57 protein-coding genes and 2 pseudogenes (1 of these 59 running past the window's edge) are annotated in these 57,671 nt (G+C 55.4%); 10 read left to right on the top strand and 49 right to left on the bottom strand.

Annotation, left to right across the window (positions count from 1 at the left end; all coding sequences use genetic code 11):
• From VJ369_RS16375 to VJ369_RS16430, 12 genes and pseudogenes are all read right to left on the bottom strand, one after another.
• Positions 1-1,870, bottom strand: a 1,870-nt coding sequence (locus tag VJ369_RS16375; protein ID WP_324093102.1) for a site-specific DNA-methyltransferase, incomplete at its 3' end; no start/stop codon positions are given.
• Between the two features lie 18 nt (positions 1,871-1,888).
• Positions 1,889-2,566, bottom strand: coding sequence for a DUF4391 domain-containing protein (locus VJ369_RS16380; RefSeq protein ID WP_324093103.1), 678 nt, complete (start codon positions 2,564-2,566; stop codon positions 1,889-1,891).
• Positions 2,559-5,879 (bottom strand): helicase-related protein, encoded by a 3,321-nt coding sequence (locus tag VJ369_RS16385; protein WP_324093104.1) that lies wholly within the window; start codon positions 5,877-5,879, stop codon positions 2,559-2,561. The genes VJ369_RS16380 and VJ369_RS16385 overlap by 8 nt, the downstream gene beginning before the upstream one ends.
• A gap of 195 nt (positions 5,880-6,074) precedes the next feature.
• Positions 6,075-6,838 (bottom strand): annotated as a pseudogene (locus VJ369_RS16390) (tRNA (adenosine(37)-N6)-threonylcarbamoyltransferase complex transferase subunit TsaD); the annotation flags it as partial.
• Positions 6,839-7,419: 581 nt separating this feature from the next.
• The gene (locus VJ369_RS16395; protein WP_324093105.1) at positions 7,420-9,012 is read right to left on the bottom strand and encodes a glycoside hydrolase family 32 protein; all 1,593 of its coding nucleotides are present in this window, start codon (positions 9,010-9,012) and stop codon (positions 7,420-7,422) included.
• Positions 9,009-9,956: an ABC transporter ATP-binding protein gene (locus VJ369_RS16400; RefSeq protein ID WP_324093106.1), complete on the bottom strand. Its 948-nt coding sequence runs from the start codon at positions 9,954-9,956 to the stop codon at positions 9,009-9,011. The genes VJ369_RS16395 and VJ369_RS16400 overlap by 4 nt, the downstream gene beginning before the upstream one ends.
• On the bottom strand, positions 9,953-10,870 hold the full coding sequence (locus VJ369_RS16405) for an ABC transporter ATP-binding protein (RefSeq protein ID WP_324093107.1): 918 nt from the start codon (positions 10,868-10,870) through the stop codon (positions 9,953-9,955). Before VJ369_RS16405 ends, VJ369_RS16400 begins: the two co-directional genes overlap by 4 nt.
• Positions 10,867-11,841, bottom strand: a complete 975-nt coding sequence (locus VJ369_RS16410) for an ABC transporter permease (RefSeq protein ID WP_324093108.1) — start codon at positions 11,839-11,841, stop codon at positions 10,867-10,869. The genes VJ369_RS16405 and VJ369_RS16410 overlap by 4 nt, the downstream gene beginning before the upstream one ends.
• Positions 11,842-11,846: 5 nt before the next feature.
• The gene (locus VJ369_RS16415; protein WP_096256852.1) at positions 11,847-12,824 is read right to left on the bottom strand and encodes an ABC transporter permease; all 978 of its coding nucleotides are present in this window, start codon (positions 12,822-12,824) and stop codon (positions 11,847-11,849) included.
• Positions 12,825-12,896: 72 nt separating this feature from the next.
• On the bottom strand, positions 12,897-14,573 hold the full coding sequence (locus VJ369_RS16420) for an ABC transporter substrate-binding protein (protein ID WP_324093111.1): 1,677 nt from the start codon (positions 14,571-14,573) through the stop codon (positions 12,897-12,899).
• Positions 14,574-14,617: 44 nt separating this feature from the next.
• Complete coding sequence (locus VJ369_RS16425; RefSeq protein ID WP_324093112.1) at positions 14,618-15,643, bottom strand: LacI family DNA-binding transcriptional regulator; 1,026 nt, start codon at positions 15,641-15,643, stop codon at positions 14,618-14,620.
• Positions 15,644-16,040: 397 nt separating this feature from the next.
• Positions 16,041-17,069 (bottom strand): LacI family DNA-binding transcriptional regulator, encoded by a 1,029-nt coding sequence (locus tag VJ369_RS16430; protein ID WP_324093113.1) that lies wholly within the window; start codon positions 17,067-17,069, stop codon positions 16,041-16,043.
• Between the two features lie 120 nt (positions 17,070-17,189).
• Between VJ369_RS16430 and VJ369_RS16435 the strand changes: the two genes are divergently transcribed.
• Genes VJ369_RS16435 through VJ369_RS16445 form a run of 3 tightly spaced genes read left to right on the top strand, consistent with a single transcriptional unit; the run spans position 17,190 to position 20,896 of the window.
• Positions 17,190-18,662, top strand: coding sequence for a glycoside hydrolase family 32 protein (locus tag VJ369_RS16435; protein ID WP_324093114.1), 1,473 nt, complete (start codon positions 17,190-17,192; stop codon positions 18,660-18,662).
• Entirely contained in the window at positions 18,659-19,564 is a 906-nt protein-coding gene (locus tag VJ369_RS16440; protein ID WP_324093115.1) for a carbohydrate kinase, read from the top strand. The genes VJ369_RS16435 and VJ369_RS16440 overlap by 4 nt, the downstream gene beginning before the upstream one ends.
• A 36-nt stretch (positions 19,565-19,600) precedes the next feature.
• Positions 19,601-20,896: an MFS transporter gene (locus tag VJ369_RS16445; protein ID WP_324093116.1), complete on the top strand. Its 1,296-nt coding sequence runs from the start codon at positions 19,601-19,603 to the stop codon at positions 20,894-20,896.
• A gap of 337 nt (positions 20,897-21,233) precedes the next feature.
• Here VJ369_RS16445 and tsaD read toward each other — a convergent pair whose 3' ends face one another.
• The 7 genes from tsaD to coaA all read right to left on the bottom strand — a co-directional run bounded on the left by tsaD (position 21,234) and on the right by coaA (position 26,814).
• On the bottom strand, positions 21,234-22,316 hold the full coding sequence (gene tsaD, locus VJ369_RS16450) for a tRNA (adenosine(37)-N6)-threonylcarbamoyltransferase complex transferase subunit TsaD (RefSeq protein WP_324093117.1): 1,083 nt from the start codon (positions 22,314-22,316) through the stop codon (positions 21,234-21,236).
• Positions 22,313-22,786, bottom strand: coding sequence for a ribosomal protein S18-alanine N-acetyltransferase (rimI, locus tag VJ369_RS16455; RefSeq protein WP_096256860.1), 474 nt, complete (start codon positions 22,784-22,786; stop codon positions 22,313-22,315). Before rimI ends, tsaD begins: the two co-directional genes overlap by 4 nt.
• Positions 22,783-23,460: a tRNA (adenosine(37)-N6)-threonylcarbamoyltransferase complex dimerization subunit type 1 TsaB gene (tsaB, locus tag VJ369_RS16460; RefSeq protein WP_096256861.1), complete on the bottom strand. Its 678-nt coding sequence runs from the start codon at positions 23,458-23,460 to the stop codon at positions 22,783-22,785. Before tsaB ends, rimI begins: the two co-directional genes overlap by 4 nt.
• Entirely contained in the window at positions 23,453-24,031 is a 579-nt protein-coding gene (gene tsaE / locus VJ369_RS16465) for a tRNA (adenosine(37)-N6)-threonylcarbamoyltransferase complex ATPase subunit type 1 TsaE (RefSeq protein ID WP_229677064.1), read from the bottom strand. Before tsaE ends, tsaB begins: the two co-directional genes overlap by 8 nt.
• The gene (gene alr / locus VJ369_RS16470; RefSeq protein WP_096256863.1) at positions 24,024-25,223 is read right to left on the bottom strand and encodes an alanine racemase; all 1,200 of its coding nucleotides are present in this window, start codon (positions 25,221-25,223) and stop codon (positions 24,024-24,026) included. The genes tsaE and alr overlap by 8 nt, the downstream gene beginning before the upstream one ends.
• Positions 25,224-25,366: 143 nt before the next feature.
• Positions 25,367-25,759, bottom strand: a complete 393-nt coding sequence (mscL, locus tag VJ369_RS16475; protein WP_188684920.1) for a large conductance mechanosensitive channel protein MscL — start codon at positions 25,757-25,759, stop codon at positions 25,367-25,369.
• A gap of 95 nt (positions 25,760-25,854) precedes the next feature.
• On the bottom strand, positions 25,855-26,814 hold the full coding sequence (gene coaA, locus VJ369_RS16480) for a type I pantothenate kinase (protein ID WP_105676130.1): 960 nt from the start codon (positions 26,812-26,814) through the stop codon (positions 25,855-25,857).
• 167 nt (positions 26,815-26,981) lie between these two features.
• Here coaA and glmS point away from each other — a divergent pair, with 167 nt between their 5' ends.
• On the top strand, positions 26,982-28,850 hold the full coding sequence (gene glmS, locus VJ369_RS16485) for a glutamine--fructose-6-phosphate transaminase (isomerizing) (protein ID WP_105675480.1): 1,869 nt from the start codon (positions 26,982-26,984) through the stop codon (positions 28,848-28,850).
• 78 nt (positions 28,851-28,928) lie between these two features.
• On the opposite strand, the gene VJ369_RS16490 is transcribed toward glmS, so the two are convergent.
• Positions 28,929-30,662, bottom strand: coding sequence for a DUF2326 domain-containing protein (locus VJ369_RS16490; protein ID WP_324093118.1), 1,734 nt, complete (start codon positions 30,660-30,662; stop codon positions 28,929-28,931).
• A 215-nt stretch (positions 30,663-30,877) separates the two neighbouring features.
• Positions 30,878-31,588: an ABC-three component system protein gene (locus tag VJ369_RS16495; protein ID WP_324093119.1), complete on the bottom strand. Its 711-nt coding sequence runs from the start codon at positions 31,586-31,588 to the stop codon at positions 30,878-30,880.
• A gap of 487 nt (positions 31,589-32,075) precedes the next feature.
• On the opposite strand from VJ369_RS16495, the gene VJ369_RS19215 reads away from it, so the two are divergent.
• From VJ369_RS19215 to VJ369_RS16510, 4 genes are all read left to right on the top strand, one after another.
• Positions 32,076-32,567, top strand: coding sequence for a recombinase family protein (locus VJ369_RS19215; protein ID WP_414652673.1), 492 nt, complete (start codon positions 32,076-32,078; stop codon positions 32,565-32,567).
• A gap of 86 nt (positions 32,568-32,653) precedes the next feature.
• Entirely contained in the window at positions 32,654-33,112 is a 459-nt protein-coding gene (locus tag VJ369_RS16500) for a GatB/YqeY domain-containing protein (RefSeq protein ID WP_324093120.1), read from the top strand.
• Between the two features lie 1,438 nt (positions 33,113-34,550).
• Complete coding sequence (locus VJ369_RS16505; protein WP_096256865.1) at positions 34,551-34,901, top strand: holo-ACP synthase; 351 nt, start codon at positions 34,551-34,553, stop codon at positions 34,899-34,901.
• A 58-nt stretch (positions 34,902-34,959) separates the two neighbouring features.
• Positions 34,960-36,486, top strand: a complete 1,527-nt coding sequence (locus VJ369_RS16510; RefSeq protein WP_324093121.1) for an NAD(P)H-hydrate dehydratase — start codon at positions 34,960-34,962, stop codon at positions 36,484-36,486.
• A gap of 75 nt (positions 36,487-36,561) precedes the next feature.
• Here VJ369_RS16510 and VJ369_RS16515 read toward each other — a convergent pair whose 3' ends face one another.
• The 6 genes from VJ369_RS16515 to VJ369_RS16540 form a co-directional block, all read right to left on the bottom strand.
• Positions 36,562-37,899, bottom strand: a complete 1,338-nt coding sequence (locus VJ369_RS16515; RefSeq protein WP_324093122.1) for a UDP-glucose/GDP-mannose dehydrogenase family protein — start codon at positions 37,897-37,899, stop codon at positions 36,562-36,564.
• A 126-nt stretch (positions 37,900-38,025) separates the two neighbouring features.
• Positions 38,026-39,372, bottom strand: coding sequence for a phosphoglucosamine mutase (gene glmM, locus VJ369_RS16520; RefSeq protein WP_324093123.1), 1,347 nt, complete (start codon positions 39,370-39,372; stop codon positions 38,026-38,028).
• Between the two features lie 164 nt (positions 39,373-39,536).
• Complete coding sequence (gene rpsI / locus VJ369_RS16525) at positions 39,537-40,037, bottom strand: 30S ribosomal protein S9 (RefSeq protein WP_096256868.1); 501 nt, start codon at positions 40,035-40,037, stop codon at positions 39,537-39,539.
• Between the two features lie 38 nt (positions 40,038-40,075).
• Positions 40,076-40,519, bottom strand: coding sequence for a 50S ribosomal protein L13 (gene rplM, locus VJ369_RS16530; protein WP_096256869.1), 444 nt, complete (start codon positions 40,517-40,519; stop codon positions 40,076-40,078).
• 308 nt (positions 40,520-40,827) lie between these two features.
• Positions 40,828-41,763: a tRNA pseudouridine(38-40) synthase TruA gene (truA, locus tag VJ369_RS16535; RefSeq protein WP_324093124.1), complete on the bottom strand. Its 936-nt coding sequence runs from the start codon at positions 41,761-41,763 to the stop codon at positions 40,828-40,830.
• Between the two features lie 69 nt (positions 41,764-41,832).
• A complete protein-coding gene (locus VJ369_RS16540) occupies positions 41,833-42,243 on the bottom strand; it encodes a hypothetical protein (RefSeq protein WP_324093125.1) in 411 nt (136 codons plus the stop codon).
• 215 nt (positions 42,244-42,458) lie between these two features.
• Between VJ369_RS16540 and VJ369_RS16545 the strand changes: the two genes are divergently transcribed.
• Positions 42,459-42,869 carry a hypothetical protein gene (locus tag VJ369_RS16545; protein ID WP_324093126.1) on the top strand — a complete coding sequence of 137 codons (411 nt, stop codon included), beginning with the start codon at positions 42,459-42,461 and terminating at the stop codon, positions 42,867-42,869.
• A 94-nt stretch (positions 42,870-42,963) separates the two neighbouring features.
• Here the strand turns inward: VJ369_RS16545 and rplQ are convergent.
• From rplQ to VJ369_RS16655, 22 genes and pseudogenes are all read right to left on the bottom strand, one after another.
• Positions 42,964-43,413: pseudogene (gene rplQ, locus VJ369_RS16550) on the bottom strand (50S ribosomal protein L17); the annotation flags it as partial.
• 83 nt (positions 43,414-43,496) lie between these two features.
• Positions 43,497-44,501: a DNA-directed RNA polymerase subunit alpha gene (locus tag VJ369_RS16555; protein ID WP_096256874.1), complete on the bottom strand. Its 1,005-nt coding sequence runs from the start codon at positions 44,499-44,501 to the stop codon at positions 43,497-43,499.
• Between the two features lie 166 nt (positions 44,502-44,667).
• Positions 44,668-45,069 carry a 30S ribosomal protein S11 gene (rpsK, locus tag VJ369_RS16560; RefSeq protein ID WP_096256875.1) on the bottom strand — a complete coding sequence of 134 codons (402 nt, stop codon included), beginning with the start codon at positions 45,067-45,069 and terminating at the stop codon, positions 44,668-44,670.
• 43 nt (positions 45,070-45,112) lie between these two features.
• The gene (gene rpsM, locus VJ369_RS16565; protein ID WP_324093127.1) at positions 45,113-45,487 is read right to left on the bottom strand and encodes a 30S ribosomal protein S13; all 375 of its coding nucleotides are present in this window, start codon (positions 45,485-45,487) and stop codon (positions 45,113-45,115) included.
• A 145-nt stretch (positions 45,488-45,632) separates the two neighbouring features.
• Positions 45,633-45,746: a 50S ribosomal protein L36 gene (gene rpmJ / locus VJ369_RS16570; RefSeq protein ID WP_013349661.1), complete on the bottom strand. Its 114-nt coding sequence runs from the start codon at positions 45,744-45,746 to the stop codon at positions 45,633-45,635.
• Between the two features lie 133 nt (positions 45,747-45,879).
• Positions 45,880-46,101: a translation initiation factor IF-1 gene (gene infA, locus VJ369_RS16575; RefSeq protein ID WP_096256877.1), complete on the bottom strand. Its 222-nt coding sequence runs from the start codon at positions 46,099-46,101 to the stop codon at positions 45,880-45,882.
• A 207-nt stretch (positions 46,102-46,308) separates the two neighbouring features.
• Positions 46,309-47,139 carry a type I methionyl aminopeptidase gene (gene map / locus VJ369_RS16580; RefSeq protein ID WP_324093128.1) on the bottom strand — a complete coding sequence of 277 codons (831 nt, stop codon included), beginning with the start codon at positions 47,137-47,139 and terminating at the stop codon, positions 46,309-46,311.
• A gap of 132 nt (positions 47,140-47,271) precedes the next feature.
• On the bottom strand, positions 47,272-47,844 hold the full coding sequence (locus tag VJ369_RS16585; RefSeq protein ID WP_324093129.1) for an adenylate kinase: 573 nt from the start codon (positions 47,842-47,844) through the stop codon (positions 47,272-47,274).
• Positions 47,841-49,145, bottom strand: a complete 1,305-nt coding sequence (secY, locus tag VJ369_RS16590; protein WP_324093130.1) for a preprotein translocase subunit SecY — start codon at positions 49,143-49,145, stop codon at positions 47,841-47,843. Before secY ends, VJ369_RS16585 begins: the two co-directional genes overlap by 4 nt.
• A 254-nt stretch (positions 49,146-49,399) precedes the next feature.
• Positions 49,400-49,855, bottom strand: coding sequence for a 50S ribosomal protein L15 (gene rplO / locus VJ369_RS16595; RefSeq protein WP_096256881.1), 456 nt, complete (start codon positions 49,853-49,855; stop codon positions 49,400-49,402).
• 2 nt (positions 49,856-49,857) lie between these two features.
• Positions 49,858-50,064 carry a 50S ribosomal protein L30 gene (gene rpmD, locus VJ369_RS16600; RefSeq protein ID WP_096256882.1) on the bottom strand — a complete coding sequence of 69 codons (207 nt, stop codon included), beginning with the start codon at positions 50,062-50,064 and terminating at the stop codon, positions 49,858-49,860.
• Positions 50,065-50,067: 3 nt separating this feature from the next.
• A complete protein-coding gene (gene rpsE, locus VJ369_RS16605; protein WP_324093189.1) occupies positions 50,068-50,748 on the bottom strand; it encodes a 30S ribosomal protein S5 in 681 nt (226 codons plus the stop codon).
• Between the two features lie 29 nt (positions 50,749-50,777).
• Positions 50,778-51,149 carry a 50S ribosomal protein L18 gene (gene rplR, locus VJ369_RS16610; protein WP_096256884.1) on the bottom strand — a complete coding sequence of 124 codons (372 nt, stop codon included), beginning with the start codon at positions 51,147-51,149 and terminating at the stop codon, positions 50,778-50,780.
• A gap of 2 nt (positions 51,150-51,151) precedes the next feature.
• A complete protein-coding gene (gene rplF / locus VJ369_RS16615; RefSeq protein WP_324093131.1) occupies positions 51,152-51,688 on the bottom strand; it encodes a 50S ribosomal protein L6 in 537 nt (178 codons plus the stop codon).
• A 20-nt stretch (positions 51,689-51,708) separates the two neighbouring features.
• A complete protein-coding gene (gene rpsH / locus VJ369_RS16620; RefSeq protein ID WP_096256886.1) occupies positions 51,709-52,107 on the bottom strand; it encodes a 30S ribosomal protein S8 in 399 nt (132 codons plus the stop codon).
• 57 nt (positions 52,108-52,164) lie between these two features.
• Complete coding sequence (gene rplE, locus VJ369_RS16625; RefSeq protein ID WP_096256887.1) at positions 52,165-52,734, bottom strand: 50S ribosomal protein L5; 570 nt, start codon at positions 52,732-52,734, stop codon at positions 52,165-52,167.
• The gene (gene rplX / locus VJ369_RS16630) at positions 52,734-53,078 is read right to left on the bottom strand and encodes a 50S ribosomal protein L24 (protein ID WP_096256888.1); all 345 of its coding nucleotides are present in this window, start codon (positions 53,076-53,078) and stop codon (positions 52,734-52,736) included. Before rplX ends, rplE begins: the two co-directional genes overlap by 1 nt.
• Positions 53,079-53,080: 2 nt before the next feature.
• Complete coding sequence (gene rplN, locus VJ369_RS16635) at positions 53,081-53,452, bottom strand: 50S ribosomal protein L14 (protein ID WP_096256889.1); 372 nt, start codon at positions 53,450-53,452, stop codon at positions 53,081-53,083.
• A 500-nt stretch (positions 53,453-53,952) separates the two neighbouring features.
• A complete protein-coding gene (locus tag VJ369_RS16640) occupies positions 53,953-54,840 on the bottom strand; it encodes a zeta toxin protein (protein ID WP_324093132.1) in 888 nt (295 codons plus the stop codon).
• On the bottom strand, positions 54,840-55,271 hold the full coding sequence (locus tag VJ369_RS16645; protein WP_324093133.1) for a hypothetical protein: 432 nt from the start codon (positions 55,269-55,271) through the stop codon (positions 54,840-54,842). The genes VJ369_RS16640 and VJ369_RS16645 overlap by 1 nt, the downstream gene beginning before the upstream one ends.
• A 164-nt stretch (positions 55,272-55,435) precedes the next feature.
• A complete protein-coding gene (locus VJ369_RS16650; RefSeq protein WP_324093134.1) occupies positions 55,436-56,380 on the bottom strand; it encodes an endonuclease/exonuclease/phosphatase family protein in 945 nt (314 codons plus the stop codon).
• A gap of 27 nt (positions 56,381-56,407) precedes the next feature.
• Positions 56,408-56,917 carry a VOC family protein gene (locus VJ369_RS16655; RefSeq protein WP_324093135.1) on the bottom strand — a complete coding sequence of 170 codons (510 nt, stop codon included), beginning with the start codon at positions 56,915-56,917 and terminating at the stop codon, positions 56,408-56,410.
• Positions 56,918-56,987: 70 nt separating this feature from the next.
• On the opposite strand from VJ369_RS16655, the gene VJ369_RS16660 reads away from it, so the two are divergent.
• Positions 56,988-57,671: the 5' portion of a helix-turn-helix domain-containing protein gene (locus tag VJ369_RS16660; protein ID WP_324093136.1), read on the top strand. 108 nt of this gene lie beyond the right edge of the window; the window shows 684 of its 792 coding nt (coding positions 1-684); it begins with the start codon at positions 56,988-56,990; its stop codon lies beyond the right edge, outside the window.

A 57,671-nucleotide genomic window follows, 5' to 3' on the forward strand; every position in this document is an offset into this window, starting at 1 on the left:
GAGAGAGAGAGAGAGAGAGAGAGAGAGAGAGAGAGAGAGAGAGAGAGAGAGAGAGTTTCTTCCCTCGTGAGCGGCAACACATTATGAGTGCTCCTTCTTCAACGTCGTAGATTTCGAAGCCATCACGTTCTTCGCGAGTGATCGGCAGTGATAGTTCCAGACCGGCATCGAGCATGGACTGGAAGAGGAGATCTTCGCCCGTTCGATCAGGTTTAATGCTAGATTCCAAAAGTTCGATGTCCAGTTGCTGAAGCACACCTGCCGAGCGCAGGGTGTCAGTTTTGGACGTGGTGTCGATACTGAGTGAACGGAAACCGGGATCCTGAAGGCCGGAGCTCTTGCCCGCAGCTGGCCTGCTCAGTTGTGTAGCGACACGGCGAAGACGTTCTCGCGCGACATCAGCGATCGTCGAGTACCCCTCCTGCTGAGCTGCGGCGTCAAGTTCTTCCGGCAGCTGGACAAGGATGAACCGTCGTGTGCCACCATCATCCGCGTTAAGATTCATGACTGCATGAGCGGTCGAACCTGAGCCACCGAAGAAGTCCATTACGAGTGCATCATTACTGTCCTGCGTGACCGCACGAATCCAAGTCGCAAGAACATCAACATCTTTCGGATAGTCGAAAAACTTACCGTCCAGCAGTCGGTTCAGTGCTTCACTTGCAGGAGCCCTCTCCTTGACAATAAGGGAACGAATCGCCTGGTCATCCTGCTCATCGAGATACATCTTGCGACGAGGCGACGTCATTTCATCCTTACCGAAGACAATCCGACCATCCGCCAGCAAATGATCCATGGTTTCGCGCGAATAGCGCCAGCCGTTTGGATGCATCGGAACTGGCTTGAATGATTCTGGATGCAGAATTTCATATTTCAGATTCTCGCGAGGATTTGGACTGGCGAGAGGCCCCCGCAAGTAGGCGCGACCGTTCGAATCAATCTCAGAATATGACTGAAGACCTTTCTCTGTGTCTGGAGATGTCTTCCACCACTCCCGCAGAAGTCTGGTCGCCAGCTCAGCGTCACCTTTAGCTCGTTCCCAACACTCTCGAACGGCTGAAACAACCAAAGAATAGCCCTTCTTTGGTTCTTTCCAGCGAGCATCTTTTCCAACCAGCGCTCCGCGATTACGGCCGAAAATCAACATGTAATCGATGCCTCCGGCAGAGAAGCGCGCATCATTTTTTGCACGCCCCTGCCACACGACGTTCGAGAGGAAGTTCTCTCCGCCGAACACCATGTCCATCAGGTTGCGGAGGTTGGCGAGTTCCTGGTCGCCGATCGCCACAATGATGACGCCGTCATCGGTCAGCAGGTTACGAGCAAGCTTGAGGCGCGAGTACATCATGCTCAGCCAGTCCGAATGGAACCGGCCGTTCGACTCCGAGTTCGACACTAGACGTTCTCCGGCCTCGGAGACCTGCTCGGACTTGGCGAGGTACTCAGCCGTGGACTCTGCGAAGTCATCCGCATACACGAAATCATTGCCTGTGTTATACGGCGGGTCTATGTAGATCAGCTTGACCTTGCCCAAGTACGACTCCTGTAACAGCTTTAAAGCGTCAAGATTGTCGCCCTCGATAAATAAGTTCTTCGTCGTTTCAAAGTTAACCGATTCCTCGCGCATAGGCCGCAACGTCTTGGCGATCGGAGCGTTTGCGGCGAAAGCTGCCGCACGTTTTCCCGGCCAATCTAACTGGTACCGTTCTTGCGGCCCCTCCACAATGTGATCGGAGACCTCCTGCCGCAGCAGGTCGAAGTCGACCGACGACTTGAGATTTCCTTCAATGTCTATATTTTCGGTGACAACATTCGGAAATAGCGCGGCGAGTGCCTCGATGTTGGCCGCGGTCATGTCACGCGATGTCATGCGGATCTTCTCCACCAGTTACCTCTGCTGTTCTCGAAGTGCTTGTTTAGTCTTGAGCAATCTGCGAATCTCAACCTTGCGGTTGAGCTGTTTCTCGGTGCGGAGTTTCCGCTCCAGCGCGCTGATCTCTCGGTCCAACTTTCGGACTGCTTCGAGTCGCTCAGCAACTTCCGACATTGTTTCCCTCGTCCGGATTTCCACCGGAGTGAGGGGTTCCAGCAAGGCCGTGTAGAGGACCTGTAAATTGATCGCATTTGGGAACGTAACTCGCTCTTGCTCCGTTGACAACCATCCTGTTGAATAATATCCGCTCAACTTGGTAGCTCCACCGTCAAGTAACTTATGAGCTGCAACCATACGAACAACCCCGTTACCACTGCCCACTTCTGCGGTGGGTCTAGTGACTTCAAAAATCAGCGGGCGCGGGATGGCGTTATCGATGGCGGTCAGAACGCTGTCGGAAAGTTCGCCATCCTTCGTGTCTATCCTGAAGACGTCTATCTCTGAGATACCGTCCATCGCCGGAATGTTAACGGTATCAACTGCAAGTTTGTGGCTCCAAACGACCCGTGAAACTTCAGAAACGAATTTTTCCTTTGTTCCTGCAGCTACAGTGCCCTGCGCGTAGAAGCGTTCTTTTGGAATGCGTGTGCCAACAGCCGCTGTCTCCGGCCAAGAGAAAAGTACATCAGCCATGTTTCTCTTCCTGATTGGGATCAACGACTGCGATGAAGGCAATCAGTTCGAAATCGTCTAGGCCAGCAATGGTGTTCTTGAGCGCTGTCGTCACGCCGGATGTGAAGAGGCTATCGATATCGTGTTCGTCATTGAGTTCGATCATGGAGCTGATCGCATCGGTGAGAAGCTGCGAATAGGCTCCCATGTCCATTCCTTCACCGGTAGCCGCATTAAACACGGCGACCGCGTCCGAAACTGGTGTGTTGAACGGACGGCAGCCGGCGCGCAACAGGTCGAGAAGGTGCTTTGCCTCCGTATGGTCGGAGATAACTTCACCCTGCTGATCGACATAAATCAAGTAGTAGGGGTGCAAGCGGTTACCGCGAGCGCCATCCTTGCCGCCAAGTTGTTCGGCATCGGTTTGGATGTTTCTCAATGCAAAGATGGCGCCTGGTTCCAAGCCTAATTCTGAGTTCGCAGGGATAACGGCATGTAGGCCCTTAGGCGTCCCGGCGAGGTTCCCGACCTGGCGGATGTACCCGAGCAGATCCATTCGAAAATCGTTGAGGCCCAAGTCAGTGATAGAGACTCCGGAACGTACATCTTCGAGTTCGATGACATCGTCTTGGAGCTTGCGTAGCTGTTCGCGCCGGTAGGACGCTTCAGCACTATTCGGTTCTAGGACGTTGTCGTCGCCGGTTCCGGCAAGGTTGGCAATCCTCATGCGGTTTTCGACGCGATCCTTAAGATTGATGTACTCGTCCAGACTGATATCCGGCCAGAAGTTGATGAGCTGGATGACATCATTTTTTGACCCAATTCGATCTACGCGTCCGAAGCGCTGAATGATACGTACCGGGTTCCAATGGATATCGTAGTTGATGACAGAGTCGCAGTCTTGGAGGTTTTGTCCTTCCGAGATAACGTCAGTGCCGATGAGAACGTCGATGTCTCCGGGCTGTCCACTCATGATCTGGTCGCGGTGTTTAGAGACAGGAGAGAACATTGCCATAATCTGGCCGAAGTCATATCCCGAGCCCAGAGTCGTCTTCGCACCGCTTTGTCCACCGGTGATCAGTCCCGTGTGCAGACCAGCGGCAGCCAATGCGGGTCCAAGCTGTCGATAGAGATAGCCGGCGGTGTCTGCGAAAGCCGAGAAAATCAGGATCTTCTTATTGCTTGGATTGATTGGATACATGGCCTTGTTGGCAATGATCTGCTTGAGCTTGATCAGTTTCAGGTCATGCTCGGGAGTGATAGCAGCCATGGCATTGATGAGTTCACGGAGTGTCTCTCGATCGTGCCATAGGTCGACTTTGTACCGTTCAATGTCGAGATCCGCTGAGTCGATCGGAAGGTCACCGATCATGAGCGCTTCAAGCCCTGAATTTTCGGAATCGTCAATGTCTAAATCGATCTCAGAATCAACGGCGTCACGATCATCGATTGGCATAGAGGTTGCAAGCTGCTGTAACCGATTAGCGACAGTTCCCTCAACTTTGGCCAGAGTAATACGAAACGCATCGACGCTGGATTCTAAGCGTTTCAGCAAGTTCACAGTCATCAGCTGCTTGATTCCCTGCTCGCGCCCGGCTTGGCCGGCACCTGCCTGGAAATTCTCCGTGTTCTTCGACGGATTCCCAATGTCCTCATACTTGGATCGGCGCGAGGGGAATACATAGCTCATGGGTGCGTAGACCCCGAGATTTAAGGTTTGAATCTGCTCGAAAATTTCGTTGAAACTTGGCGCAGTAGACAAATTCGTTAGCGGCTCACGAATAGCCTGCGGTGCGAGTCGCTTAGGAAAGGCCCCGATGGCGGTCATGTCATAGAAAGCCTCGATGTGCTTGCGTGAGCGCGCAATCGTCACGGCATCGAGAAGTTCAAAGAAATCGAAGTCAAGCATCGTCAGGATACGCTCCGTGGTGCGTTCTTCGGTTTCAAGCTTGGACCACGTATTAAAGACAGTCTGCGCGTCCTTGAATACTTTCTCCACGTTGGAAGAGAGATTCAAGCGAGTGCTGAGCTGTTCAGAGTCGCCCTCATAGGCCAGCTGGAGCTGGTTCTTTAGGTCATTGAAGCGATTGTTTACCGGGGTCGCCGAGAGCATGAGAACTTTAGTCTTCACGCCTTCTTGAATTACCTGACGCATGAGTCGCTGGTAGCGCGACTCTTTTTCTTCAGAGTAGTCCGCGTTGCGGAAGTTATGGGACTCGTCGATAATAACGAGATCGTAATTACCCCAGTTGATTCGGTCGAGTTGCAGGCCACCGATTGACTGTCCCCTGACCCGTGAAAGATCAGTATGTGCGAGTACGTCGTAATTGAACCGATCTTCATGGAAGAGGTTTGTCGTGTAGTTCGAGTTGTACGTTGTCCAGTTCTCAGCAAGCTTCTTCGGGCAAAGTACTAGTACCTTCTTGTTGCGTAGCTCGTAATATTTGATCACTGCGAGTGCGGTAAAGGTCTTTCCAAGGCCGACGCTGTCGGCGAGTATGCAACCGTTGTAGGTTTCGAGCTTGTTGATAATGCCGGTTGCTGCGTCTCGCTGAAAGTTGTAGAGACTCTGCCACACCTTGGTGTCCTCGTACCCAGTTCGATCGTTGGGCATCGTGTCCTCAGAGATGTCGTCCAAAAACTCGGCGAAGAGGTTATAGAGGATTAGGAAATAGATCCGGGCTGGCGAGTTCTCCGCGTATACAGCTGCGATATGATCATGCACCGCTTGAGTGACGTCGGTGAGATGATCAGGAGTGTTCCAGATCTGGTCAAAGGTGTCGAGGAACTGCTTAGTCTCGATTATTCCTTCGGTTTTCGTGACCATGCTCGTCATGGCGTTGCCTTGCTCGTAGCCGAGGTCGGCAGTGGTGAAACCCTGTGGCGCAAAGTAGGCTGCCTGTTCGCCAGCGATCACCATTGACTGCATCAGTCGATCGGTGGAGTTGGAACGGAAAGTGACCTTGTGGCGGACCCAGTCTGCGCATTCCTTGGCGATGGCACGCTGTGTGAGTTTATTGCGGAGTCGGATCTCGAAATCGGTGCCATAGAGGCTGGATTCTGCGTGCCCTACGGGAATGAAGAACTCTCGACGTTCCTTCCGAATCTTGTCACCGGTTTCGGCCGGCGTGAAGGAAGGAGAAGTAAAGATAAACTCCAGTTCCTCGACGTGTTCAAGTTCCTCCCGAAGCGCTTCGAACGCGAAAATTGAGAACGTCGAGGCTGCGATACGAACCTTCGATCCTTTTCGGAGTTCAGTTTTGAGGTCATCGCCGAGACGCTCGGTTGTATTACTGATTACGCGCACTTCCACCCCTAAGATAAGGCTTGCCATCTACGATCTGCTTGCCGTTTCGATTCTATCTAGCCAGCAAGAAATAGAGGCATCCTCGTAATCGACGAGATGCGAACGTGTCCCAATGTGATCAAGCAGTATTTGTTGCGGCGCTCTGATTATTCATTCCTTGTCATGTAGCCGGCGGCCACAAGATATCTAGCTTTGATCAGAAATTATGAGTTTTGAGCATTCTTAGCTCGTCAACACAATATTAGTCACCGGCTGAGAGGAGTCAGTGGCAAAATCCAGACCCGACTGTGCAATACCAGCAGCTACCAGCTGAGCGCCCAGCGCCGCGACCATTCCCCCGTTGTCCGTGCGCAGCGATAACGGCGGAACCACTAACGTGATGCCAGCCGAAGCACAGCGCGCGGCCAGCAGCGCGCGCAGACGCGTATTCGCCGCAATTCCCCACCCAACAGCAAAGTCTTTAGCCCATTCTCCTGCATAGCGCGCACCGCCTTGGACGTAATCACATCCACCACCGCTTCCTGGAAAGATGCGGAAATATCCGCCACCGCGATCGGCTCGGCCGCCGCTTCAAAATGCTCCACACAGCGAGCCACGGCGGTCTTCAAACCGGAGAACAAGAAGTTGTTCCTGTGCTTGCCCGGTTCTTCGGCGGAGCCCACAAACTTCGGCAACGACAGGCCTCGCGGGAAACGGAACGCCTTTTTGTCTCCGTCCTTGGCGATCTTGTCAATGGCCGGTACACCCGGATAGCCCAGACCCAGCAGGCGCGCGGTCTTGTCATAGGCTTCGCCAGCCGCGTCAGCGATGGTCGCACCGAGCAGCTGCACATCGTTAGTCAACGGCGTAACTTTGAGAATCTCGGTATGGCCACCGGAAACCAGCAGTGCGCCGAGGGTCGGTGGAAGGACGGTGCCTTCCAGTACTCCGACAGTCACCTGAGCTACCAAATGGTTGATGCCGTACCGCGGTTTGCCGGTAGTCAACTCTGGACTATTTTCGATTCCCCGTTCTCCACACCAGCTACTATCAAAATCGATGCTGCGCTTGCCGGCTGGGAAATCAGCGTTGTCCATAACGGAGAACCACTAGTTTCTGCAACAACCAAGGATTGAGGCTGGAGTGTGTAAGCGATCTTGGTGTATCTCAGGGGTTTATGACCCTGCAACCCGCTAATGTAATTCTGACTGGCTTCCCCGCGAAAGGCCGTCGACTCACCCATGGTGACGAATTCAGTTGCCGACTGCGGGGTAATGGTGAACTGTAAAATCCGGTAGTCACAGCGAAAAACTTGCCTCGATAATGATCAACTGGCCAAACAATGGCTGCTTCCTCTCGAACTATCCTGTTCAGAACTTCACCGGACTTAGTGGGACTTTGTTGAACCGCGACCTGATGCCAGCACTCATCATGGCTTACAAATTCCTCAGCGAAATCCTCAATTCCCCATCGCAAGTGATCGCAGGATCGGTCGGATTCTCCTCTTTGCACCTGAAAAAGTAGGGTTGGCCCGGGGAAGCAAGTTTCCCCGGGCCGCACTAGTCTCGACCGAGCCTGCGACTAGCTTCTATGCGAATGCCAGCTTGCGCACGGTGAGGTTCTTGTACGTTGCCGTCCCGCCCGAGACGAACAATTTGATCCCGGAATCCGAAGCCAGTGGGAATACCCGGTGCGAGTGGACGATCCTGCCATCCCCGTAGAACACCTCGACGCTGGAGCGGTCCACCAGGATGCGTACCTTGAGTCTTCCGCTTGGTACCTCTAATGGGCTCTTGGTTTCGCTCTTATCCCCGGGGTGGAAGCTTGGCTTGCGGTTCACGTAGGCGAACCCTCCAGCCAGATAGATTCCGGTAGCCACATGACGCGTGCCGGTTCTTGCCCGGCACAGCTCAAATCCCACGTTCTCCGGCGGGTTGGTCGGATCCCAGCTCAATTCGCATTCCAGCTCATAGGCGCTGCTTGAGAAATCCAAGACCCGCTCCCCGGATAACGCCGGGCTGCCTAAGCTTTTCGCCGGACCGGCCAGCTTGTCCAACTGCTTTACCGGCACCGAGGCGAGGTAGTAGCTTTCAGCACCGGCGATCATCCGCACCTCTCGCACAATCATGTCATCACCGTTGTAGCCATCTGTGGCCATGCTTGGGGCATTGTGTGGGTAATCCCAGAAGTTGTTCCACCCAATGACACGGCGCAGTTTGGGATTTTCACTCCCGTCGGCACGATGGTCCTGATAGGTCACCGCACCATAAAAGTCAAAGCCCCAGTCAAGCCATTGCGGATCATCTTCCTTGGTGGTGAAAGCCTTTCCATCAAAGTCGCCCACCCAGTATGCGTAGGTGGCAGGCAGATCATGTGGCTTGCCATTGGCGCTGGTGCCAAGCACCCATTGTTTGGTTCCGTCAGAAGCCTGGATCTGAAACAGGTCCGGGCATTCGAGGGTGCCCAAGGTGGTGCGCACAAATTCGCTAGTTCTTTTCCACTGCTTCAGATTCACCGAGGTATACAACCCGATGCGGTCCCCCTCAGCATTAAGCATGACCCATTTTGAACTTTGCTCATGCCAGATGATCTTCGGGTCTCGGAAGGCTTCCACGCCTGGGTTAGCCAGCACCGGCTTGGTTCCACCAGGTTTGAAGCTGCGTCCCTTATCGGTGGAGTACCAGAGGTACTGGGCTTGCACCCCGCCCGGTGCTTGGGTGACCAGAGCAATCAACGCGCCTTTTCCGTAGCCCGCGGTGTTCTTTTCGTCGATGACAATCGAGCCGGACCAGCAATCCCCGTTAGGGCTTTCATGCTTGCTGATGGCTACGCCGTGGTCGGTGAAGTTCACGTGGTCCGTGGTGGTCGCCAAACGCCAGCTTGTACCGCTACCACCGAGGATGTAGTCCTCGTTGTATAGGTAGTAGTACAGGTATTCACCGTCCAGATACACCGGACGCTGCGGGTCATTTTTCCAATTATCCGGAACGCTGAAGTGATAACTGGGACGGTAGCTCATCGCAGCAGAAGCCTTCTTCTCATTTTTTCCCCGTTTTGATGGGGTCGCAACGGCCGCCCCAGCGCCTAGCCCGGTCAGGGTCAAGGCAGTAGCCGAGGTCAGAGTGGCAACGACGCTTCGTCTGGACGGCCCGCCATGGGTCATGTCTTTATTTGCGCTCATGTCATTTCGCTTTCGTCCGCCAACACCCAGTGCTGGCTTGATTCATCGATAATGTGCTTTTGCAGGTTGGCGCTGGTGGACCAGCGCTGGATTTGTTCGCGTAGGGCCGCACGCTTTGGTGCGTCGAGGCTACTGTCTCGGTCAGGGTCTGGCACCGCACCCACGAGCAGCTGCGTATATGGATGGCTCGGGTTATCCAGCAGGTGCACGGATTCTCCTGATTCCACGATTCGCCCCTCGTTGAGCACAGCAATGCGGTCCGAGAGGTAACGGGCTGAAGCCAGATCGTGGGTGACGTACAAGATGGTGATCCCGTGCTCGTCACGCAGCTTGTGCAGCAGGTTCAACACACCAATGCGCACCGAGACGTCTAGCATTGAGGTCGGTTCGTCGGCCAGAATGATGCTCGGCTTGGCCGCCAGCACTCGGGCAATCGCGATACGTTGACGCTGTCCACCAGAGAGCTCATGCGGGAAGGAGGAGAGCACATCCGGGCTAAGACCCACGGTACTCACCAACTTTGCCATTTCACTGCGCTTTGACTTAATCTCTGGCTGGTGCAGAGCCAATGCGCGTTCTAAGATATGCTCCACCCGGAAGGTAGGGTTCAGCGAACCGAAGGGGTCTTGGAAGACCATCTGCACTTCGCTGCGGTACTTGCGCACCGCTGCCCCCTTCAGCCCCGCAATATCTTTTCCATTAACTAGAACCTCACCGGAATCCGGAGTTTCAAGCAGAGCAAGACAACGGGCCAGCGTTGACTTGCCGGATCCCGACTCCCCCACCAGAGCCACGATTTCCCCGCGTTGCATCTCCAAATCAATATCCCGCAAGGCAGGAATTTTCTTACGACTAAATAGCGCGGAGCTGGTAAACGATTTGCTCAGCGAACGGATTCGCACGGCCGGACCCACTGCGGTCCGCCGGGTAGCAGTTGAAGTCATAGCAGTTCTCCTTGCGACAGCACAGGCTGATCCGAGGGAGCCACCCAATGGCCCTCACCGGTGTCTTCCAGATCCTGGATGTTGATGAATTTGGTACCTTCGGCGAGCCCGGTGAGCTTAACCCGCGGGCCATGCAGAGGCGGGAAAGCTCCCAGCAGCGCTTGAGTATAGGGGTGCCGGGAACCATGGCGCAGCGTTGTTGCCGGAGCCAGCTCCACAATACGACCGCCGTACATGATGCCAATACGGTCAGAGAGTTCAAGCATCAATGACATGTCGTGGGTGATGAACAAAATCGCGAAGCCGAGTTCTTTTTGCAGTTCACGGATCTGTTCCAAGATCTCCTGCTGCACCACCACATCTAGCGCAGTAGTAGGTTCATCAAGGATCAACAGCCGCGGGTTCAAAGCACAGGCCATGGCAATGACAATGCGTTGGCGTTGGCCTCCGGAAAGCTGGTGTGGGTAAGCGCGCAACCGTACCGGATCAATGCGCACCATCTTAAGCAGTTCGTGGGCACGGTGCAGCGCGGCCGCCCGGGTGCCGCCACGATGGGTGCGGATCACGTCGATGAATTGCTCACCGATACGGGTGACCGGGTTCAGGGAGTTCATGGCCGACTGGAACACCATGGCCACGTTATTCCAACGCCAGGCACGCAACGCTGCCTCATCCATGCCCAGCACGTCCGTACCGTCAAAGAGGACTTTGCCGTTGCTGATCCGCGCAGGGTCCTTAAGCAGACGCATGATCGAGTTCGCGATCGTGGACTTGCCGCAGCCCGACTCGCCGGCCAGGCCAAAGATCTCACCGGAATGGATGGTGAAGCTGACCCTGTCCGCACCGCGGACCGCACGCTCGTCGCTGACGTATTCGACGGTCAGGTCCTGAACTTCCAATACCGGGACGCTCATTTTTCTTCCTTTCGCGCCACGGTAGTCGCCGCGGTGCTCTTCGTTGCATGCTTAGGCCGGCGCAGGCGCGGGTTGGTAATCTCATCTACCGCGTAGTTGCACAACGCCAAGGCGAAGGCCACCAACGCAATAGCCAGACCCGATGGAACAAAAATCCACCACTGGCCAAGCATCAGCGAACCATCGCTGGTAGCCCAGAACAGGTTGGTGCCCCAGGAGAGCGTGTTGACGTCTCCCAGACCCAAGAATTCGAGTCCTGCCTGGGCACCAATGGAACCGATGATGCAGCCCAGCAGGGTGGTCATGACCACCGAGGCCATATTCGGCAAGATTTCGCGCACCATAATGCGCAGTGGACGTTCACCGGAGACCTGAGCGGCCGCCACATAATCCTTGCCCCGAATGGACATGGCTTGAGAACGCATGACGCGGGCGCTACCGGCCCAACCGGTAATCACCAGCACCACGATGACCGTGCCAAGGCCCGGAGGCATGAATGCTGCCAGGATGACCAACAAAGGCAGACCCGGAACCAGCAGGAACACGTTGGTCACCAGCGAGAGCGCCTCGTCCAGGCCACGGCCGAAGTAGGCACCGCTCAAACCGATCAGCACGCCGATCACGGTGGACAAGATTCCGGCGGCAAAGCCGACAAATAGCGAGGAGCGCGCGCCCCACAAGGTCAAGCCGAGGACGTCTTGGCCCTTAGTGGTGGTGCCCAGCCAGTGTTCCAGGCTGGGAGCTGCGGCACCGGCAGAGGTGATGCGCGCCGGATCTCCCGGGAAGAACACCGGGGCCAGCAGCGCCAGCGCAATGAACACTACAATGATGCTCAGCCCGGCCACCGCCTTGCCGTTGCGCAGCAAGGTACGCAGCAGGCGTGTGGCACCCAGTCGAGCGCGGGCCGTGGCGCTTTCCGTCGACGGGTCCTCGGGAGTCAAGGTCAGGGAATCTGTGGTTATCTGGCTCATGAGGTTCAGCCCTTCCGCACACGAGGGTCAAGTCGGACGTAGACCAGGTCTACAAGGAAGTTCGCGATCAGCACCGCGGCGGTAATGGTCAGGAACATGCCCTGCATCAATGGGTAGTCAAGGCCTTGGACTGCAGCGAGCAGCTGGTAGCCAACGCCCGGGTAAGCGAACACTACTTCGGTGAGCAAGGCTCCACCGACGATAAACCCGATGCTCATGCCCATGCTTGTCACTGAGGGCAGCATGGCATTGCGTGCCGCATAGTTCAGCATGATGCGGTGCGGGCGCAGGCCCTTGGCCTCGGCCATCAGGATGTAATCCTCGGAGTTGGTTGCAATCATGGTGTTGCGCATGCCCAGCATCCAGCCGCCCAAGGACACCAGCACAATGGTGAGTGCCGGCAGGAACAGGTGAGCTGCCACATCCAAAATGAATTCAAGGTTGAATCCGGGGACCAGACCCACGGAGAAGGCGTGGCGCATCGGGGCGACACCCATATTGATACCAAAGATGTACAGCGCACCCATGGCGAGCCAGAAATACGGGAAGGAACCGATGAATACCAGCAGTGGCGGAGCCACCGAGTCCAGGAAACCGCCACGGCGCCAGGCCGCCAGGATACCCAGCAAGTTGCCGAGGATCACCGCGATCACCAATGAGGTGATACCGAGCAGCAGGGTCCAGGGCAGTTGAGAGGCGATTACTTCGGAGACTGGCGTGGGGAAACGGGAAATCGACATTCCGAAATCGCCGGTGAGAATGCGGCCAAGGTAGCTGAAGTATTCGGGGATCAGCGGGCCGCCGTCTACGCCCATCATGGTGCGTAGCGCGTCGACCTGCTGTGGTTCGAGGCGTTGCTGCGAGCGGGAAAGCATGCGGGTGACCGGGTCACCGGGCATCAGTCGCGGCAACAGAAAGTTTAGGGTGATGGACGCCCAGAAGGCTAGCAGGTAAAAGCCCAGACGCCGGAAGAGGAAGCTCATAATATGTGTCCTTCACGAAAGATCGCGACGTGGTGGGCAGCTAGAGGCCGCCCACCACGTGGGAGCTTGATGCTATTTCGCGGGTTCTAGGTTGGTGAGCACCAGCACGGTGGTCGGTGCGCGGTTGCTCAGAGTCGCGTAAGGGTTTTCCTCGGTGGGCCAACCAACAAAGTTCTCGGTGGTGTAGGCACCCCACTCCGGGCCAGGGAACAACGGCACAACCGGAGCTAGTTCGCTATACAGCGACTGCAAGTCATTGATGACCTGCTTCTGCTCGCCTTCATCACCGGTAGCAACAAACTTGTTCAGCAGGTCATCAGCTTTTTTGTCGCTGAAGCGGTGGTAGTTGTCAAAGGTCTGCTTGCCAACCGGCTTGACGTTTTCGCTTCCCATCAGGTTCAGGTAGTACTGGTACGGGGTCGGAGCGTTAGCGGTCCAGACGATGCCGGTATCAAATTCACCGGTCTCATAGGCTGCGGTCACCGCGGCCCAGTCAGGGGAATCAACGGTGGCCTTGATGCCCACGTCCTGAAGGTTCTGCGCGATAATGTTTGCTACCGACAGCCAGTCAGTGGAGCTTGAACCCACGGAGATGTCGAAGGTGAATGGTTTACCGTCTGGTGTGGTGCGCTGTCCTTGGGCGTTTTCCTTGTAGCCAGCTTCATCCAGCAACTTCTTGGCGCCTTCAAGATCGCGCTTAGTCCAGTCGCACTTCTCTACGACGGAGGCATCACGCCACTGGTCGTAGTTGCCCGACAGTCCGGTGCAGTCGGCCGGAACGGTGTAGTCGCTCATACCAACTTTGACCACTTGTTCACGGTCCACGGCCATGCTTAGTGCTTTGCGCACCCGCACGTCGGAGAATTCTTCCTTGGTGGTGTTTAGCTGCCAGTTGATCTCGGAGCCTGTGGTTGGGAACCAGTAGTGGCGGTGTTCTGGATCTTTATCCACATAGGTGGTCTGGATGTCTGGCATGTAGGTCTGGGTCCAGTCGACATCGCCGGAGATGGCGGCCAAGTTGGCACCGTCGTTGCCGGCGAAGGCGAGCATTCGGATGCCGCCAAGCTTCTGCTTCTCGGGCTGCCAGTAGTTCGGGTTCTTTTGCAGCTCGAAGGACTGGGCCTGGAAGTTGGCGATCTCGGTGTACGGGCCGGTGCCGACCGGGGTCGGGTTCTCTTCGTTGCCTGGCTTGTCGAACTTAGACCAGATGTGCGCAGGCACGATGACCTGCTGCCCCAATTCGTACAGTGCCGGAGCGAAGGACTTCTTGAAGGTGAACTCCACGGTGGTCTTATCCGGGGTCTTGATGGACTTCAGGTAGTCATAGCCGCCGAGCAGTTCCTTCTGCAGCTCCACCGAAAGCTTCACGTCCTTGGAGGTCAGCTCGGTGCCGTCGGAGAACTTGACTCCTGGGCGCAGATTGAAGGTCAGCGACTTGCCGTCGGTGCCCGCTTCCCAGTCGGTGGCCAGCCAAGGCACCGTGTCGCCGCCGGCAGGGTTGTAAACCAGCATGGACTCGTAGATGGACTGGCCGGTCATTGGCGCGGCGTTGGGCGAGAACGGGTTGAAGTTCTTGGAGAAGGTACCCATGTCTTCACGCGGGATGGTGAGGAACGCTGAGCTGGTTGTTGCTCCGTCAGCTTCGGTTCCGCCTGGGTTTGATGCGACGCATCCGGTCAGCGCGAATGCGCCGACCGCTGCGGTCGCAGCCACGGCAAGGTGCGCGCGGCGTAAGTATTTGACTATCATGGAAGTTCCTCATCCATTCATGTGATGTGTAGCGGAGGGGAAGCTCATCTTTGGCCGTGCATGGCCACAGATGAACGAATGCGTGGAGGGCAGCCGATGGTAATTTGGCGATTCTCAATCGGTGAGCCCTCTACCATTTGATTCAGTAATGACACCCCTGCCATACCCATTTCTTCAAAGGGCAAGGCGATGGTTGTCAGTTTTGGTCGCATATGTGGTGCCAGAATCTCTTGATCATCAAAACCGACGATTGAGATGTCTTCCCCCACTCGCAAACCGAGTTCCTTGATTGCGTCATAGGATCCCATGGCGATCCGGTCATTACCGCAAAAAATTGCGGTTGGCGGATCTGGTTGAGCCAGTAACTCTTGAGTTCCGTGGTATCCGCTATCGGCGGTACCGTCACCGGCAACAATCTTTGACTCTTCTTGGCTAAGTCCGTGATCACGCAGAGCCTGCTTCATACCGGTTTGGCGCCCGATCTGAGCAGGGATTCCTTGGGCAACAGTGATATGGCCAATGTTGGTGTGTCCGGCCCGTGCGAGGATCTCGGCGGCGGCGTAACCACCTGCGACTTCGTCCGGGACGATTGATGGAAATTCTCCCTCGGCGTCGAAGCAGTTGACCAAAACGCAGGGAACCGATTTTGCATTCTCCGGCACGATGATTTCTCGGTGCCAGGTGGTTGCAATGATCAGCCCGCCTACTTGTTGCTCAAGGAGCTTCTCCACCGCGAGCATTTCCATGCCAGGGTCGTCATCGCTGGGTGCGATGAGCAGAAAGTTTCCATCTTTCCATGCCGAGCGTTGCGCTCCCTTGATCACGTCGGTAGCAAAGGGTGATGTAGCAATCTCGGTCACCAGACCGAACCAGGCGCTGCGTTTGCTAGCCAGAGTTCGTGCGGCCGCATTGGGGCGGTAGCCCAGCATGCGCGCCGTCTGGTTGATTCTCTCTCTCGTGGCTTCGGGGATATTTGCTTCCATCCGGCCATTGAGCACAAATGAGACAGTTGTTCGGCTTACGCCGGCTGCCTTGGCGACATCGGCCATGGTCACGGATTGCTGCGTCATTTCCCCTCCTCCCCCTTGAGATCAAAGCGAAACTGGCCGTATTGCAGATTTGCTAACACGATTCAGTAACGCGCGTTACTACGTTGAGAAATAAGGTAACGCACATCACTTGCGGGTGTCAAGCAGTCGATTCTTTTTTGCGCATAAATGCAGATCTCTGCGAAGATCGCGCGTTTTAGACAGAGCCGATCTCTCCCGCAACAAAGACATTTTGGCGCACGGAACTACCCAGAAACTATTTTGGGCATCCAGGAACGCCATGATCAGGCCAGGTGAAGCGGCTAGTCGATTCGACTCTCGGCAAAGAAGCTTCATGAGTCACGCTGGGAGACTGCGGCATCTTGCCTGCAGTTGAAGCCCCAATAATCTTTAGCCCCCAGCCTTGGTCAGTCTTGGTTCAACGGGCCTTCATTGAATCGCGCTCAATCAGCGGCATCTCCACTTGATGTTCAACAGGATCCAGCTTTCCATCCAGAAGTAGCTCAACGGCGAGCGCTCCCATTTCTTCATAAGGAAGTCTGATCGATGTCAGCTGAGGACGCAGATAGCTAGCGATAATCTCATCGTCAAAGGAAAGTACCGAAAGATCCTTACCGGGAACTAGTCCTTGTTCGGCCAATGCTTGGAAGGCTCCCATGGCCACGCGGTCATTCGCGCAGATGACCGCATCAGGCTTGTGCCCATCGGTGAGCATTTGAGCGGTCGCCGCATAGCCGTCGGTAGGATTCCAGTCTTCGAGAACCCATTCGCCGAGTACTTCAAGTTTCGATTCTTGCAAGGCGTTGCGCAGCGAAGTGAAGCGGCGGGTGATACTTGGATAGCTCGTCGGGTCATTCTCAGCATTTTGATGCGCCCCGATCAGCGCGACACTTTTAGCACCGGTTTCCAGAACTCGGCGCACCGCACTGGCACCAGAATCCAGCTCATTAGGCAGCACCGCGGTGCAGGGGCTGTCATCAAGCCCATTGACCAAGATGGTGGGCAGACCCGTGTCTGGGATTTTTAAGTCATGTTTCCGTGAATCCATAAATCCTAGGATGAGACCATCAACGTCCCGATGAGCCATCTGCTGGATGGCTTCAGCTAGCTGATCACGTTTCCCGAAGGTCTCTGCAATCAGCACCGTATGGCCGCGCTCCTCGGCCGCGCGAAGAATGCCGGTGATCATGCCGGAAGCAAAACGTGTGACCGTGACCTGATCAGAAATCAGCCCCAGGGTTCGCGTCTTGCCACTGCGCAATGACTGAGCGGCAGCATTTGGACGGTAGCCCAGTTCCTTGGCTGCCGCGCGGACCCTTTCGGTGGCCTCTACGGAAAGCCTGGTCCCAGGCTTATTGTTCAGGATCAAACTGACTGCGGCCTTTGACATCCCTGAAGCTTCAGAGACGTCAGCTATTGTTACCCGCTTGGCTTTTTGCGTATTCACGTGTCCTTCTTGCGACTGGTACCTGCAATTATTCGAGCCTAGCCTATTGCAGGGTGGCCCTGTCGCTGTTAGAGTCTTATGCTAAATCCATTTAGCAGATCTTGATTAAGGATGGCGGCGTTGCCCGAACTACAACAAGTCGCGGTCATGCGACCAGAGCTTCACTTCTCCCCCAAGAAAAACTGGATCAATGATCCCAACGGTTTGTTCTTTGATGGCGAGCAATACCACCTGTACTTCCAGCACAACCCCCACGGAGTTGGCCACGGCTACATGTCCTGGGGACACGCGGTCAGCACCGACCTGGTGAACTGGACCGAACTTCCCATCGCCATCCTGCACGGGGATGCCGCAGACATCTTCTCCGGCTCCATCGTTGTGGACCAGGAGAACACCAGCGGCCTCGGAGACGGAAGCACCGCGCCGATCATCGCGCTGTACACCGCGGCAGCCAAGGATGACAGCAACCAGTCCCAAGCACTGGCCTATTCGCTGGACGGAGGCGCAACCTTCACCAAGTACGCACAAAACCCGGTATTGGACCGTGGTTCCAAGAACTTCCGTGATCCCAAGGTCTTCCGCTACGAATCCGCGCAGGGCTCGTGCTGGGTCATGGTGGCAGTAGAAGCCATCGAACGCCGCGTGCTGATCTATCGTTCGGAAAACCTTATCGACTGGACCGAGGCTTCTAGCTTTGGCCCGCAAGCTGCCACCGCCGGCATCTGGGAATGCCCGGACCTCATCCAACTGCCGGTCGCCGGAAGCGATCAGCTCAAGTGGGTCCTGCTCGTTTCGCTGAATCCCGGCGGCGTGGCAGGCGGCTCCGGCACCCAATACTTCGTGGGAGAATTTGACGGTTTCACATTCACCCCCGACAAGCACCAGGAAGCTAATGATTCACTGGCCTTCGAGCAGCTAAGCCAGGGCAGCTGGCTGGACTGGGGCCGCGACTTCTACGCCGGCGTCAGCTTCCACGGTCTAGAGGTTCACCAGCAAACCATCATCGCTTGGATGAGCAACTGGGACTACGCCCGCGATCTGCCCCACGACGGCTGGCGCGGTTCCATGAGCGCAGCTCGCACCCTGGACTTGGTGCAGCTTGGCGACGGCGGTTTTGAAATTCGTCAACGCCTGAGCGGCTTGCCCGAGTCCCCTGTACCAACCAGCGCGGTGCTGACCGGCGAGACGCGCGTTGAGCTTGGCGCCCCGGCTCTTGTGGAACTGAGCCTCCCCGGTGACTTCACCGGACAGGCACGGTTGCTCCTGCACCGCGCAGATCACAGCGTGATGAGCGAGGTGAGCGTTGAGCCAACTCTGATTCAGCACCACCGCGGCGCAGGCAAGGTTGCCCATGAGCTCTACGCTTCCAGCCAACGCATGCCGTTACCGGAGGATTCCACCGAGCTAGTCATCCAGGTTCTTCTGGATCATGGTTCCATTGAAATCCTAGGCGCGGATGGCCGCCGCTCACTGACCGATCAACTCACCGGCGAAGCTGTGCCAGCCTATGGGGTGCTCCAGTACTCCGGCAGTACGAGCGCAGTTGTTGGTGTCCTGCCATTGAGTGAAAAGAGCTTGGAGCGCAGCGCATGAGCAGTATTACCGTCATGGGAGAATCTTTAGTAGACGTAGTCTCAGGTTTGGCCCACCCCGGTGGTTCACCACTGAACGTTGCCGTCGGACTCGCGCGCCTAGGACATGTTGTGCAATTCCATACCGAATTTGGTCAAGATGCTCATGGGCAACAAATTGCCGAGCATCTGTTGCAAGCAGGTGTGAAGGTAGCTTCCGGCTCGGTCACCGAGCGGGCCACCTCGGTGGCTCAGGTTCACGTTGATGAGCACTTAAACGCCCATTACACCTTTGATATCCACCAGCAGATTCCACCAGTGGCAGCAGACGCAGTCACCGAACTTTTGCATACCGGCTCCATTGCCGCGTGGATTGAGCCCTCGGGACAGTGCATCGTTGATGCCTTCACTCATGCTGCAACTGGTTCACTGCGCAGTTACGACCCAAATCTTCGTCCAGATCTGGTGGAAGACCGCGAAGCAGCCATCGAACGAATCGAATTGCTGATGAGACTGAGTCATATCGTTAAGCTCAGCGATGTAGATGCTCAGTGGCTCTACCCTGAGCTGGACCTGTGGGACGTACTGGCGCATGTGTCCAGCCTCGGGCCAGCTTTTGCGGTGATGACCCAAGGAGGTGACGGCTGCCTAGCTGTTGCCCACGGAAATCAATATGACATCCCGGCCATGCCGACTGAGCTCAAAGACACCATCGGTGCCGGTGACGCGTTCATGTCAGGACTGCTTTACGGTGTGCTCTCACTACCCGAACTAGCGCAAGCGCTACGCACCGGAACCGCCTGCGAACCAGCTGATATCAGGCAAGCGCTGCACCACGCGTTAACTTCGGCAGCACTAACCGTGGCACAGGCCGGTGCAAATCCGCCGTGGTTCAACGATTTCTCCCGCGCCTTAGCTCACTAAGAACTTTCCAACGATGACAAAGAAACCAGGGCAAAGATGACTGGACTAAGCACAACACTTAGAAACCCTACGTACCTTCACAGTTCCTTCTCGATGCTGCTGTTCTTCGCATCATGGGGAATCTGGTGGTCATTCTTCCAAATTTGGCTCACCAGCGAATCCAACGGTTTGGGGCTCAACGGCGCACAGGTCGGTACCGTCTATTCGGTGAACTCGCTCGTGACGCTGTTCTTGATGTTCGGCTACGGCGCTCTACAAGACCGGCTGGGTCTGCGAAAGCATCTTGCGGTTGTGATTGCCGCGGTAACAGCGCTCACCGGACCATTCTGCATGTGGGTCTACCAGCCGCTACTGCAGTCCCATTTCATGATGGGTGTTATTGCCGGCGCAGTCGTATTCTCCGTTGGATTCCTTGCAGGCGTAGGCCTCTTTGAAGCGCTCACCGAACGTTACAGCCGCCGCTTTAACTTCGAATACGGACAAGCGCGCATGTGGGGATCATTCGGTTACGCCATCGTGGCACTGGCTGCAGGCTTCCTGTTTACCATCAACCCGATGCTGAACTTCTGGATCGGCTCGGTACTCGGAGTAATCCACCTGCTGCTGTTGTTGCTTTGGCGCTTCGAAGCCAAACCAGTAGCTCCTCTCCCAAGCAGCGGAAAACTCTCTCCAGCATCTACACCGGGCTTCCGTGAAATGCTGGGCCTTTTCCGTTTACCAAGCCTGTGGCTCATCATCGTATTCGTGATGCTGTCCTGGACGTTCTACACGGTCTTTGACCAGCAAATGTTCCCCGACTTCTACACCGGACTCTTTGAAGACCAAGAAACCGGTCAGCAGGTATATGGCATCCTCAACTCGGTGCAGGTCTTCGTTGAAGCCGCCATGCTGGGACTCGTACCTCTGCTAATGCGCCGTGTGGGCGTGCGTTCGGCACTGCTCTTGGGTGTCGCCATCATGTTCGTTCGCATCTTGGGCTGCGCGCTCGTTGATGATCCGTTGCTCGTCTCGGCTATTAAGATGCTGCACGCCATCGAAACGCCATTGTTCATTCTTCCGGTGTTCCGTTACTTCACCCTGCACTTCAACCCGGCGTTGTCTGCAACCTTGTACATGGTGGGGTTCCAAGTATCCTCGCAGATTGGTAACGTCTTGCTCTCCACACCGTTGGGCATGCTCCATGACCAGGTGGGCTACCGCCAAACCTTCATCACCATCTCGGTGGTAGTGCTGCTTGCTGGAGTCTATGGATTCTTTGCGCTGAAAAAGGACGATCAGCAAGTCATGGGTGACCCATTCATTCGTCACTCAAAAACTGCTGTTGACGCCTAAGTGAGAGTTCGTTCAAGCGGGGCGGGTTGCTATAGAGACTTACAGCAGCTCGCCCCCGCTACGTTAATACGTTGTCAACCGTTTGCCAGAATCTCGCTCGTGTTAAAACATCAACATCGTTCATTCATGATGCCGCGCCCGGGCACCGTCGTTTTGACTGGCCTGTCTGCTAAAGATCGCCAGATCACCCCCGGACGATGAGGTCTTCTGCTGTGTTGCGGGAATTGGCGAACTCCGCAACCGGTCTATTGCAGGTTCCTACTCCTCTTTCTGATCAATGCAGTAAGCGTCCGCACCCAGAAGGGTACGGACGCTTACTGCATCTCTAGCCAGATTCTTAGCCGCGTGGCTTCAGCACAATATTAGTGACCGGTTGCGAAGAATCTGTAGCAAAATCCAGGCCCGAAGGTTCGGCGCCCGCGGCCACCAGCTGGGCGCCGAGAGCCGCAACCATTCCGCCGTTATCCGTGCACAGCGAGAACGGCGGAACCACTAACGTGATGCCAGCCGAAGCGCAACGCGCCGCCAGCAGCTCACGCAAGCGGGTATTCGCGGCAACTCCCCCACCCAATAGCAAAGTCTTCAGGCCATTCTCCTGCATAGCGCGCACTGCCTTGGAGGTAATCACGTCCACTACAGCTTCCTGGAAAGAAGCGGAAATATCCGCTACAGGAATCGGCTCCCCCGCCGCTTCAAAATGCTCCACGCAGCGAGCCACGGCGGTCTTCAGACCGGAGAAGGAGAAGTTGTTCCGGTGCTTGCCCGGTTCCTCGGCAGAGCCCACAAACTTCGGCAGCGACAGCCCTCGCGGGAAACGGAATGCCTTTTTGTCTCCGTCTTTGGCGGCCTTGTCGATGGCCGGTCCACCCGGATAGCCCAGGCCCAGCAAGCGGGCGGTTTTGTCATAGGCTTCCCCGGCCGCGTCATCGATGGTCGCGCCAAGCAGCTGCACGTCGTTGGTCAGCGAGGTGACCTTCAGGATTTCGGTGTGGCCACCGGAGACCAGCAGCGCACCGAAGGTCGGTGGAAGCACGGAACCTTCAAGCACCCCGACGCCCACGTGAGCCACCAAGTGGTTGATGCCGTACAGCGGTTTACCGGTGGCCAGCGCCAGTGCCTTGGCCGCGGCCACGCCTACCATCAGTGCCCCTGCTAGCCCGGGGCCGCTGGTCACGGCAATCGCATCGATTTCCTCCAAGGTCACGTCGGCTTCGGCGAGCGCCTGCTCCAAGGTGGGCACAAACGCTTCGAGGTGCGCGCGTGCCGCAATCTCCGGGATCACGCCGCCAAAGCGGACATGCTCATCCATGGAGCTGGACACGGTGTTGGCCAGCAGTTGGGTGCCACGCACGATCCCGATTCCGGTTTCATCACAGGAGGATTCAATGCCCAGTACTAGCGGGTGCTGTGGGGTGCTCATTCGGAAGCCTCCGGGGTGTCTAGCTCGTCCAGTCGCAGACGCATGATCAGCGCATCGATGCCGCCCTTGTAATAGCGCGGGCGTCGATGGATAGTCTCAAATCCCATGGACTCATAGAGTCCAATGGCGGTGGGGTTGTCGAAGCGCACCTCGAGCATCAGGTCTAAGGCGCGGTTGGCTCGTGCAGTGGTGATCAGTTCCGTCAGCAGCGCCCTGCCCAGACCTTGACCTTGGTATTCGGGGATGATCGCGATGGTTTGCACGTCTGCAATGGGCAGCACGGTGCAGAGCCCGGCATAGCCGATGATCTTGTCGGCATCCTCATAGACCCAGTATTTCCGGGTTTCCAGCTGGGCCAGCTCAGCTTCGAATCCGGCCAGCGGCCACGCATCTTCGGGGAACAACTGCGTTTCCAGAATATGGACTGCGGCAATGTCGTCAGTGGTCATCGTACGGAGGGTGATGCTCATGCCTTGTCCTTCTTCATGAATGCCGGGACCTGGGCATCTGATTCACGCAGGTACTGCGGTGAGGTATCGGACAGGTCCACACCCTTGGCAAGATCCTTGATCCCGCGCCAGCCCAGCTCTGCGGCCTGTGCGATCCAGTCCAGCGACTCTTCGACGCCATGTGCTCCTGCTTCGGCCAGTTGCTCTGGATACAGCGAGGCACCCACGCCGTAGACCGGCAAGGCAGGCAGGGTTGCGGCGGTCGCCACATGGGGACCGTCCAGCAATTCGCCCGAGGCATCGTATTTGGCCCAGTACACTTCCTTGCGGCGCGCGTCGGAGGCAACCACAAATTCTGCCGGTACGTGCTCGGTATCCAACACTCGTTCGGCGAGCGCGTGCAGGGACATCACCCCATGCACCGGGACCTGCCAGACGAAGCCGAAGGTCCGTGCCGCAACAAGTCCCACTCGCAGTCCGGTGTAGGGCCCAGGACCCACACCGACAATGATGCCGGCAAGCTCCGCACCAACTTGCTGGTGCTCTGCCAGCAGGTCGCGGACAAACCCGGCGAGGGTTTCGGTCTGGTCGTTACCGCGTGGTGAGGTGCGTTCGCCGAGCACCGCGCCGGTTTGTGAGTCGATCAAAGCCACCGAGGCGTGCGCCGAGGTGTCGATGGACAGGTAGTTAGGCATGTGGTTCTCCCGAGTGCTGCAGCCCGGTGGCCTGCAGCAAGGCGTTTTTCAGTTCGGTGAAATTCTCTTCGTCCCAGCGTGGTCCGATGGCCTTGAGTGTGAACTGCCTTGGCTCATCGAGCTCCTCGTCGGATTCTTCCCACGGGTTGCTGCTAGGTGCGGCCCAGATCTCGCGGTCCAACTGGATTTCCAGGCGGGAGTCGGACAGGTGCTCCACCTTGCCCAGACCCCATTCCACCACGGTGACCGAGTCAGCCAAGGTGGATTCGAGATCGAGGGTATCCACGTCGTGTTCCCCGTTTAGCCGGTAAGCATCCACGTGGATTAGTGCCGGCCCATCGCCCAGCGAGGGGTGCTGGCGTGCCAACACGAAGGTGGGCGAGATGATTCCCTCGCGGACGTTCAGGCCCAGCCCGAGCGATTGCGTCAAGGTGGTCTTCCCGGCTCCCAGCGCCCCGGTGAGGATCACTAAGTCCCCTGCACTCAGCTGCTTGCCCAAGGCTTCGCCCAGAGCTTCAGTGACCGTGAGGTCCGCCAGCTGGCAAGAGAATTCTTTGATGTGCTCATTCACCGGCTTCGCCCCAGGTTCCTTCAACATAGAAGCGTGGAACTCGTGGAGAGATCCGGGTGACAACCTCATAGTTGATGGTGTTTGCTGCGTGCGCCCAAGTGGTTACCGATTCTCCACCTTCACCAAAGATGATTGCCTCGGCACCTAAGAATTCGTTGGGGTTGATATCTGGGCCTAGATCAATCACGCACTGGTCCATGGCGATAGTTCCGCGTACCGGGTAGGTTTTCCCGTTGATGGTTACCGGTGCCCCGGTGGCAACTCGTGGCAGCCCGTCGGCGTATCCCATCGGGACCAGCGCCAGGTAGGTCTCTGCGGTCGTTTGGTAACGCAGCCCGTAGGAGACTCCTTGCCCGAGGGTGACCTTTTTGACGTTGGCAACCTTAGTCATCAGCCGCATTGCCGGACGCAGACCATAAGTTGCAGGGCTCTCCCCCTCAAACGGGCTCAGGCCATACAGTCCCAAACCGAGCCGCACCATTTCGTGGTGGGTGTCCGGACGGGACAAGATGGCCGGAGTATTGGCAATGTGGCGCATTTCCAGATCGAAGCCTGCAGCTTCGACCATATCGATGGCCTCGTCAAAAGCGGCAAGCTGAATGTCAGTTTCGGGGCGGTCCGGCTCATCGGCGACAGCAAGGTGGGAGAACACTCCGACCACACGCAGCAGTCCTTCAGACTGATACTTAGCGGCACGCTCAATCAAGCCCGGGAAATCAGCCATGGTGGAGCCGTTGCGTCCCAGCCCGGTATCAACCTTGAGATGAATACGCGCAGGCGTCTGCACTGCCTGGGCTGCCGCTGCGATTAAGTCTAAGTCCCATCCTGAGACACCTAAATCAATACCTGCAGAGATGGCTTTTTCAAATGGGGTGTCGTTGGTGTGCAACCAGGCGAGCATAGGAGCTTCAATACCTGCGTCGCGTAGCGCCAGGGCCTCGGCAACGTGTGCGCAACCAATCCAGCGGGCGCCACCTTCTAGAGCCGCCTTGGCTACCTGTACGGCTCCATGTCCGTAGCCGTCTGCTTTGACGACTGCCATGACCTTGGCGGGGGCCACCAGATCCATAACCTGTTTGACGTTGCTGCGGATTGCGGAGAGATCAATGACAGCGCGACGTTCCCAACCAATGTAAGGAGCCGTGTCACCGGCTTCCGGCGCGTTGATTTCCTCAAGAGATTCAGAGTTCACCTATACATCTTCGCACTTTTCGCACGCTCTTGCCGCGCCATGGCAACGATAGGGAACGTGAGCTTCATTTGGGGCAAAAGTAAAGAGCCTGTTCTCGCAAAATTTCTTTGCGGGAACAGGCTCTGAGAAGTTTTTGAAGTTGGTTACTTTAGCGTGCGCAGTTCGTCACGGATCTGCTCAAGCAGTGCAAGCTGCGGGTCTACCTCTTCTTCTTCTTCGGTGAGACCGCGACGACGCTCGAGGTGCTCGGTAGCCTTCTGCATTGGCAAAACCAGTGCGAAGTAGACTGCTGCGGCGATCAACAGGAAGTTGACCAGCGCGGTGAGGAAGACACCGAACTTGATGTCAACCCCGTTGATGGTAAGTAGTAGGAAGCCATCAAATGATGGCGAACCGACCAAGGCAGCGATCAATGGCATCAGCACATTGTCTACCAGGGCGGTGATGACGGCGCCGAAGGCGGCACCGATGACAACGGCAACCGCCAGATCGACGACGTTGCCCTTCATTATAAAATCGCGGAATCCCTTTAGCATGGTTTGAGCATACACAGGGAAAACATAGCAAAGCAGGACATTTGGGCGAAAAACTTAAATTTTGTGAGAAATTCCGCTCGCGTTTGGATAATTGCCTAGATCTTACGAAGCAGCATTCTGTGAACCGAGTGGTCAGCGCTCTTACGAAGGACCAATTGAGCCCGGCCACGGGTAGGCAACACGTTTTCTTCGAGGTTCGGCTCGTTAATGGATTTCCAAATGCCGTGCGCGGTTTCGCGCGCTTGCTCATCGGAGAGCTGCGCGTAGCGGTGGAAGTAGCTGGCTGGGTCAGAGAACGCGCCGGAGCGTAGTTTCATGAATCGGCTGATGTACCACTCTTCAATATCTTTGGTCCGAGCATCCACGTAGACGGAGAAATCAAAGAAGTCACTGAGCGCAAGACCCACCTTGCCATCGGTGCGAGTACGCGCCGGCTGCAAAACGTTCAGGCCCTCAACAATAAGTACCTGAGGCGCACGGATGACGTTACGTTCACCCGGGATGATGTCATAAGTCAAGTGTGAATAGACTGGCGCACTAACTTCCGGAACACCGGACTTCACCGCAGAGACAAAGCGCAGCAGCGCACGCCGGTCATAAGATTCTGGGAAACCCTTGCGGTCCATAATTCCACGGCGGTTCAGTTCCGCGTTCGGGTAAAGGAATCCGTCGGTGGTGATTAGTTGGACGTCGGGCGTTTCTGGCCATCGACGCAACATATCGCGCAACACGCGGGCGGTAGTGGATTTACCAACTGCTACCGAACCTGCCACGCCAATAACGAACGGAGTCTGCCGGGTTTGTTCACCAAGGAACGTGGTGGTGGCGCGGTGTGTAGCACCGGCGCCCTGTACATAGAGGTACAGCAAACGGCTCAATGGTAGATAGACATCTCGGATCTCATCTAGGTCTAGGCCATCGCCTAGACCACGAAGTCGAATGATGTCCTCTTCATTGAGGGGTTGTTCCATCTTGTTAGAAAGTCTGGCCCAGGTGTCTCGCTCAAGCTCAACAAAAGGGGTTATAGGTGTCTCTAACGTTCCTTGTGGTTCCACGAGGTCAAATTGTGCCAAGAATATGGTCTACACCCCAAATTCAACTTGTAGAGTTCATTGGAAATTCAGCAAATTAGCTTTTCGCGGTGACCTATGACACGCAACTTTTTGAGTGATGTGCCACGATTTCTCCCATCATTGGGGAATCAACCGGTACGCTTTTTCCTATGTGCGGAATTGTTGGATATGCAGGAGCCTCAAGCCGAGTCGCCGATCACGGCGCCCTTGACGTTCTAATTGAAGGTTTACGTCGGTTGGAGTACCGCGGTTATGACTCGGCTGGTGTAGCCGTAGTAGCCGATGGTGCCATTCACTCACGGAAGAAGGCTGGCAAACTTGTCAACCTTGAAAACGTGATCGCTGAAGAACCATTACCCCAGTCTTACACCGGAATTGGCCACACTCGTTGGGCCACCCACGGTGGACCGAGCGACTCGAACGCTCACCCACACCTCGCCGACGGCGGCAAGCTTGCAATGATCCACAACGGCATCATTGAGAACTTCGCTGGCATCAAGGCGCAGCTCGTGTCCGAGGGTGCAGAGTTCCTTTCTGATACCGATACCGAAGTTGCCGCCGAGTTGCTGGGCAAGATGTACGGCGAAGCTAATGGGGACCTCACCCTAGCCATGCAGCTTGCAGTAAAGCACCTTGAAGGTGCTTTCACCCTCTTGGCAGTACACCAGGACCACCCGGGTCTCGTTGTGGCAGCTCGCCGCAACTCCCCACTGGTACTGGGCTTGGGCGATGGCGAGAACTTCCTCGGTTCAGACGTCTCCGGCTTCATTGACTTCACCCGTCGCGCCGTGGAACTGGGTCAGGACCAGATCGTTACGATCACCCCAGATACCCACACCATCACCGACTTTGACGGCAACCCTGCCGAAGGCAAAGAGTTCACCGTTGACTGGGATGCAGCCAGCGCCGAGAAGGGTGGCTTCCCATCCTTTATGGAGAAGGAAATCTTTGACCAGCCAGCCGCCGTGGCCGACACCCTGTTGGGCCGTTCGGACGCAGATGGCCGCCTGACCCTTGATGAGCTTCGCATTGATGCAGAAGAACTCACCAAGATCTCAAAGATTGTTGTTCTTGCTTGCGGTACCAGCGCTTACGCCGGTTCCGTTGCCAAGTACGCCATCGAGTCCTGGTGCCGTATCCCTGTTGAGGTTGAGCTGTCCCACGAGTTCCGTTACCGCGAACCAATCGTTGACGAGAACACCTTGATCGTTTCGATCTCCCAGTCCGGCGAAACCATGGACACCTTGATGGCCGTGCGTTACGCCAAGGAACAGGGCGCGAAGACCATGTCGATCTGTAACACCAACGGGTCTACCATTCCTCGCGAATCTGACGCGGTGCTTTACACCCACGCTGGTCCAGAGATCGCAGTAGCCTCCACCAAGGCGTTCCTTGCACAGATCACCGCCACCTACCTGCTTGGCCTGTACCTGGCTCAGCTGCGTGGCAACCTGTTCCAGGGCCAGATCAAGGACATCTTGGCTGACCTTGGAAAGATTCCTTCGAAGATCCAGGACATCTTGGACCGCTCGGATGAAATCAAGGAACTTGCTCGCTCCATGGAGGATGCTTCCTCGGTACTCTTCTTGGGTCGCCACGTAGGCTACCCGGTTGCTATGGAAGGTGCCCTGAAGCTGAAGGAAATCGCTTACATCCATGCTGAAGGTTTCGCCGCTGGCGAGCTGAAGCACGGTCCGATTGCCTTGATTGATGATGGCCAGCCGGTCTTCGTAGTGGTTCCTTCCCCACGTGGTCGCGACTCGCTGCACTCGAAGGTTGTCTCGAACATTCAGGAAGTCCGCGCCCGTGGCGCCAAGACCCTGGTTATTGCTGAAGATGGCGATGACTCGGTCAAGGACTTCTCCGAGTGGGTCTTCTACGTCCCTGAGACTCCAACTCTGCTGATGCCACTACTGGCCACCGTACCGCTGCAGATCTTCGCTTGCGAGCTTGCCTCGGCGAAGGGCTTTGATGTTGATCAGCCACGTAACTTGGCTAAGTCGGTGACCGTGGAGTAATCCACGATCTTCGAACTTTTGCGGGCACCCTTTTTGATGGAAAGGCTGCCCGCATTTGTTTAACTTCTTAATGTCAGATTAAAAGAGGAGTCCAAATGCTCCACCGATCTCGGTCTCAAGAATGCGCCGACGAACCCCATTTAAGAACCATTCGGACCGCGAGAGAGCCTCTGGTACCTCGTTGCTGTTCAACATGACAATGTATTGAAAATTGGAATTCTCTGGTTGAGTGACTAAGCTTTCCACTGTCTCCAAGGCCGTTTGCGTTTGAACAGTGTCTACACCGTCAAAAACGACGGAGTCGTGGATGAGGAATTTAGGATGAACCCGCGATTCTGTTTCCGCTAGAAGCGTCAGATCGTAGCTGAATAGTTTCATTCTGCTGACGCCAGTGCTGGCGGATGCAGGAACTTTCAATGTAACTTTGTAGCCGTCGTCGTCCACCTTCAAGGTAAGCGCACCTCCGCGTCCGTAAAGGGATCGAATGAGTGAATCGAATCGGTTCGCAAACCTATCGACTACGGATTGACGCTCCTTCAAGGTCTCCGATGCCAGTACTCGTAGTTCTCCTTTAGTGACATTTAGTTCTTCCCTCGCTCTATCCCAACGCCGCAGAGCATCAATCTGTAAGTCGAGATCGCGAACGTGAGTTCCAAGCTCGACGTGCGATCTTTGAAGGGCGAGTAGTTCATCGAGGACACCACCGGCATTAATCTGGCTGAGGACGTTGGTTCGACGATTCAGTGCTACAGATAGTCGACGTTCGTGATCAGACAGTCGTCCGCGAAGCTCTTCTAACTCTTGGCCGAGATAACCGACGCGGTTCTGGTAGATGCGATTGTGGAAAGCCTCCACCTCGTCCAGCCTAGCCAAAGCCTCTTCCCTAAACGCGCTAGTCATTTCCGCCCGCAGCATCGTCAGCGTCTCATCCGATGCCGACTGGGCCGATTCTTCTAGGGATTTTTCGTGCAAGGCAATCATTTGTCGAGCCATGTAGACATCGTTTCGGAGGGAATTCACCTCGCCCGTCAATCGGTCAGCTTGGGAGATGAGATCGTCGGGGTCGTCGAGGAGAACGAAATCGCGAGTCTGTTGAGCAACGCGGTCTCGGGCAAGAATAGCTTCCTGTCGCTCGATTAAGAGGTCATCTTCATTGCCTACCGCGGATGACAAGAACTTTGAGGACGTGGCCGTATCGATGGCCCTATAGACCTGCTGTTCATCCTTAAGCTCTGCGAGTTCGTTTGTAACTTGCCAATCCAGGCCCATCAAGTACGAAGTGTGAACCCGTGAAGAACGGGCCGATTGTTGAGCTATGATCTTAGTTGGATCGTCAGGGGCCGATCTTCGAATTAAGTAGGTCAACAGAGTGCGCGATGAGAGACGGGCAGTCTCATCGACGACCTGGTCCGGAAGGCCAAACCACTTCCAGCCTAGGACCTGCTTCCAGGTATCAACCTGTAACCTTCCTTCTTCCAAGAGCGAGAGCCAAGCTGGTACCTCACCTGAAAGATGATCGATGCTGACGCGATTTCTAGGTGATGCGCAGTTTCGTGAGACCGCGACCGTGACCCCGTCGAGAATGATCGTGAGCCGGAATTCCCAGTTATCATCAGCTAGCACTTCAAATTCGCGGGGGAAGTTTCCCCCTAGGCAATAGTTGACGGCGCTAAGGAGGCTGGATTTTCCGCGCGCATTTCGGCTATCGGTTTTTGACGCCTCCGCAGTTCGGTCGGCCAGGATGACATTTAATCCAGGTTCGAAATTAATTGGGACAAAGATGTCCTTATTTGCCGATAGCTGGACCAGCATTGGAGTCCTTCCGGGTCAGTATGTTCTCATCGGAATCGATGAGAGCGAGAATGAATAAAACATCGAGAACGAGGACGAAATGGAAAAAACTCGCTCGATCGTCAACTCGAGTCCGAAAGAGAAACCATGCCTCTCCGATGGTTATTGCGCTGGGCATAGCATTCCAAAGGTGCAGAGCGGCCCCTATAAGTGACTCGGCGGGCGAGACGAACTTGTCAGGAAGTAGCACGAACAGCCTCGAAGATTTCACAGATTTCGAAAAGGTGTACGACAACAGCGATCGCCGCGGCCTCAAGTAGTTCATTCCGGTTCACGCCAGCATTATCGAGAGCGGCTGAACATACGAAGGAGAACAACTCGTCTCCACTCAAGGAATCCAGCACACCCTCGGCATACTTTGCCTTGAACCACTGTTGAAGTCGTGTCGAATACCCTGGCATTCCGCGTTCACTGAAGCTAATGAACGCATCTACGGATGTTGTCTTGGAAATCCCTGTCTTGATAAGTGCTGCTGAAATCTCGCCCAGATCATTGGCCACCATTTTTTCGCTGATTCCAGGTGGCAGTACAAGGGTTTCGATGCCCGGAGAAACAGCCTGTGGCGAAAGCCGCAAGAAAGAGCAAACCGCCTCCAGCTCGGCGAATCCGACAGCGTTCATGGCATAAAGCTGTCCTCGGCTGACCGCTGCTTCGTGCTTGTTCTTCATTTCCCGAAGAATTTCTGGGGTGTACTTAACCCGTTGAGCATCCACCACTTTGTGGTGCCTATCGCAAAGCACGATTAAGTTCGAGATAGCGGCCCGTTCAACATCGTTCTGCGAAGAGTCATACCGCGCGCCGCCGGGACTAGCTGCAAGAATGTGGGCTATCTCAGAAACCACAGTGTCCAGATCTCGCGGATGATCAGCTTCTTCGAAGAGCTTCATAGTGCATCCATCAAACGCACAATGTTGACCAGATCGCATCAGTAGCACCTTGAGCTGTGGTGTAGAAATCGACTTCCTCGACAAAATAATGACCCCCCTGTTTAAGGATCAACCATATCAAGAGGAAAACCACTTCCACTGGTTCAGGTACTTCGTAAGCAAACTGAATAGAATGGACCTCTGGACCGTCAGTAGGCGACCGGTGCTGTTCAACTTGATCAATACTAACGATAGCAACGAGGTCCCTTACATCCCCTGGATAGTAAGACTTCGCATCGAACCCCGCTCACCCAATGCAAAATCCTGGAATATACAAGAGAAACAATTTCTCGCAACTTGTTGTTGCAAGCAGTGTCATGGATTCTTGCTTAAACATTGTTTGTAAGTCACTTTCACAGGGTCGACTGGTAGAGCTGATTGGATAAGCCCCTGTGTCTGCCAAAGCGCAAGAGGTTGACCGGCAGATCAAAAATTTACTAGCTTCCGGGTGCATCGAGATGACTTCTGCATCAATCATTGGCAATCCGGTGCATTGGTCACTCGGGTAGGGTTTTCCAAGATGCTGAACTCATTGGTCGCAGATGACAGACTGTTCATCACCACTTTGGGCAGCCTCGGTCGACCCACTCAGACAGTGTTCGACCTCGCTGAAGACCTCCGCACCCGCGACATCATGCTGCACGTATTCCACCTCAGTTGCCGCGTTGTCGGGACTAAAAGTCACATGGGCGCGATTGAGTTTACCGTTACGTCAACACTCGCCCAAATGGACCTAGCGATCAAACAAGAACGAGTCAACGACTCCGAATCCAAGCACCGCCACACTGGCAATGAACGCGGCCTAACAACCAAGGTTCGGATCGCAACCTTCCCCTGTCGAACGAGGAGTGCTCAAACACCCGAAGCCGAATCGCCAAACAGTACAAATGCTCGAATCTCAACTGAATCGGGTTCATTTGGTGACGCACACCTAAACTAGGAAAGAACAACTTGCCCCAGAAAGGCCATCATGCTTAAAGAAAAGCTCCAGCAGGACGTCATCACGAACCTCAAAGCTGGCGAAAAATGCGCGTCACCACGCTGCGCAACTTGATCGGCGCAATCGATAACCGTGAAAAGGGCGGCAAGACACCCACCGCCATGGATGACCAGCAGGTCGAGGCGCTACTTCGCAAAGAAGTCGCCACCCGCCGCGAAACTGCCATCACCTACTCGGAAAATGGTGCACCTGAACGGGCCGAGGCCGAAACAGCAGAAGCCGACTTCATCGAAACTTACCTGCCCAATGGACTTTCCGAGGATGAAGCCCAAGCGATTGTCAGCTCCGTCATGGATCGTCTGTCCGCCGAGGGCACACTGACCATGAAGGAAATGGGACGCGCAATGAAAGAAGTGAACGCCGAAATCGCCGACGCTTCGATGGCAAGGCAGTCTCCACGATGGTGCGAGCACGTTTGTCTTAAGTACTCCCTCAATGGCCGGCGAGCAGACTGCTTGCCGGCCATTGCTCAACCTGCGAAGTGAAAAACGGAATTTTCGTGACTTTGTAGACAAACTCATCTACTAATTCGCGTTTTCGCCCTAGCTATATTTTTCATACTTTTATTTAAATAGAAGTCACATATTGCTATTCGACGCGCAGTCACCGCAAGAGTAGTTGTTAGATAAAAAATGTTTAATAACAGTATTCCCAGACCCCATAACACTATAAACAAAAGCAAGGTGGCGTATGGTCCATTTTTCAAAAACAAAATAAAAGAAGAAATTACGAAGGGAACATAAGTTAGAAAAAGTGTCCATCCGAAACGCCAAGGCGCGATTTGTAGCGCGATTTGACAGCCCCGTGCCACTTTTACCACGCGGAGAGCAGTGAAAAATGGCAAGTCTTTGTGCGGCGGAACCCGCGAGAACACGTCATCGATAGCTCGCCTATCGAAAGAGTTTGAGCGTCGCTTATACCTGTATGGATCCATGGACCTGCCGTCAGCCATATAGTATCCGAAACGTCTAGGATTAATGCGAGCGCATATTTGATAGTAAAAATTTTCCACTTCTCGCGGGAGCCTTATAACTAAACGCATGTATACGAGCTTCAAAAATTGGTTTATGCATAAATTAGCCCTAGTAAAGCGCTTGATCTGAAGCGATCGAACAAAATTTGCCAGAGGTATAGCTGCCGATACCCGACTATCTGCAGGTTTGGCGACTGAGTCTTTTTTTGAGGGCCATTCGAAGGCAGCACTGATGCGTTCCGATTCGAAGATTTCTAGTTGCTCTTCGAGATTTGTAAGTACTTTCTTTGCCCGCTTCGTTTTCTTGGTTACCGATTTCGCTACAATCGAGATCCGCTGGGGGGGAGGACAGCAGGTCTTTGAAACGGCTTTTCCTGCCAAGTGTCGGCCAAAGTACAAGGACAAGCGTGGCTATCGAGCAAAAGAAGAAAATCAAACCAAAATAGAGGTGTTCGACAGTAGCTGTAGTAAGGCCTGAGAAGAAAAATGAGCTAGCCAAGCTAACAACTAGTCCGGTGAGTAGAGCTACAACCGCTGGCCTAAAGATAGATCTTAAATCCCGCTCAGAAGACCGTATCTGATCGATAGAGGCCACTTTTTCCGGTTTGTGCGTACGGTAAGTCATCAAATTTATTACCCCCATCAGAATGGGAGCGATAGTACACACAACGCTGACAACCATAAGTAGAAGCTCTACCTGCAAGAGAAGCTCATTTCCTCATTTTAAATTACTCTAGAGACAATATCCTCCTTGAAACATTACTCCCCTAGCGCGCTGTTGACATCATGGAATCATCTGTGATGTGAGAAGATAAAATCCATTGCCGCTTCATACCTCTTAAATCCTTGGTGTCACAGTAACCGATTGGATTTATCAGTTATTATTCGTCCTTCGTGGATGCCCTCCATACAATTTCATGTCTAGATTATCGCTCGATAGACTGGAACCCATGATTGCAGGTATCGGTGTCGACATTGTCGACGTGCCACGCTTTGGCCGCCAACTCGAACGAACCCCACGCTTGCGTGAACGTCTTTTTACTTCCATAGAACGTGATCTGCCGTTGCGCTCCCTGGCTGCACGTTTTGCTGCGAAGGAAGCCATTGCCAAAGCACTTGGTGTCCCGGTAGGGATGAACTGGCAAGACTGCACTATCGCCAAAGACGAAGCCGGAGATCCGCAGGTACTGATCCGTGGCACGGTAGCTGCCGCCAGTGAACTGCGTGGAATTACTTCCTGGCATTTAACCCTGTCACATGACGGAGACATGGCCATTGCGATGGTTGTTGCTGAACGCTAAACGACACGTTCGCTACTAAAACGGACGTATCACCGGATAGGTGAGTAAAGTTTGTCTTATGATCCCTGTCTACAGTGTTGCGCAAGTTCGTGCGGTCGAGGCCCAAGAGATCTCCAAGCGTGGAAGTGAATCGCTGATGCGCGCTGCCGCCAGCGAACTAGCTGCCGCAGCCGAAGCGATGCTGGCCCAGACCGTCTCCCCCTCCGATGCTCTAATCATCGGTTTGATTGGTCCAGGCAATAACGGTGGCGACGGTCTCTATGCGCTGACCGAGCTAGCTCAACGCGGTTATCAGACTCTTGCCCTCCAGTGCACAGAAACCGGCCACCCAGAAGCGTTGCAGGCTTATGCCTCCGTTGCTGGCACCGTGAAGTCTCTGACGGAGGGTGAAGAAGCACTATCGTCAGCCTCGTTGGTCATCGATGCAATTTACGGCATTGGCTACCGCACCGGAGCGCAGCTTCCAAAACTTCCTGCAGGCACGCGCGTACTAGCTTGCGATGTTCCTTCAGGGCTGGACTGCGAAACCGGGAGTGTCGATGACGACGTGTTGCTCGCCGAGCGGACCGTTACCTTTGGCGCGATGAAGACCGGACTGATTTCCCAGGATGCACCCTTGGTTACCGGTGAAATTCAGGTTGCGGCTTTGGACTTTGATTTCTCCTCGGTCATCCCGGAAACACACCTAGTCGATGAAAACTCGGCTCAAGAGCTGCTGAATGAACATCGCAGCTGGCGAGACGCCGGACGACACAAGTACGAGCGCGGTGTACTGGGCCTCATTGCAGGTTCCGCTCTCTACCCTGGAGCCGCCCAGCTGACTGCGCGCGCCGCAGTGGCCTGTGGTGTGGGATTGTTGCGCACCCACGTTCCAGAAGAAGTCCAGCCGTTGCTCTCTTTGGCTGCCCCGGAAACCGTGCCGCTGGATGATGATCAAATCACCGAAGCACTCTCTCTGGCACGCCGACACTTGCATGGCCGCGGAGCCAAGATTTCGGCGTGGGCCATTGGCCCTGGAATTGATAGCCGCACTCCCCCAACCGGAGTGATTGCCAACGTCTTCGACAGCCGCCAGCCAGCAGTTATTGATGCCAGTGGTTTAGAGGTAGTTCCTACCGGTCCTAGCGAGCAGCCACGTGTGCTCACTCCGCATGCCAAAGAGCTGCGGATGCTTCTGCGCCGTGCCGGAGTGAGTGTCACCACCGAAGAAATTCGGCAGGATCCTATTCGTTGGACCCGCTGGGTCGCCTTGGCTTATAACGCTGTGGTGCTGCTCAAGGGCCCAACCAGTTACGTAGTGGCACCGAATGGTGCAAACCTAGTCGTCTGCCATGCGGCGGCTCAACTGGCCACTGCTGGCTCTGGAGATGTTCTTACAGGCATTCTCGGCTATATGCTCTCCGATAGCTCACTGACCGGCATTCACGGCCTTGAGACGGTGAGCAATAGCCGCCTGATGGAACTGACCGCCTGCGCCGCGGTGATTCACGGCCAGCTAGGCCGGGTCACTGCCCAGCAGGGAACGGTTAGCGCCTCGCGCTTGATTGACCAGCTTCCAGCAGTCATGAAGGACTTTGGGTTCTAGCTAGAAACAGACCAAAAAAACAGATGCGGTTCATGCGCGAGAATATCGCGCATGAACCGCATCTGTTTTTAATTCTTAGTCTCCGGGCAGGTCGAACTTTTCGCCAGGCCCGGTCATAACCCAACCTTGTTCACGCCACAATGGACGGTCCAATACGTTGCGGCCATCAATCAAGACACGGGAGCTGACTACTTCGCCAAGCTCTTGCGGATCCAAGGCCCGGAATTCTTTCCACTCGGTGAGCAGCAGAACCAGGTCGGCTTCCTTTGCCGCTTCACGCCATGAGCCAACATAGTTCAGGCGTGGGAAGCGGCCTGCAGCATTCTTGTTGCCCTCTGGGTCATATACCGAGACCTCGGCGCCCGAGTTGTAGAGGCGCACCGCAATGTCCAAGGCCGGTGAGTCACGTACGTCATCGCTATCTGGTTTGAACGTCACGCCCAGCACGCAGATTCGCTTGCCTGCCAGCTGCTTGCCAAGGATTGAGGAAGCCAGTGAAACCACACGGTCACGGCGGCGCAAGTTGATCTGATCCATTTCGTCCAAAAATCCCATGGTCTGGCTCAAACCAAGTTCGCTGACGCGTGCTTGGAGCGCGCGGATATCCTTGGGCAGGCAACCGCCGCCAAATCCGACTCCGGCGTTGAGGAATTTACGGCCAATTCGAGCGTCATGGCCGATAGCGTCTGCCAGCGTCTTGATGTCGCCGCCCACGGTCTCGGTCACTTCAGCAAAGGCATTGATGAAGGAAATCTTCGTGGCAAGGAAAGCGTTGGCCGCCACCTTGACCAGCTCAGAGGTTTCCAGGTCTGTGACCACCTCTGGGGTCTCCAGGGCAAGAATCGGGGCGTAGACCTCGCGTAGCTTGGCTAGGGAGGTATCATCTTGGATGCCGTAGACCAGCCGGTCTGGGGTCAGCGTGTCTTTGACCGCAAATCCTTCACGCAAGAACTCTGGGTTCCACGCCAAACTGATCTTGCTGCCAGGCTTGGAGGCCGCTTCAATGCGTTCGCTGAGCCGGCGTGCGGTCCCTACGGGAACGGTGGACTTGCCAACGATCAGTGCTTCACCGGAAATATTTGCCACGAGAGAATCAACGGCTGCGTCCACATAGCTCATATCAGCCGACTGCGAGTCCGCGCGTTGCGGAGTTCCCACGGTCACGAAGTGGATGTCAGCGTGCTGCGCAACGTCTTCAAATGAGTCGGTAAAGCGCAGCCGACCGCTGTCCACGTGCTTACGCAGTAGCTCGGGCAAACCCGGTTCGTGGAATGGAAGAATTCCTGCGCTCAGGGCCTGAAGCTTTTCTGCATTGATGTCAAGGCCAATGACCTCGTAGCCAAGTTCTGCCATGCATGCGGCATGAGTTGCACCAAGATAGCCGGTGCCGATGACGCTGATACGCAAAGTCACGAAGAACTACTCCCCAGATCTCTAACCCAATAACTACTCATTAGAATGCCACACCCCCGCACCATGTTCCTTACTGGAACGCGGTACGGGGGTGTGAGTTTTCTCGATGTTTACTGAGAGGATGCTTTACAGTGCCAAGTGAGTCGCTACGGCAGCTGCCAGCAGCTCTGCTTCCAGCTGGGCCTGCTCATGAGTGGCCGCTTCGACCATCACGCGAACAACTGGCTCGGTACCCGAGGGGCGCAAGAGCACACGTCCGGTGTCGCCCAAACGGGCTTCAGCGCCAGCGATCTCCAGGAGCAGCGGCTCGCACTCTGGAGCGGCAGCCTTGTCGACGCCGCGCACGTTGATCAGAACCTGCGGAAGCACGGTCAATACCGAAGCCAGTTCCTTCAAGGTCTTTCCGGTGGCCTTCACGCGGGCTGCCAGCAGCAGGCCGGTGAGCACTCCGTCGCCGGTGGTGGCGTACTTGCTGAAGATAACGTGGCCGGACTGCTCGCCGCCAAGCGAGTAGTTGCCTTCGCGCATGCCTTCGAGCACGTAGCGGTCTCCCACTCCGGTCTGCTTGAGCGTAATGCCCGCTTTTTCCATGGCGATTTTCAGGCCAAGGTTGCTCATCACGGTGGCGACGAGGGTGTCGTCCTTCAGCTCGCCGCGGTCCTTGAGGTCCAGCGCCATAACTGCCATGATCTGGTCACCGTCTACAACGGTTCCCTCGTGGTCTACAGCGAGGCAGCGGTCCGCGTCACCGTCGTGGGCGATGCCAAGATCTGCACCGTGCTCAAGCACGGCAGCCTGGAGCTTTTCCAGGTGGGTGGAACCGTAGCCGTCATTGATGTTGATGCCATCTGGCTCGGCACCGATAACGATAACTTCTGCACCGGCATTCTTGAAGACCTCCGGCGAGCAGCCTGAAGCCGCACCGTGGGCGCAGTCGAGAACGACTTTGACCCCATCAAGGCGGTTTGGCATAGCTGCCAGTAGGTGCAGAATGTAACGGTCTTCGGCGTCAGCAAAGCGCGAAATGCGTCCTACTGCCCCGCCGGTGGGACGTGGGTTTGGCATGTCGAGGCAGGCTTCGATGGCGTCTTCCAACGCATCATCAAGCTTCTTACCACCACGTGCCAGGAACTTAATACCGTTATCCGGTGCAGCATTGTGCGAGGCAGAGATCATCACGCCAAAGTCTGCGTTGAGATCACCTACCAAGAACGCAGCAGCCGGAGTGGGTAAAGTACCCGCATCCTTTACGTCTACGCCAGAGGCAGCCAGGCCGGCCTCGATAGCCGCGGAGAGGAAGTCGCCGCTGATACGCGGATCCTTCGCTACCACTGCTACCGGTTTACGGCCGTCTTCCGACTGACTTAAACCAAGAACTACCGAAGCTGCCTGCGCTAAATCTAGCGCCAGCTCGGGAGTCAACAACTCGTTTGCTTTTCCTCGGACCCCATCGGTCCCAAATAACCTTGCCATCATCGTTAATCATAAGCCCTACGCATCGATTTACCGGCGCGATTGTGAGCTTTAGGACGCTATATCAACAAAGTTCATTGCCTTTGAAGTCACATTTGGGATTTTAACGGCCAAAGGCCCCACATCCGAAGATGTGGAGCCTTTGGGAAACCTGTGGGTAAGGTTTAGCGCTTCGAGAACTGCGAAGCCTTACGAGCCTTCTTAAGACCGGCCTTCTTACGCTCGATGACGCGAGCGTCACGAGTCAAGTAGCCATTCTTCTTCAAGGTCGCGCGGTTTGCATCGCGGTCGATCTCGTTCAACGAACGGGCAATGCCAAGACGCAATGCGCCGGCCTGACCCGAGATGCCGCCGCCGTGGATACGAGCGATAACATCGTAAGCGCCTTCTAGACCCAGAACCTTGAAAGGCTCGTTAACATCCTGCTGGTGCAGCTTGTTAGGGAAGAAGTTTTCCAGGGTGCGACCGTTGACGATCCAGTTACCTGAACCTGGGATCAAACGCACGCGGGCAATAGCCTGCTTGCGACGACCAACGGCACCGCCTGGGACGGTGAGTGGAGCGCGCTCGGTATCGGCAACAACGGCCGATGCAGAGGTCTCGGTGGTGTAAGTCGAAGGGGTTTCGCCTTCGAATTCAGTGGTCTCTTCAGTGTTCTCAGCCACGATATTCTCCTATTAAGTCTTTGTTCTCGAGGCCAGTACTACTGAGCGACCTGGGTGATTTCCAGTGCCTTTGGAGCCTGTGCTGCGTGAGGGTGCTCCGCGCCGCGGTAGACCTTCAGCTTCGAGACCTGAGCATCGGAAAGCTTGTTCTTTGGAAGCATGCCCTTGATAGCCTTCTCGACTGCAAGAACTGGGTTCTTCTCGAGGAGCTCTGCGTAGTTAACGCTCTTGAGGCCGCCCGGGAAACCCGAGTGGCGGTAAGCGCGCTTGTCCTGCAGCTTCTTGCCGGTCAGTGCGACCTTCTCGGCGTTGATGATGATGACATGGTCGCCCATGTCCATGTGAGCTGCAAAGGTTGGCTTATGCTTGCCGCGCAGCAAGGTTGCGGCCTGAACGGCGAGACGGCCGAGTACTACATCGGTGGCGTCAATGACATACCACTGACGAGTCTGGTCAGCCGGCTTTGGGGTGTACGTACGCACAGTAATTGCCTTACGTTGATTCGTTTCTGGTCAAACAGTCGCTTGGCTGAAGGCGGTGAGATCCCCCAGTGTCGAGCACTGTCGTGTTGTTCTTGTGCTAGACCAGTACGTCAGGTGAGGACTGAGATGACCGGCCGTCCATATATTGTTCGCACACCCAGCAGACCAGCGACTATGCAACTAAGCCGTCACGCTTGGGCGTGTAGTGTCGAACGTGGACATACACAACTCATAAAAGTTTAGCCGATTAACGGTCAGACGACCAAAACAAAGGTACCTCTAGGTGAGCAACAACACCCAGAGTGTCGTTAATCGAGGCTTTTTAATGAATCTGTCTGCGAAACATCGCGTCTTGCGCGGGTGAGCGCGGCGCGCGCAGCAAGTTCATCATCATCAGGATAATAGACCTCTTCGAGGACTAACGGGTGAGGATGAGCAAGAATCGACTTTGAATCACGCACCATCAGCGCCAGACGCTCGGCGAGGAAGCCTGGCTGCTCCCTGCCACTGGCAACACGCAGCGCGCCACCGATGAGCGAACGGACCATATTGTGGCAAAACGCGTCAGCTTTCAGGTGAACCATGATGTTTCCATCTTCGGCACGGCCGAATTCAAATTCCTGCAGTATACGAATGGTGGTGGCACGGGGCTTTGGCTTACAGAAAGATAAGAAGTCGTGGCGTCCGAGCACCGACTGAGCCTCAGCATTCAACAGATCAATATCGATCTCTTCGCGGTACCACATGGTCAGCTGGCGACTCAGCGGATCCCAGCGGTGAATACCGTCTGCAATCCGGTAGGAGTAGCGCCGGGCCAGCGCGGAGAAACGGGCATCAAAGCCATCCGCAGCACGGACCGCTTCATGCACCCAGACGGCACCCTCTTGCTTTCCCAGCAAACCATTGATGCGCCGCAGCAGTGCGGGGCCTGGTTCCAGATCCGAATTACGCGGCAGTCCGAGATATTCTTCCTCGGTCAGATCGAAGTGCACTACCTGGTTGCGGGCGTGTACACCGGCGTCGGTGCGTCCTGCAACGATGACGCGGATGCGGCGACGGATCAGCGTTTCTAAGGCTTCTTCAACTAGCTGCTGCACTCCGGTGACGTTAGGCTGACGTGCCCAACCGCTATAGGCGGCACCGTCATAACCCAGCACCATCCGCATACGGATCAGTGCTGGCCTGTCACTGGTACCCAGAGCGGTAGTTCCCAAGGGATCAATATTCTCAGACTGCAAACTCATGTATTCAATTATGCGCAAGGAGCAACACCAACAACGAATCAGGTGGCTGGCTTCACGGACAAACGAGGATCATTCCAGCCCTAAACCAAGTTTCTTATAGGCCTCGACACCGAAACCGCTATCGTGATGCGCCCTGAGCAATTGATATGCCTGCTCATGGTTTCCTACAATCCGCGCAACCAGCCGGATTGCCTCGGCTAGGTCAATACTGCCCGCTATTTGAGCTTCAGCGATCACAGGAAAGCGCTCCAGTATCCCAGGGTTCCGTACCTGTTGAGGTTCTTCTCCTTCCGCACGGCTTTGGATGGATCCCAGCACCAGCGTCAACGCAGTGCGCGTTTGCCCCGCAATCTGGTGGTTGGACAGCGAAGCCTCAACCGCCATATCTTTCCGATACTCCACACTGAGCGTCATAGATGTAAGCAGCTCTCGCAGATTCGAGATCTCCTCTTCCAACTTCACAATCCGGGCTTCGCTCATAGTTGGTTTCCTTAGACGAGTTGCTCAAAAATACATCGAGTACACCATACGCCAGCAATCGATCAAATCTCCTCGTTCACTGTAAATCAATCGCAGTAGCGATTTCACGTCAACCTAATAAGGCTAACGACTCCCTATACTTGACAGCACAGACTCATCACGGCTAATCCGCGCTGAACCTGCCGATCATCAAGCACCAAGTATTGGGAGTGTCCATGAAATTCACCCGTATCACCGCAATTAGTGCAATCACCGTGACTGCTGCCTTCGGTTTGGGAGCATGTTCTGAGAAACCTCTATCCAATGAAGAAGCCTGCCAAGAAATCATCAACCAAGCCAAAGAGCAAAAGCTCGATATGCATACATCGTCGAGCTTGGGCGACATGGTGGACCAGGGCCAGAAGGTTTCATCAATATTTCATGGCGTCGCGCAGAAAGCCGAACCAGAGCTCGCAACCGAGCTCAATGCCTTCGCGGAGGATACCGACGCGTTGCTCGCCGTCGTCACCGATGACTCGCTGGACATGCAGCAGATGCGCACGAAGATGTCTTTGCTCGACACCCAAGAAACTCGTGCACGTTCGGAAAACATGGGTAAGTTGTGTCCCGGGCTTGAAAACCTATAAGCATTAAACAGAAATCCCCGAACTCTTCCGCGAGGAAGTGTCCGGGGATTTCTTATCACCGAGTTACCGGCGAAGATTTATAAGCTAAAGCTTACGCCTCTTCGGTGGTTGGCTCAGCAGCGGTCTCGGTAGCCTTGGTGGCTTCCTTGACTACGGCCTGCTTTGGCGAAACCGGTTCCATAACCAGTTCGATAACTGCCATAGGAGCGTTGTCGCCCTTGCGGTTACCGATCTTGGTGATGCGGGTGTAGCCACCCTGGCGGTCAGCCATTGCCGGTGCGATGTTCGCGAATAGTTCGTGAACGATCGACTTGTTGGTGCGCGAGCGCGATGCGATCACGGCCTGGACGCGACGACGCGATGCCAGATCCCCACGCTTAGCGAAGGTGATCAGGCGTTCTGCGTGTGGACGCAGACGCTTGGCGCGGGTCAGGGTGGTGGTGATCTTCTTGTTCTCGAAGAGCTGTGCTGACATGTTAGCGAAGATCAATCGCTCATGTGCTGCACTGCCGCCGAGACGCGGACCCTTAGTAGGGGTAGGCATGGTAATTCTCCTAGATGAATGACCGAGCCTGTCGGTTTATACCGGCAGATCGGGTGAAGTAGTGTGTCGCGAGACTAAAGTCTTTACAGACCGTCGTCGAAGACGTCGTCGCCATCTTCCATGGCGCTACGAGCGGCAAGGTCAAAACCTGGAGGGGAATCCTTCAGGGCTAGACCTAGTTCAACCAGCTTGGCCTTGACTTCGTCAATGGACTTCGCACCGAAGTTACGGATGTCCATCAAGTCTGCCTCGGAGCGAGTTACGAGTTCGCCCACAGAGTGGATGCCCTCACGCTTCAAGCAGTTGTACGAGCGAACGGTCAGTTCCAGATCCTCGATCGGCAGCGCCATGTCGGCAGCCAAAGCTGCGTCGGTTGGCGATGGGCCGATTTCGATACCTTCTGCTGCGGTGTTCAGTTCGCGGAACAAACCGAACAGCTCAACCAGAGTGGTACCTGCGGATGCCACAGCATCGCGCGGGGTGATCGATGACTTGGCCTCAACGTCTACGATCAAACGATCGAAGTCGGTGCGCTGCTCAACACGGGTAGCTTCCACACGGAAAGTTACCTTCAGAACTGGCGAGTAGATCGAATCAACTGGGATTCGACCGATCTCTGCGTCAACGTTCTTGTTCTGAGCTGCTGACACATAGCCACGGCCACGCTCAATGGTCAGTTCCATGTCGAACTTGCCATTGGCATTCAAGGTAGCGATATGCAGGTCAGGGTTGTGGAACTCTACACCCGCTGGTGGGGTGATATCCGCTGCGGTAACGACGCCTGGGCCCTGCTTGCGCAGGTAGGCGACGACCGGCTCGTCGTGCTCGGAAGAGACCGAGAGGTTCTTGATGTTAAGAACCAATTCGGTGACGTCTTCCTTGACGCCGGCTACGGTAGAGAACTCGTGCAGTACTCCGTCGATTCGAACACTGGTGACAGCTGCACCAGGGATCGAGGACAACAGGGTACGGCGTAGTGAGTTACCTAGGGTGTAACCAAAGCCTGGCTCCAACGGTTCAATGACGAACCGGGAGCGATTCTCGGAAACTACTTCTTCGGTCAGGGTTGGGCGCTGCGTAATGAGCACTTACATTTCCTTTCAGCGAGCGTCCGCTATATGACGCCTCACGGGGGTGGAAACGACGGTAGCCAGTTGGCCGTTCGTCTGTTGCAGGCAAAAGAGTCCAAGAACGTCACCGACCCATTCTCTCGAATGGCTCGGTGACTTCTTCAGGCTCAGCCTAGCGAATCAATTAGACGCGGCGACGCTTTGATGGGCGGCAACCGTTGTGAGCACTTGGGGAAACATCCGAGATGGATCCGACCTCAAGGCCAGCAGCCTGCAGCGAGCGGATCGCGGTTTCGCGTCCCGAGCCCGGGCCCTTGACGAAAACGTCAACCTTGCGCATGCCGTGCTCCTGCGCGCGCTTAGCGGCAGATTCAGCAGCCATCTGAGCGGCGTATGGGGTCGACTTGCGTGAACCCTTCATGCCTACCTCGCCGGCCGAAGCCCACGAGATCACAGCGCCGGTCGGATCGGTGATCGATACGATGGTGTTGTTGAAGGTGCTCTTGATGTGCGCCTGTCCCATCGCGATATTCTTTTTGTCCTTGCGACGCGGCTTACGTACCGCTCCACGAGTCTTAGGGGGCATTTCTTCTCCTACGAAAAAAGTATTTGAACTAGATCGCTAAGATTTAGCGAGTCTTCTTCTTACCTGCGACGGTACGCTTTGGTCCCTTGCGGGTGCGTGCGTTCGTCTTGGTGCGCTGACCGTGGACCGGCAGGCCCTTACGGTGACGAATACCTTCGTAGGATCCGATCTCGACCTTACGGCGGATGTCAGCCTGAACCTCACGGCGCAGGTCACCTTCTACCTTGTAAGTGCCTTCGACGAAGTCACGCAACTGAACGAGTTCAGCGTCGCTGAGATCCTTCACGCGAGTGTCCGGGCTAATGCCGGTCGCTGCGATGGTCTCTTCTGCACGGGTCTTGCCCACGCCGTAGATGTAAGTCAGCGCGATAATTACGCGCTTCTCGCGTGGAATGTCCACGCCTGCTAAACGAGCCAAGTGGCTACCTTTCAACCAACGGAGGTCTGGAACAGTACCACCCAGAATTTCTCCTGGCCCCGGCCTCCGAACCCGGGGGTATGCACCGATTTCTCGATACGGTACTGCCTAAATGACTACGCGTGGGAAATTCCGAAGAACGGAATTAGCCCTGACGCTGCTTGTGGCGTGGGTTTTCGCAGATCACCATGACCACGCCATTACGACGGATCACTTTGCACTTATCGCAGATCGGCTTCACGCTAGGGTTAACCTTCAAGGTTTTTTCCTTTGGCGGTTGCAGTTATTGTGTGGAGCAGTAAACAAACAGTATGTCCCAAGAACATTAGTCAGACGGACGTCAGAAACGATTTCTCGTCAACGTCCGTCAAAAATGTCTATGGACTGCAGATTTACTTGTAGCGGTAAACGATACGGCCTCTGTTGAGGTCGTATGGGCTCATTTCAACCTGCACACGATCCTCTGGGAGGATACGAATGTAGTGCTGACGCATCTTACCCGAGATAGTTGCAAGTACTACGTGACCGTTTGGCAGCTCTACGCGAAACATCGCGTTCGGCAGCGCTTCGGACACAGAGCCCTCTACCTGGATGACGCCTTCCTTCTTGCCCATTTTCCCCGCTAACTTTTGTTGTCAATGATTTTCCATCAACAAGTAATTGGTTCTGATTGCTTCAACTTCGCCAAAGCTCTTGAGAGTTTTAGGCGCATTAAATAGACAACCAAAAATTAAGAATACGCCATCAGCAGAGCCTAGGACAAATCCAAGGGCGCACTAAAAGTGTTAGTTCCAGCACCTCGCGGGTACCGGAACTACGATTTACGCTGTGATGGGCGATGGAGTGACGCCAAATGGTGCCAGTCCGGCCGCTCCCCCATCATGGGCACTGAGTACCCAAATGCCACCCAGGTGGATCGCCACGGTGTGCTCCCACTGCGAAGCGTTGGCCTTATCGTCGGTGACGACGGTCCAGTCATCTTCCAGCACCGAGGTGCCGATCTGGCCGCGAACCAGCATCGGTTCAATAGCCAAAGCCATCCCCGGCTTGATGCGTGGGCCGCGGTGGCCGGTGTTGTAGTTCAGTACATCCGGAGCCATATGCATGGCCGAACCGATACCGTGGCCGCAGTAGTCTTCCAGGATTCCCAGTGGGGCACCTGGCTGAGCGGTGACAAAGTCATCGATGGCTTCGCCGATCTGACCGATGAAGCGCGCCTTGGAGAACGCGGCAATGCCGGCCCACATGGCCTGCTCGGTGATCTCGCTTAAACGCTGGTCGGCAGGATCCACGTTGCCAATCAATACCGTGCGAGCCGAGTCCGAGTGCCAGCCGTCAATAATCGCGCCGCCGTCAATCTTGAGCACGTCGCCATCTTTGAGTTCATAGCCGCTGGGGAAACCATGGACAACCTCGTGGTTCACCGAGGCGCAGATGCTGGCAGGGAAGCCGTGGTAACCCAAGAAGTTGCTGGTAGCTCCGTGGCGTTCCAGAACCTTCGCGAAGATCGCGTCAATTGACTTGGTGGTGACGCCCGGACGGGCGGCAGCACTGGCTTCATCCAGTGCTTCGGCGAGAACCAGACCGGCTTCGCGCATTTTTAGTATCTGCGAATTGGTTTTGTACTCAATTCGCGGCTGACCTAGAGCCAAGGTAATGCTCCTTAATTCTTATCTTTATACCCCGCAGTGCGGGTTGCTTAGTTCGCTGAAACTACATAGGGACCGGGCCACGGCCTGCACAGGCTGGTTGTGGCTCGGTCCCTATGTGTGAACTGGTATTTGCTAGGCGCTGACGTTCAAGGCCGCGAGCACGCGCTCGGTGACCTCGTCAATGGCACCGAGGCCATCTACCTTGCGGACAATGCCACGCTCTTCATAACGTTCAACCACGATGCGGGTCTCTTCGTTGTACAGGCTCAGGCGGTGGCGGATGACCTCTTCGGTATCATCTGCGCGTCCCTCGATTTCTGCACGCTTGAGCAGACGGGCTACGAGCTCATCATCATCTGCGGTGAGCTGCAGGACTGCATCCAACTCGACATTCTGAGCTTTGAGCATCGCATCCAAGGCATCAACCTGCGCGCTGGTGCGTGGGTACCCGTCAAGTAAGAAACCGCTGGCTACGTCTTCTTGCGCCAGACGATCTTCAACCATGTTGTTGGTGACCGAGTCTGGGACGAAGTTGCCGGCGTCAATGTACTTCTTGGCCTCAACACCCAGTGGGGTGCCGCCCTTGACGTTGGCGCGGAAGATGTCACCGGTGGAGATCGCGACGATTTCCAGACGCTCGGAGATCTTCACTGCCTGGGTGCCTTTGCCGGCACCTGGCGGACCAATAATTAGCAGTCGACTCATCGCAGTAGCCCTTCGTAGTTTCGTTGCTGCATTTGAGCATTGATTTGTTTGACGGTTTCCAGACCCACACCAACCATGATGAGGATCGAGGTGCCGCCAAATGGGAAGTTCTGGTCAGCGTTGAACAGCACGAATGCGATCAGCGGGATCAACGCAACGAACGCCAGATACAGGGCGCCCGCAAAAGTGATTCGTGAAATCACGAACTGCAGGTAATCTGCGGTTGGCTTACCGGCACGAATGCCTGGAATGAAGCCACCGTACTTCTTCATATTGTCCGAGACCTCAACTGGGTTGAAAGTAATCGCAACGTAGAAGTAGGTGAAGCCAATGATGAACAGCGTGTACACAAGCATGTACCACGGCGAGGAGGACGCCGAGTGGGTCTGCAGCCACATGGCCCATTCGGGCAGTGTGCCGTCATCGTTCTGATTGAACGAGACGATCATCTGCGGCAGTGCAAGAATCGAGCTGGCGAAGATCACTGGGATCACGTTCGCCATGTTGACCTTCAGCGGGATGTAGGTGGATGTTCCACCCACGGTACGCCGCCCGATGGTGCGCTTGGCGTACTGCACCGGAACACGGCGCTGAGACTGCTCCACGAACACCACAAGTGCAATCACCAGCAAGCCCACGGCGATGACACCAAGGAAGGTGCCCCAACCCTGCGACTGCTGGATAGCACCCATAGCGGATGGGAAGCCCGAAGCGATCGAGATGAAGATCAGGATGGACATGCCGTTGCCGATACCGCGCTCGGTGATCATTTCGCCCATCCACATGATCAGGCCGGTGCCTGCGGTCAGTGCGAAGATCATCAGCAAGATCACCATGATCGAGTCATCTGGGATCAGCGGAAGGGTACAGCTTGGGAAAAGTCCGCCGGTACGCGCCAAGGTGATCAACGTGGTGCCCTGAAGGAGGGCCAACGCGATGGTCAGGTAGCGGGTGTACTGGGTCAGTTTGCCTTGGCCTGCTTGGCCTTCTTTATGCAGCTCTTCGAAGTGCGGGATCACCACACGCAATAGTTGCACAATGATGGCCGCCGTAATGTACGGCATGATACCCATGGCAAAGATCGATACCTGCAACAGGGCGCCGCCGCTGAAGAGGTTAACGAACTGATAAAGACCACCGGTGGTTGAACCCATCGCCAGACACTGCTGAACGTTGCTGTAATCGACACCTGGGGCCGGAATGAAAACGCCGACTCGATAGATCGCAATGATCCCGAGGGTGAAAAGCAACTTGTTGCGCAGGTCAGGCGTCCGAAAAACTCGGGCTATGGCGCTGAACAAGCGTCCTCCTGAAGTATGTGCCTGAGTCTAGATAAAGACTCTTGCTATGACCTAATGATTCTAGCCGTCTCATGTACTATCGTGCCAAATACGCCACACAGTCAACAGCCGATTTTTTAGCCTTATGAGCATAAAATCGGCGTTTTACGTGGAATTACTTCGCGTCATAGTTCACATAATGAAAGATAAGAAAATCCCCGGTGAACTTGTTTAAACAAGCTCACCGGGGATTTAGCTTAAGCTCAAACCCTGATTTAGAGGGTTTCTGCCTGGCCGCCAGCAGCAGCGATCTTCTCGGTTGCGGAAGTCGAGTAGGCGTTAACCTTCACGTCAACCTTGACCGTTAGGTCGCCGGTGCCAAGCACCTTGACTGGCTGGTTCTTGCGAACTGCGCCCTTAGCAACAAGTGCCTCGACGGTGACTTCGCCACCCTCTGGGAACAATTCCGAGATCTTGTCCAGGTTTACAACCTGGTACTCGACGCGGAATGGGTTCTTGAAGCCTCGCAGCTTTGGCAGACGCATGTGCAGCGGAAGCTGTCCACCTGCGAAGCCTGCCTTGACCTGGTAGCGAGCCTTCGTGCCCTTCATACCACGGCCTGCAGTCTTACCCTTGGATGCCTCGCCACGACCAACACGGGTCTTAGCTTTCTTGGCACCTTCAGCAGGACGCAGGTGGTGGATCTTAAGTGCGGATTCTTTTATAGCCATCTTTACTTAGCCTCCTCAACCTTCAACAGGTGCGGGACCTTGTTGACCATACCTACGGTCACAGGGTCAGCGGTGCGGACAACGGTGTGTCCGATACGCTTCAGACCCAGCGAGCGAACGATATCGCGCTGAACCTGGCTACCACCAATGATGGACTTGATCTGGGTGATTTCCAGAGTGACGTCGCTTGGAACAATGTTCTTAGCCATTGATTAAGCACCAGCCTTCTGGGTCTGGATGTGACGCAACATAGATGCTGGAGCAACTTCGTCCAGTGGAAGACCACGGCGAGCTGCAACTGCTGCAGGCTCTTCGAGACCCTTCAGCGCGGCAATGGTGCCCTTCACGATGTTGATCTGGTTGCTTGAACCCATCGACTTCGAAAGGATGTCCTGGATACCAGCACATTCTAACACGGCACGCACCGGACCGCCGGCGATAACGCCGGTACCCGGGGCAGCTGGACGGAGCAAGACGACGCCAGCGGCGGCCTCACCCTTGACCAGGTGTGGGATGGTTCCGCCAACGCGTGGAACGCGGAAGAAGGACTTCTTAGCCTCTTCAACGCCCTTAGCGATAGCTGCTGGAACTTCCTTGGCCTTACCGTAGCCAACGCCGACCATTCCGTCGCCGTCACCTACAACGACAAGTGCGGTGAAGCTGAAGCGACGACCACCCTTGACGACCTTGGATACGCGGTTGATAGCTACAACGCGCTCAAGGAACTTGTCCTTGTCGTCGTTGCGGCTGTCCTTCGAATCGCGGCCACGGCCACGACCCTCGCCACGGCCACGGCCTTCTCCACCACGTCCACGTCCTTCGCCGCGAGCGGCGCCGGTCTTTTCCGTGGCAGGAGCTGCAGCGGTCGAGGCTGCTTCAGTAGCTTCAGACACCTGAGTTTCCTTCTTGTTAGTAGCTTCGCTCACAGTGCCAGCCCACCTTCACGTGCGCCGTCAGCAATAGCTGCCACGCGACCGTGGTAGCGGTTGCCACCGCGGTCGAAGACAACTGCTTCAATCCCAGCAGCCTTGGCGCGCTCGGCAACGAGCTCACCAACGCGCTTGGACTTTGCGGTCTTGTCTGCATCGCTTGCGCGAAGATCTGCTTCCATGGTCGAAGCGCTGGCCAGGGTAAGACCCTGTGAGTCGTCCACGATCTGTACGAACATGTGACGAGCCGAGCGGTTGATGACCAGGCGTGGGCGTACCGAGGTACCAACGATGCGCTTGCGCACACGGATGTGGCGGCGTCCGCGTGAAGCGGAGCGGCTCTTGCCCTTGATTCCGATAGCCATAATTATTTACCAGCCTTTCCGACCTTGCGGCGGATGATCTCGCCAGCGTAGCGAATGCCCTTGCCCTTGTAAGGCTCGGTCTTGCGCAGCTTGCGGATGTTAGCGGCAACTTCACCGACGTGCTGCTTATCAATACCAGCGATGGTGATTTTGTTGTTGCCCTCGACGGTAAAGGTGATTCCCTCAGGAGCCGTGACGCTAACTGGGTGCGAGAAGCCAAGAGCGAACTCCAGGCTGGCGCCCTTAGCAACCACACGGTAACCGGTACCGTGGATTTCAAGCTTCTTTTCGTATCCCGTGGTCACACCGGTGATCATGTTATTGATCAAGGTGCGGTTCAAGCCGTGCAACGAACGCGATTCGCGGTTGTCGTTCGGGCGGGACACGGTAACGGTGTTCTCATCCTTGGCTACGGTGATTGGAGCCGAAACGATGAGCGAAAGCTCACCCTTCGGGCCCTTAGCGGTGACCTTCTGGCCATCCACATTCATCTCAACGTTTGCTGGGACGGTAATCGGAAGACGTCCAATACGTGACATTGTCTGTTGCTCCCTTTCCGTTACCAGACGTAGGCGAGGACTTCCCCACCTACGCCCTTCTTTGCAGCCTGACGGTCAGTAAGCAGACCGGAGGAGGTGGACAGGATTGCGATACCAAGACCACCGAGCACGTGAGGCAAGTTGGTGGACTTTGCGTATACACGCAAGCCTGGCTTGGAGATACGGCGTACGCCAGCGATTGAACGCTCACGCGATGGGCCGAACTTCAGGTTGATGGTCAGCGTCTTGCCGACTTCTGCTGCAACTTCCTCGAACGAGGCAATGTAGCCCTGTTCCTTGAGGATGTTAGCAATGCGTACTTTGAGCTTGCTCGATGGCATCGACACAGTGTCGTGGTATGCCGAGTTAGCGTTACGCAGTCGAGTCAGCATATCTGCGACTGGATCTGTCATAGACATGTGGGCTTCAGCCCTTCCTCGTTACGGTTTCCTTAGCGGACCTGTAACGTAGTGAGATTAGTTGGAGGTCTTGAACGGGAAGCCCAGAGCCTTGAGCAAGGCACGGCCTTCATCGTCAGATTTGGCGGTGGTCACCACAGTGATGTCCATACCGCGCACGCGATCGATCTTGTCCTGATCGATTTCATGGAACATCGACTGTTCGGTCAGACCGAAAGTGTAGTTGCCATTGCCATCGAACTGACGGTCGCTCAGACCGCGGAAGTCGCGGATACGAGGCAGTGCCAGGGTGATCAAACGATCAACGAATTCCCACATGCGATCATTACGCAAGGTGGTGTGGGTACCAATTGGCATGCCTTCGCGCAGCTTGAACTGTGCGATCGACTTGCGAGCCTTGGTAACCACTGGCTTCTGACCGGTAATTGCGGTCAGATCGCGAACGGCGCCTTCGATAAGCTTCGAATCCTTAGCGGCCTCGCCGACACCCATGTTCACAACAACCTTAGTCAGGGTTGGAACCTGCATTGGGTTGCCGTAGCTGAACTGCTCCTGCAATGCAGGGCGGATGTCTGCGGCGTACTTAGCCTTCAGACGTGGCTGGATCTTGGTGGCTGTCTCAGTCATTACAGATCCTTTCCGGAAGCCTTGGCGTAACGGACGCGCACAGTCTTGGACACACCGTTCTTTTCGACAGTTTCCTCGCGGAAACCAACGCGGGTTGGCTTCTTGGTTTCTGGGTCAACCACTGCCACGTTAGAAACGTGAACTGGTGCCTCAACAACCTCGATGCCACCGGAGGTGGTTCCGTTTTCGGACTGACCGGCCTTGGTGTGCTTGGTGACGCGGTTAACGCCTTCAACAAGTACGCGCGAAGTGGCGGTGATGACAGTCAGGACCTTGCCCTGCTTGCCACGTTCCTTGCCCGAGATGATCTGAACCAGATCACCCTTCTTAATCTTTGCACCCATGCTTACAGCACCTCCGGAGCCAGGGAAACGATCTTCATGAACTTCTTGTCACGAAGCTCGCGACCCACTGGGCCGAAGATACGAGTTCCGCGAGGATCTGCGGCGTCACCCTTGAGGATCACTGCAGCGTTCTCGTCGAACTTGATGTAGGAACCGTCTGCACGACGGATTTCCTTCTTGGTGCGAACGATGACGGCCTTGACGACGTCACCCTTCTTTACGTTGCCGCCTGGGATTGCATCCTTGACGGTGGCGACAATAGTGTCACCAATGCTTGCGTAGCGACGCTTGGAGCCACCGAGCACGTTGATGGTAAGGATTTCCTTAGCACCAGTGTTATCGGCAACCTTCAGTCGCGACTCTTTCTGAATCACTGCTTACTCCTGTCGTCTCGCTGGTTCTCATAAATGAGCCTTGCGGAACGGATATGGTCTCCACGATACGTATCGCTTACCCCCACCGACGCGGGCGCACCGAATGCTGATCCCAATTGTTGGCAGGGCCGAGGCGTAAAATACCGAGGCTGTACTGCGCGGCAAGACGGTGTCAGGCCGCACTGCACTACACCGAAGGTGGATAGTCCCCGAATGAAGCGCGCACAGGTTTTCAAGTCTAGCCTAGATTGGCATCATTTAGAAATGGTGTGGTAGGGCGTAACTGAGCGTTGTTGGTCACACCGAAGGTGACCAAGAATCCCGAAATTTCGGGCGTAAGCAGCTTTTGCGCTGAGCCCCACCAGGGGCCAAATCGGCTTCGGCTGAGCCCTTAGGCTGGATTCCGTCGCTTCGATCTGAGCGATTTTCATCCTCGCTTAAGAATTCGCTTGCTTATTTCAAAATTAGGCTTCGTAGAAGGAATCTCATCTGGACGGGTGCTACAAATAAATTGGGACTTCCGTCAGATATTCTCCAACGCTTCGTTGGTACTTCCTATACTCTCGGTCATCCCTTCCTTGAAGTACGACTAAGCTGATCTGATCAAACAGCTCTGCAGCAGGATCGTTGAAGAAGTCCACCGCGTTCTTATTGCAGTTGCTATATCGGGACCCACCCAGGTAAATCGAGGTAATCGCCTCTCGCGGCGTGAAACGTCCGCCACCCCTGGCACGACCTTCGATCGTTGCAATCCTTCCCTGAGCCCACCGTTCGTAGGCAGAAGCCAAACACTTATTCTGTTCCTGTTCAATGGAAAGCAGCGTCACAGAACCGTAATCGTGAAGCATAAGCCTATGCATGTAGCGTTCCTTTAGACCAGGCCAAGAGAAGGTCCCTTCGACCACGACATTTTCATGAGCTTCCAAACTTCTTGCGATCAAGCGATCCGCGAGAAGAACACTTTCATTATGAACAAGCGAAGATAATTCGTTGAGCATTATTGGATAGCCATCACGCAGGGTTCGTGCAAGCAAGTCATCAAAGGTGCCGAAGCCCACCTCGGCGGACAAAATTCTAAGCTTGATCTCATCAGGATCAATTACCCGCGATCCAGTTTCGGCTAAGTTGAGCTCACGGACTGCGGTTGATTTGCCGGCACCCGGTGGGCCAGCCGTGAATGTCACAGCAGCTGATCGGTCGTTCGCCACTTCTGGCTGTCCCTCTTCAAAAAGTTCATCGAGCAGTTCTCTCTGAAAGCGCAGCCGTGAGTCCAAAATCGGCGCGTCTGGACGATAAGTAGCCCGCGGACCTGCACGGTGAAGTTCTGAACCCATCGATGTGAGTGTGTTTAGTTCTACTTCCACTTCACTCAAGTCAGCTGGATTCATTAGTTGCTCTTTGGCCACACAGCATTTTTGATGGTCTGGTAGTCAGATCCATCGATCAAGTCCCTGTGAAAAGCGTCAGTCATGTCATCCCAGCTACCGAGGCTTACCTGGCCTTCTGGATTATGAGGTTCTACGATTTCGGAGAACGTAAACGGCCAGCCGCTCAACTCCGTCATCATTTGTGCGTGGTCAATTTTCTCCGCGTGGAAATCGAGTATAACTTCACGTGGAGTTCTTCGGAGAAGGTCCGGTACGAGCTCTATTTTACGAAGAATTCTATGTACTTCGGGCTGCGAGATAAACAACCGATGTGCGATTTCGGTTTGAGTTAGCCCGTCGGCGCGCGCCTGCTCGCAAAGCCGAAGCTGTTCAAGCCGATTCAACTCGCGGACAGCGTAGTTATGGGACAGACGGCTTTGAATGGTTTCCACGACGTCTCCAATCTACGTTTATACAGAATGTATAAATCATATTACGCTCTTATCGTTCTCGCCGATAGAGGTCTTTTCACCACTGGGGAAAGTACGCAGATCAAAGTTGTACAAACGAGTTTGTTGGTCACACCAGGGCGGGATCTACCGCGTCATTTCGGGGATTAAAATCGCGCGGTCGTATGTACCGCGAGATGATCCGAACCGGAGATCGGTGTGGCACCCGTTTGAGCGAATGTCACGTCCCGTCCGAGAATGTGATCTATCTCTATGACTGGGAACGGGAGCATTGTCCGGGGCCACGTCGCGAGAGGACGCAAGCCGCTTGCCTCGGTCAAACCTGCCACGGCATCTCGGTACAGTCGGTGGCCGCTAGTCGAGTTGAAATCACCGGCAAGAATCATCGGAGATTCAGGATGCGCGTGAACCCACGTATCGATGGCCGACAAACCTTCGCGCCATTGCTGTGCATTTTTCAGTGGCGGGTAAACGTGCACCCCGGCAAGCAGTACACGTTGCTGGGCCACTTCGACCTCAACGGTTGGCATGGCAAACCATCCGGTGTCGCGTTCACTAAGCCCCGAATCAATCTCAGTCATCGGGTTCTTGGAAAAGATCACGGTGTCACGCACTCCCCCAGCAGGCGCCGGCGCCGTCCTGAAATCCAGGCCTTCCAACGCACCAAGAGACGTCAAGTCCTGATGCAGTCTCTCGCTGGTCTCGACCAAGATCAAAAGGTCAGGTTGTTCGTCTTTGATCAGCGCGGCCAGTTCATTGCTGTTTGCTTCGGCGAGGTATGCGTTGAAGCTCAGCACACGTAGCTCAGCGCCCGTTTCGCTTGGCCCGGCTGGCGCTATGTGCACCTGCGGAATAAGGCCAATGAACAAGAGAACCCCAATTGCTATCGCGGTCCTGCGTTTCCTCGTCAACAGCGTGAAAATCAAAGCCCCGAGAGGGACGAGCAACAGCCAACTGGCAAAGGCTTGAACCTTAGGAATGATTCCGCCGGCCAACCAAGGCACATACGGCAGGACGGCGATGAGCGCCGAGATGACGATCAGCAGAATCAAGAAAGTGTGCTTCTGTTGTTGCTGACCGTCTTTTCTCATATGTCGACTTTATCGGTTCAACATCGGTTACCCCTGTTGTTCAGCAGCCCACCGCGCAACGCGTTCCTTGCTCTCATCCTCGGAAAGGTCTATCACTCTGCTCAAAAGTGACCAGCGCACCCCGAAAGGATCAATAATTGACGCGAAACGGTCCCCGGAGACGAAGGTGCCCGCTGGCTCTCGCACGGTGGCACCGGCTGCTTGCGCCCGAGCTACTAGTTCATCAACGTTCGAGCAATACAGCGCCATGGAGTAACAGGCGCTCGGCGGCTCGGGTGGCGCCACCAGACCGTAATCCGGGCTCGGCTCCCCCAGCTGAAGTTTTCCATTGCCAAAATCGAGTTCAGCGTGCACCATCACACCGCCAATCTCGGTGCAGTCCACAATCCGCGCACCCAGAACATCTCGATAAAACTCAACTGCATTCGCCGCGTTCTTGATGGCCAAGAAAGGCGTCAACGAAGTCGAACCGAGCGGAATCCCGTCGGTCGTGTATGCGCCGGTGACTCCGGTGGTATTTTCCTCTTGATTTTCCATATCTTCACTCTAGGTTGCTGTGGCACCCTTGGACTTGTAGATTCACGCCAACTTTGAAAGGTCGTCACCGGTGGACAGCACGGCTGATCGTCGAGGCGTTTTGTATCCTGCTAGATTGCCAGAGTTCCAACGCATTCTCGCCCCACAGCATTTGCGCGAGAGGGTGGGTTGGTTCTGGATGGCCCGCTGGGATATCGCGCCGGGCCGTACCTCACGCCAAGAGTTACTTGCCTTCCCCTGCATGAACCTAGTTATCCAATCGACGGGTGTCACCGTCTCCGGAGTTTCTACCGGGGCATCTCATCGAGATTTGAGCGGTAGCGGATGGGTGCTGGCGGCGTTGCTGTTACCTGCCTCCGCCCGGAGCTTCGGTTTTGAACCACGCACGGTCTTAGGCCGTGAAGTAACGCTTGCCGCTGAAGGGTTATTAGAACCGGTACGCCATTTGATGGACGCGTCCGCTACGCAGGAACAACTAAACTCAGCTGTTGACTTGCTCGCAGGATGGATTGAGCAAAAGGTGACAATCACAGACCAACATGGGTTGATCGCCAATAAAATGTTGGCCTTGGTCGCAGAGAGACGGGATATCGTCAACGTGATTCAACTGGCAGACGCACTAGGTCTGTCGATACGCAGCCTGCAGCGGCTCTGCGCTGAGTATGTCGGGCTTAGCCCGCTGACCGTTATCCGCAGATACCGGTTGCAAGAGGCAGCACAGCGACTGCGTGAAAACCCAGAAATATCCATCACG

It is taken from the genome of Glutamicibacter sp. (assembly GCF_035257265.1).
In the GTDB taxonomy this organism is placed as follows: domain Bacteria; phylum Actinomycetota; class Actinomycetes; order Actinomycetales; family Micrococcaceae; genus Glutamicibacter.

Excerpts from the sequence above, each read along its gene's own strand:
- VJ369_RS16425 (WP_324093112.1), bottom strand. The coding sequence starts at position 15,643 with ATGACGCAGCAATCCGTGACCATGGCCGATGTCGCCAAGGCAGCCGGC.
- VJ369_RS16380 (WP_324093103.1), bottom strand. The coding sequence starts at position 2,566 with ATGGCTGATGTACTTTTCTCTTGGCCGGAGACAGCGGCTGTTGGCACA.
- rpsK (WP_096256875.1), bottom strand. The coding sequence starts at position 45,069 with ATGCCCCCTAAGACTCGTGGAGCGGTACGTAAGCCGCGTCGCAAGGAC.
- VJ369_RS16420 (WP_324093111.1), bottom strand. The coding sequence starts at position 14,573 with ATGATAGTCAAATACTTACGCCGCGCGCACCTTGCCGTGGCTGCGACC.
- VJ369_RS16490 (WP_324093118.1), bottom strand. The coding sequence starts at position 30,662 with ATGCTGGTCCAGCTATCGGCAAATAAGGACATCTTTGTCCCAATTAAT.
- VJ369_RS16410 (WP_324093108.1), bottom strand. The coding sequence starts at position 11,841 with ATGAGCCAGATAACCACAGATTCCCTGACCTTGACTCCCGAGGACCCG.
- VJ369_RS16510 (WP_324093121.1), top strand. The coding sequence starts at position 34,960 with ATGATCCCTGTCTACAGTGTTGCGCAAGTTCGTGCGGTCGAGGCCCAA.
- VJ369_RS16395 (WP_324093105.1), bottom strand. The coding sequence starts at position 9,012 with ATGAGCGCAAATAAAGACATGACCCATGGCGGGCCGTCCAGACGAAGC.
- VJ369_RS16415 (WP_096256852.1), bottom strand. The coding sequence starts at position 12,824 with ATGAGCTTCCTCTTCCGGCGTCTGGGCTTTTACCTGCTAGCCTTCTGG.
- rplO (WP_096256881.1), bottom strand. The coding sequence starts at position 49,855 with ATGGCTATAAAAGAATCCGCACTTAAGATCCACCACCTGCGTCCTGCT.
- truA (WP_324093124.1), bottom strand. The coding sequence starts at position 41,763 with ATGAGTTTGCAGTCTGAGAATATTGATCCCTTGGGAACTACCGCTCTG.
- rplX (WP_096256888.1), bottom strand. The coding sequence starts at position 53,078 with ATGGGTGCAAAGATTAAGAAGGGTGATCTGGTTCAGATCATCTCGGGC.
- glmS (WP_105675480.1), top strand. The coding sequence starts at position 26,982 with ATGTGCGGAATTGTTGGATATGCAGGAGCCTCAAGCCGAGTCGCCGAT.
- VJ369_RS16385 (WP_324093104.1), bottom strand. The coding sequence starts at position 5,879 with ATGGCAAGCCTTATCTTAGGGGTGGAAGTGCGCGTAATCAGTAATACA.
- VJ369_RS16400 (WP_324093106.1), bottom strand. The coding sequence starts at position 9,956 with ATGACTTCAACTGCTACCCGGCGGACCGCAGTGGGTCCGGCCGTGCGA.
- rimI (WP_096256860.1), bottom strand. The coding sequence starts at position 22,786 with ATGAGCATCACCCTCCGTACGATGACCACTGACGACATTGCCGCAGTC.
- VJ369_RS16640 (WP_324093132.1), bottom strand. The coding sequence starts at position 54,840 with ATGAATCCAGCTGACTTGAGTGAAGTGGAAGTAGAACTAAACACACTC.
- VJ369_RS16545 (WP_324093126.1), top strand. The coding sequence starts at position 42,459 with ATGAAATTCACCCGTATCACCGCAATTAGTGCAATCACCGTGACTGCT.
- VJ369_RS16540 (WP_324093125.1), bottom strand. The coding sequence starts at position 42,243 with ATGAGCGAAGCCCGGATTGTGAAGTTGGAAGAGGAGATCTCGAATCTG.
- VJ369_RS16655 (WP_324093135.1), bottom strand. The coding sequence starts at position 56,917 with ATGGAAAATCAAGAGGAAAATACCACCGGAGTCACCGGCGCATACACG.
- VJ369_RS16445 (WP_324093116.1), top strand. The coding sequence starts at position 19,601 with ATGACTGGACTAAGCACAACACTTAGAAACCCTACGTACCTTCACAGT.
- rplE (WP_096256887.1), bottom strand. The coding sequence starts at position 52,734 with ATGACTGAGACAGCCACCAAGATCCAGCCACGTCTGAAGGCTAAGTAC.
- VJ369_RS16500 (WP_324093120.1), top strand. The coding sequence starts at position 32,654 with ATGCGCGTCACCACGCTGCGCAACTTGATCGGCGCAATCGATAACCGT.
- infA (WP_096256877.1), bottom strand. The coding sequence starts at position 46,101 with ATGGGCAAGAAGGAAGGCGTCATCCAGGTAGAGGGCTCTGTGTCCGAA.
- rpsH (WP_096256886.1), bottom strand. The coding sequence starts at position 52,107 with ATGTCTATGACAGATCCAGTCGCAGATATGCTGACTCGACTGCGTAAC.
- rpmD (WP_096256882.1), bottom strand. The coding sequence starts at position 50,064 with ATGGCTAAGAACATTGTTCCAAGCGACGTCACTCTGGAAATCACCCAG.
- rplR (WP_096256884.1), bottom strand. The coding sequence starts at position 51,149 with ATGGCTATCGGAATCAAGGGCAAGAGCCGCTCCGCTTCACGCGGACGC.
- glmM (WP_324093123.1), bottom strand. The coding sequence starts at position 39,372 with ATGGCAAGGTTATTTGGGACCGATGGGGTCCGAGGAAAAGCAAACGAG.
- tsaD (WP_324093117.1), bottom strand. The coding sequence starts at position 22,316 with ATGAGCACCCCACAGCACCCGCTAGTACTGGGCATTGAATCCTCCTGT.
- VJ369_RS16440 (WP_324093115.1), top strand. The coding sequence starts at position 18,659 with ATGAGCAGTATTACCGTCATGGGAGAATCTTTAGTAGACGTAGTCTCA.
- VJ369_RS16405 (WP_324093107.1), bottom strand. The coding sequence starts at position 10,870 with ATGAGCGTCCCGGTATTGGAAGTTCAGGACCTGACCGTCGAATACGTC.
- tsaB (WP_096256861.1), bottom strand. The coding sequence starts at position 23,460 with ATGCCTAACTACCTGTCCATCGACACCTCGGCGCACGCCTCGGTGGCT.
- VJ369_RS16585 (WP_324093129.1), bottom strand. The coding sequence starts at position 47,844 with ATGAGTCGACTGCTAATTATTGGTCCGCCAGGTGCCGGCAAAGGCACC.
- VJ369_RS16650 (WP_324093134.1), bottom strand. The coding sequence starts at position 56,380 with ATGAGAAAAGACGGTCAGCAACAACAGAAGCACACTTTCTTGATTCTG.
- rplF (WP_324093131.1), bottom strand. The coding sequence starts at position 51,688 with ATGTCACGTATTGGACGTCTTCCGATTACCGTCCCAGCAAACGTTGAG.
- VJ369_RS16495 (WP_324093119.1), bottom strand. The coding sequence starts at position 31,588 with ATGAAGCTCTTCGAAGAAGCTGATCATCCGCGAGATCTGGACACTGTG.
- VJ369_RS16505 (WP_096256865.1), top strand. The coding sequence starts at position 34,551 with ATGATTGCAGGTATCGGTGTCGACATTGTCGACGTGCCACGCTTTGGC.
- mscL (WP_188684920.1), bottom strand. The coding sequence starts at position 25,759 with ATGCTAAAGGGATTCCGCGATTTTATAATGAAGGGCAACGTCGTCGAT.